Source organism: Vreelandella halophila, assembly GCF_019903425.1.
Classification (GTDB): domain Bacteria; phylum Pseudomonadota; class Gammaproteobacteria; order Pseudomonadales; family Oleiphilaceae; genus Halospina; species Halospina halophila.
Map to the genome: position 1 here is coordinate 440,730 of NZ_JACHUZ010000011.1, position 42,108 is coordinate 482,837.

The 42,108-nt window shown below is 60.1% G+C and carries 36 protein-coding genes (1 of these 36 cut by a window edge); 17 read left to right on the forward strand and 19 right to left on the reverse strand.

What is annotated here, in order from left to right; all coding sequences use genetic code 11:
* A protein-coding gene (locus tag H4I92_RS02355) for a class I SAM-dependent methyltransferase (protein ID WP_077529034.1) crosses the window boundary here: on the forward strand, positions 1-377 show its 3' portion. 319 nt of this gene lie to the left of the window's left edge; the window shows 377 of its 696 coding nt (coding positions 320-696); its start codon lies beyond the left edge, outside the window; its stop codon occupies positions 375-377.
* Complete coding sequence (locus H4I92_RS02360) at positions 374-1,195, forward strand: sulfotransferase family protein (protein ID WP_077529035.1); 822 nt, start codon at positions 374-376, stop codon at positions 1,193-1,195. Before H4I92_RS02355 ends, H4I92_RS02360 begins: the two co-directional genes overlap by 4 nt.
* A gap of 161 nt (positions 1,196-1,356) precedes the next feature.
* Here H4I92_RS02360 and H4I92_RS02365 read toward each other — a convergent pair whose 3' ends face one another.
* Both H4I92_RS02365 and H4I92_RS02370 read right to left on the reverse strand, forming a co-directional pair.
* Complete coding sequence (locus tag H4I92_RS02365) at positions 1,357-2,082, reverse strand: WbqC family protein (RefSeq protein ID WP_223073622.1); 726 nt, start codon at positions 2,080-2,082, stop codon at positions 1,357-1,359.
* 21 nt (positions 2,083-2,103) lie between these two features.
* A complete protein-coding gene (locus H4I92_RS02370; protein WP_077529037.1) occupies positions 2,104-4,047 on the reverse strand; it encodes a hypothetical protein in 1,944 nt (647 codons plus the stop codon).
* A 218-nt stretch (positions 4,048-4,265) separates the two neighbouring features.
* Here H4I92_RS02370 and H4I92_RS02375 point away from each other — a divergent pair, with 218 nt between their 5' ends.
* From H4I92_RS02375 to H4I92_RS02395, 5 genes are all read left to right on the forward strand, one after another.
* The gene (locus H4I92_RS02375; protein WP_077529038.1) at positions 4,266-5,744 is read left to right on the forward strand and encodes a flagellin N-terminal helical domain-containing protein; all 1,479 of its coding nucleotides are present in this window, start codon (positions 4,266-4,268) and stop codon (positions 5,742-5,744) included.
* 72 nt (positions 5,745-5,816) lie between these two features.
* The gene (locus tag H4I92_RS02380; protein ID WP_077529039.1) at positions 5,817-6,230 is read left to right on the forward strand and encodes a flagellar protein FlaG; all 414 of its coding nucleotides are present in this window, start codon (positions 5,817-5,819) and stop codon (positions 6,228-6,230) included.
* A 281-nt stretch (positions 6,231-6,511) separates the two neighbouring features.
* Positions 6,512-8,443, forward strand: coding sequence for a flagellar filament capping protein FliD (gene fliD / locus H4I92_RS02385; RefSeq protein ID WP_077529040.1), 1,932 nt, complete (start codon positions 6,512-6,514; stop codon positions 8,441-8,443).
* 45 nt (positions 8,444-8,488) lie between these two features.
* Positions 8,489-8,896, forward strand: a complete 408-nt coding sequence (gene fliS / locus H4I92_RS02390) for a flagellar export chaperone FliS (protein ID WP_077529041.1) — start codon at positions 8,489-8,491, stop codon at positions 8,894-8,896.
* A 62-nt stretch (positions 8,897-8,958) separates the two neighbouring features.
* Positions 8,959-9,720 carry a type 2 periplasmic-binding domain-containing protein gene (locus tag H4I92_RS02395; RefSeq protein ID WP_077529042.1) on the forward strand — a complete coding sequence of 254 codons (762 nt, stop codon included), beginning with the start codon at positions 8,959-8,961 and terminating at the stop codon, positions 9,718-9,720.
* Here H4I92_RS02395 and H4I92_RS02400 read toward each other — a convergent pair whose 3' ends face one another.
* Positions 9,721-10,647: a histone deacetylase family protein gene (locus H4I92_RS02400; protein ID WP_077529043.1), complete on the reverse strand. Its 927-nt coding sequence runs from the start codon at positions 10,645-10,647 to the stop codon at positions 9,721-9,723.
* A 107-nt stretch (positions 10,648-10,754) separates the two neighbouring features.
* On the opposite strand from H4I92_RS02400, the gene H4I92_RS02405 reads away from it, so the two are divergent.
* Positions 10,755-13,496 (forward strand): bifunctional acetate--CoA ligase family protein/GNAT family N-acetyltransferase, encoded by a 2,742-nt coding sequence (locus H4I92_RS02405; RefSeq protein ID WP_077529044.1) that lies wholly within the window; start codon positions 10,755-10,757, stop codon positions 13,494-13,496.
* Between the two features lie 25 nt (positions 13,497-13,521).
* Here the strand turns inward: H4I92_RS02405 and H4I92_RS02410 are convergent, their stop codons facing one another.
* From H4I92_RS02410 to H4I92_RS02420, 3 genes are all read right to left on the reverse strand, one after another.
* Complete coding sequence (locus tag H4I92_RS02410; protein ID WP_179105600.1) at positions 13,522-13,977, reverse strand: lysozyme inhibitor LprI family protein; 456 nt, start codon at positions 13,975-13,977, stop codon at positions 13,522-13,524.
* A complete protein-coding gene (locus tag H4I92_RS02415; RefSeq protein ID WP_077529046.1) occupies positions 13,974-14,465 on the reverse strand; it encodes a lysozyme in 492 nt (163 codons plus the stop codon). The genes H4I92_RS02410 and H4I92_RS02415 overlap by 4 nt, the downstream gene beginning before the upstream one ends.
* A 95-nt stretch (positions 14,466-14,560) precedes the next feature.
* Positions 14,561-16,104 (reverse strand): IS3 family transposase gene (locus tag H4I92_RS02420; protein WP_143512552.1). Its coding sequence is split into 2 segments (ribosomal slippage): positions 14,561-15,633 and positions 15,633-16,104, totalling 1,545 coding nucleotides; the frame shifts between segments, so codons are not numbered across the junction.
* A 322-nt stretch (positions 16,105-16,426) separates the two neighbouring features.
* Between H4I92_RS02420 and H4I92_RS02425 the strand changes: the two genes are divergently transcribed.
* Both H4I92_RS02425 and H4I92_RS02430 read left to right on the forward strand, forming a co-directional pair.
* Positions 16,427-16,663: an AbrB/MazE/SpoVT family DNA-binding domain-containing protein gene (locus tag H4I92_RS02425; protein WP_077529047.1), complete on the forward strand. Its 237-nt coding sequence runs from the start codon at positions 16,427-16,429 to the stop codon at positions 16,661-16,663.
* On the forward strand, positions 16,626-17,051 hold the full coding sequence (locus H4I92_RS02430; RefSeq protein WP_218668111.1) for a PIN domain-containing protein: 426 nt from the start codon (positions 16,626-16,628) through the stop codon (positions 17,049-17,051). Before H4I92_RS02425 ends, H4I92_RS02430 begins: the two co-directional genes overlap by 38 nt.
* Positions 17,052-17,056: 5 nt before the next feature.
* On the opposite strand, the gene yaaA is transcribed toward H4I92_RS02430, so the two are convergent.
* Positions 17,057-17,821: a peroxide stress protein YaaA gene (gene yaaA, locus H4I92_RS02435; RefSeq protein ID WP_077529049.1), complete on the reverse strand. Its 765-nt coding sequence runs from the start codon at positions 17,819-17,821 to the stop codon at positions 17,057-17,059.
* A gap of 188 nt (positions 17,822-18,009) precedes the next feature.
* Entirely contained in the window at positions 18,010-18,261 is a 252-nt protein-coding gene (locus H4I92_RS02440; RefSeq protein WP_077529092.1) for a glutaredoxin family protein, read from the reverse strand.
* Positions 18,262-18,320: 59 nt separating this feature from the next.
* On the opposite strand from H4I92_RS02440, the gene rdgC reads away from it, so the two are divergent.
* Positions 18,321-19,244, forward strand: coding sequence for a recombination-associated protein RdgC (rdgC, locus tag H4I92_RS02445; RefSeq protein WP_077529093.1), 924 nt, complete (start codon positions 18,321-18,323; stop codon positions 19,242-19,244).
* Here rdgC and H4I92_RS02450 read toward each other — a convergent pair.
* Genes H4I92_RS02450 through H4I92_RS02465 form a run of 4 tightly spaced genes read right to left on the reverse strand, consistent with a single transcriptional unit; the run spans position 19,234 to position 22,733 of the window.
* Positions 19,234-20,001 carry a YciK family oxidoreductase gene (locus H4I92_RS02450; protein ID WP_077529050.1) on the reverse strand — a complete coding sequence of 256 codons (768 nt, stop codon included), beginning with the start codon at positions 19,999-20,001 and terminating at the stop codon, positions 19,234-19,236. The genes rdgC and H4I92_RS02450 overlap by 11 nt on opposite strands.
* Positions 19,998-20,681, reverse strand: coding sequence for an HAD-IA family hydrolase (locus H4I92_RS02455; RefSeq protein ID WP_077529051.1), 684 nt, complete (start codon positions 20,679-20,681; stop codon positions 19,998-20,000). The genes H4I92_RS02450 and H4I92_RS02455 overlap by 4 nt, the downstream gene beginning before the upstream one ends.
* The gene (ubiG, locus tag H4I92_RS02460; RefSeq protein ID WP_077529052.1) at positions 20,678-21,391 is read right to left on the reverse strand and encodes a bifunctional 2-polyprenyl-6-hydroxyphenol methylase/3-demethylubiquinol 3-O-methyltransferase UbiG; all 714 of its coding nucleotides are present in this window, start codon (positions 21,389-21,391) and stop codon (positions 20,678-20,680) included. The genes H4I92_RS02455 and ubiG overlap by 4 nt, the downstream gene beginning before the upstream one ends.
* Positions 21,392-21,401: 10 nt before the next feature.
* The gene (locus tag H4I92_RS02465) at positions 21,402-22,733 is read right to left on the reverse strand and encodes a TRZ/ATZ family hydrolase (RefSeq protein WP_077529053.1); all 1,332 of its coding nucleotides are present in this window, start codon (positions 22,731-22,733) and stop codon (positions 21,402-21,404) included.
* Positions 22,734-23,055: 322 nt separating this feature from the next.
* On the opposite strand from H4I92_RS02465, the gene mtnA reads away from it, so the two are divergent.
* Positions 23,056-24,105, forward strand: coding sequence for an S-methyl-5-thioribose-1-phosphate isomerase (gene mtnA, locus H4I92_RS02470; protein WP_077529054.1), 1,050 nt, complete (start codon positions 23,056-23,058; stop codon positions 24,103-24,105).
* Here mtnA and H4I92_RS02475 read toward each other — a convergent pair.
* From H4I92_RS02475 to H4I92_RS02495, 5 genes are all read right to left on the reverse strand, one after another.
* Positions 24,094-25,062, reverse strand: a complete 969-nt coding sequence (locus tag H4I92_RS02475; RefSeq protein ID WP_143512578.1) for a helix-turn-helix domain-containing protein — start codon at positions 25,060-25,062, stop codon at positions 24,094-24,096. The genes mtnA and H4I92_RS02475 overlap by 12 nt on opposite strands.
* Before the next feature lie 15 nt (positions 25,063-25,077).
* A complete protein-coding gene (locus H4I92_RS02480; protein ID WP_077529055.1) occupies positions 25,078-27,210 on the reverse strand; it encodes a carboxy terminal-processing peptidase in 2,133 nt (710 codons plus the stop codon).
* Between the two features lie 109 nt (positions 27,211-27,319).
* Positions 27,320-29,470, reverse strand: coding sequence for a 3-hydroxyacyl-CoA dehydrogenase NAD-binding domain-containing protein (locus tag H4I92_RS02485; protein WP_077529056.1), 2,151 nt, complete (start codon positions 29,468-29,470; stop codon positions 27,320-27,322).
* A 17-nt stretch (positions 29,471-29,487) separates the two neighbouring features.
* On the reverse strand, positions 29,488-30,696 hold the full coding sequence (locus H4I92_RS02490; RefSeq protein ID WP_077529057.1) for an acetyl-CoA C-acetyltransferase: 1,209 nt from the start codon (positions 30,694-30,696) through the stop codon (positions 29,488-29,490).
* A gap of 214 nt (positions 30,697-30,910) precedes the next feature.
* Entirely contained in the window at positions 30,911-33,376 is a 2,466-nt protein-coding gene (locus H4I92_RS02495) for a DUF349 domain-containing protein (protein ID WP_077529058.1), read from the reverse strand.
* Between the two features lie 115 nt (positions 33,377-33,491).
* Between H4I92_RS02495 and H4I92_RS02500 the strand changes: the two genes are divergently transcribed.
* On the forward strand, positions 33,492-33,959 hold the full coding sequence (locus H4I92_RS02500) for a regulatory protein RecX (protein ID WP_077529059.1): 468 nt from the start codon (positions 33,492-33,494) through the stop codon (positions 33,957-33,959).
* Between the two features lie 5 nt (positions 33,960-33,964).
* Here the strand turns inward: H4I92_RS02500 and mltF are convergent, their stop codons facing one another.
* Positions 33,965-35,482 (reverse strand): membrane-bound lytic murein transglycosylase MltF, encoded by a 1,518-nt coding sequence (gene mltF, locus H4I92_RS02505; protein WP_218668113.1) that lies wholly within the window; start codon positions 35,480-35,482, stop codon positions 33,965-33,967.
* Positions 35,483-35,664: 182 nt separating this feature from the next.
* Between mltF and purL the strand changes: the two genes are divergently transcribed.
* Both purL and H4I92_RS02515 read left to right on the forward strand, forming a co-directional pair.
* Complete coding sequence (gene purL / locus H4I92_RS02510; RefSeq protein ID WP_077529061.1) at positions 35,665-39,567, forward strand: phosphoribosylformylglycinamidine synthase; 3,903 nt, start codon at positions 35,665-35,667, stop codon at positions 39,565-39,567.
* A 256-nt stretch (positions 39,568-39,823) separates the two neighbouring features.
* On the forward strand, positions 39,824-40,135 hold the full coding sequence (locus H4I92_RS02515) for a YqfO family protein (RefSeq protein WP_077529062.1): 312 nt from the start codon (positions 39,824-39,826) through the stop codon (positions 40,133-40,135).
* A gap of 4 nt (positions 40,136-40,139) precedes the next feature.
* On the opposite strand, the gene H4I92_RS02520 is transcribed toward H4I92_RS02515, so the two are convergent.
* Positions 40,140-40,694, reverse strand: coding sequence for an NUDIX hydrolase (locus H4I92_RS02520; protein WP_077529063.1), 555 nt, complete (start codon positions 40,692-40,694; stop codon positions 40,140-40,142).
* Between the two features lie 132 nt (positions 40,695-40,826).
* Here H4I92_RS02520 and H4I92_RS02525 point away from each other — a divergent pair, with 132 nt between their 5' ends.
* Positions 40,827-41,411: a CoA pyrophosphatase gene (locus H4I92_RS02525; RefSeq protein WP_077529064.1), complete on the forward strand. Its 585-nt coding sequence runs from the start codon at positions 40,827-40,829 to the stop codon at positions 41,409-41,411.
* A gap of 2 nt (positions 41,412-41,413) precedes the next feature.
* Positions 41,414-41,956, forward strand: a complete 543-nt coding sequence (locus H4I92_RS02530; protein ID WP_077529065.1) for a gamma carbonic anhydrase family protein — start codon at positions 41,414-41,416, stop codon at positions 41,954-41,956.
* The last annotated feature ends 152 nt before the right edge of the window (positions 41,957-42,108 follow it).

Sequence of the window (42,108 nt, forward strand, 5' to 3'; positions counted from 1 at the left end):
CAGATATGCGGGCGGTCGATTTCCCGGCGGATACATTTGATCGTATCCTTCTTTATGCCGCGTTGCAGTACCTCGAACCGTCAGAAGCCATAAAGTTGTTGGAGCGGGCAGCAGGGTGGTTGGAGCCAGGAGGCATTCTTTACCTTGGTGACGTCCCGGATCGGAATCAATTGTGGAATTTTTTCAATACTAAGGAACGAGAAGCACACTATTTTCGAAATTTGCGGGATGGCGAAGCTATCGTCGGAACCTGGTTTGATTCTGAATGGCTATGCCGGCTTGGTTACTTTGCCGGGTTTTCCGAGGTGCGGATCATCGAGCAACCTGAATTCATGATCTATCATACCTTTAGGTATGAGGCGGTACTAATTCGATGAAATCGATAGAAAAAATTCTTTATCTTGGTGGGGTTGCTCGGTCTGGATCGAGCTGGGTGGGGCAGATTCTCGCATCCCACCCAAAGATCTGCTTCCGATTTCAACCGCTCTTTGCCTACAAATTCAAGGGACGTGTGAACGAGGATTCCTCGAAGGAAGACTTCGAAAAGCTTTTCATAGATATGGCCATGTCAAGTGATGACTTTTTGTGTCAGGAGGATAAGAAACTGTCTGGGGAGTATCCAGGATTCACCGAAAACGGCAAAGAAACGGTATTGGCGTTTAAGGAAAATCGATATCAGAGTGTTATTGGGCCTATGCTTCGCAGGGTACCTGGAATGCAATTAATTGGCCTGATCCGACATCCTTGTGCTGTACTGAATTCGTGGCGGAAAAACCCAAAAGAGTTCCCTCTTGGGTCCGATTTTCGGAAAGAGTGGCGTCACGGGATGTGCAAAAACTCCGGACCCGAAGACTATTTTGGTTACCTTAAATGGAAGGAGGTGAGTCATCTTTATCTCGATTTAGCAGAACAGCACCCGGAACGAGTTCTGGTCCAGCGTTACGAGGATCTTGTCAATAACCCCTTGGCGAGTAGTGAGCATATGTTCCAGTTTTGCGGGCTGGACTATGCGCCTGAGGTGGCGGCGTTTGTTCAAGAAAGCACCTCCTCGCATCAAGAAAGTTACTATTCAGTTTATAAGAATCCCTATGTAGCGGTTAAATGGCGACAGGAGATGCCACAGGACATTGTGGATGAAATTTATGAAGATCTGCGTGGTACGCGGCTGGAACAGTTTCTCTATGAGCCATTTTAAATCCATAAACGGTTATCGCGGTTTATTCAAAGGGATTATAATTACTGGTTCTGAGACAGCCTTTGTTATGGTTTGCTCAGCTTGATCTTCTATCGACAGGCTTTCCGACTTGAAATAGTGGGTTATTTTCCGTGAATTTTGAAGAGCACCATTGATCGAAATTACTCGTTGCAGATCTCCGATTTAGTCAGAATAGGGCCGGGGGATTGAGCCATTTTTGCGACCTCATCTAGGCTGTTCCACATCAGGGCATCGATGATAGAAAGGCCTGGGACGAACCCGTTTTTTTTCTGATTATAAGGCTTCAGGTTGGGTTTTACGAACCAAAGGTGAATTCCCGAGTTGTCAAATTCTTCTTCGCTGAATATTTCTGGCGCGCCGCTTAAGTTGTAATAATTGGAAGCTCCTAGGTGTTCGCATATCCGCAATGCCCACTGACCCGGATGGCGTATGTCTAGATTGGCGTTTATTAACTCTGACTGTCTATAGAATGTCGGATTTAAATTAAAACGGTGGGAGATTTGTGTCAGAGAGAATTCCAGGATATCGATTAAGTTGAAGGTTTCGGTTTCGGGTAAGGATTTATGGATGATTTGGAGCGTTTTTGAATAATTAGGGGCTATTTGTCTGTAGGATGATAGTTTGTTGAAGAAATTTAGTTTCCAGTTAGGGTCTGGGATTGTAACGTTTTTTATGTGGGTGAAGCGATCTTTTCTGTTGATGGGGATGGTGATGTATTGCCAGGTTTTTCTATGGTCAGGGTGAAGTATGCGGTTTCGATTAACCCAGCCTTTTACTGTGAACTGGATGTCGTCGAAAATGATCCAGGTGTCGACCTGACTCATCAGTTGGAAATAGCCGATATAAGGAAATAAATAGGGTTGCATTATCGCTATGTTCATAATCGTCTATTGGTTCGGGCTTTCATGAATATTATTAATTACAGTGGATTGTTCTTCGAACCAAGCTATTGCATTAACAAATTGATCTTTAATATTGTGGATTTCGGGCTTGAAAAAAATTGACTGCGGGTCTCGCTGTAATATCTCGTAACTAATATGCTCTCTGTCTTGGGGGTTATGAATCAGATGAATGAGTTTACCGATCAATGCCTGTTCATTGGTGGTGTTGAGTAAATTGTCCATGCCCAAGGTTCTTATTTCCTGAAGGTCCGTGTAGCTTGCTACGTCACTGCCTTCTGTAAAGATGACCTTGGGGATTCCCAACAACAGTGTGTCGACATTGGTGTTACTCCCTCCAAAAGGGAAAGTTCCTAGGGCTAGGTCACATTTTGCCAAATCCTCCATGTAATTCTTGTAGGGCTTAACGTGGTGTACCTGGAACTGACTTTTTAATCGTTGTGAAAGCGATTTAGCGAATGCAGTATGTTTTGAACCGGTGGGAGATGCTGGGAAGAAATGAAATTCAAGCGGAACCGTGGACTCGTTTTCCAAGATCTGACATAGATTTATGACGCGAAGACTAATCTTCATTAGTGTGCTATTAATAGCAATTCGAACAACGCCGTCTTCCGAAGGCTGATTTTTCATTTCAGATGAGAAAGCAGGGTGGGGAGTGTGAGGTCTACTTTGAAGCCGATGAGGCGCCAATTTCTCTTCAAAAAAACGCTGATACTCAATTCCCTCTATTCCGCCGATTACGCCGAAATCAATAGTGCTCGTGGCAGCCGATGCAGGGTGCCCATACGACATAGCTTGATAGGGAGCTAGTCGAATATTGCAGGTGATAATGGACCAGGCAGCCATTCCCAGTGACGGGTAAAGAACTAAATCGGGTTCTTGATTAACTATAGCGTCTACCGCTTCGTTGATATCACTTAGGTTCTCCGAGACGTGAATGACTTCATGGAAATCTTCTGCAGAATTCTCATCATAATCCTTCTCGTTAGTAACCAAAATCGTGTGGTAATGGTTTTTGAGCGCTGCCAATCTGGTATGGTAACAGCGATACATTGCATGCGGCGTTCGATACTTCTCAGAGGCAATGACGACTCTTTTGATTTCAGTAGGCTTGCGTCGCGCATTGGTTGTTGCCAAGTCCTTAGTCTTCTTGGGCAACCTGTTATCGAGCCACCTCTTAATTAACTGGTTGGCACTGCGCTTGAAGTCATGACGATTGGATATATCCCAGTAAGTGCAATTCATCCAGCCTGGGATAATCCGGGACACATGTGCCAACGTAGGCGCGGTAGCTTCAGCCATGATGGGGTGTTGATCAAACAGACTTTTGAAGTTCTTACGGCTCTGCTCATCAAAGGGGTGTTTAAAGGTTGTCAAAAGGCCTATGTAGGCGCTTAAAGCGGTCTGCGGGACCGTCCCCATCAGTTGACGGTAGTTCACTTCTACTCGGCTATGAATGGTGTGACAGGCAAGGGCATAAGTGATATCGCGATTGCTGTTTGGGTCTAACTGCCCTGCTGTATCGAGCAATCCTCTGTGCCAGAGTATGTGGTCCATGTTGCCAAAGTGGCTAATGTAGAAAATATCTTGAAGAAACGGTTTCATGAAGATGAGAACGGCAAGTTCCCGATCCGAATGCTGATAGTGGGGGCTGGCCAAATACTGCGTAATGGCTGTTGCCAATCGGTGGTACCAGTAACACCGCTCTTCCAGGGTCATGGAGGTGTCAAGCGGTGGCAGCCCTGCCCGGATTCGGACATCCTGATTAAGGATGGTATCGAACTCATGTGTTTGCTCAAGGGCTCCATCTTTGTTGAGCAAATGTTCGAAGAGGTGATCGAGGCATTGGGACAAGGCTCCCCAATTAGCTGAAAAGGCGTAGTGCTCCATATGGGGAATCGAAACAGTGATTTCGCCTGCGCTTGCACTCATGTTGTTCCTGCCGGATTTAAACCAGTAGATCAGTGCTAAAGAATAGCTGACGCGAGGCGCCTGTGCACTGTTACGTTTTCTTACAATATTCCGAAGCCATGGGCTAAAGATTTTCTCGAGGGTGCCGCTAACAAGCTCAGAAGGCGACAGTACCGGTACTGCCGGTGCCTGAGCCTCTGACCAAACCACATGTCAGTGAACAGGCAGGAGAAAAGGTTATGGCACTCGGTATCAACACCAACGTGGCATCCATTAACGCTCAGAACCAGCTGAGCAAGTCTCAGTCACAGAACGACCAGGCATTAGAGCGGCTTTCGTCAGGTCTTCGCATCAACTCTGCTAAAGATGACGCGGCGGGTCTGGCAATCTCAACCCGCTTTGAGTCGCAAATTGGTGGTCTCAACGTAGCTAGCCGTAACGCGAACGATGGCATTTCGCTGGCCCAGACCGCTGAGGGTGCCTTGGACGAGGTGACTAACAACCTCCAGAGGATTCGGGATCTCTCAGTTCAGGCGGCGAACGCGACCAACAGCGAGTCCGATCGGCAGGCGCTGAACGACGAGGTTCAACAGCGAATCGAGGAGATCGATCGGATTTCATCAGAAACCAGTTTTAACGGTTTGAACGTACTGGACGGTTCCTTGAACCAGCAGGATTTTCAGGTGGGCGCAAATGTTGGCCAAACCATCGGTGTTGACCTGTCTCAAGGGACAAGAGCGGATCAGATCGGGCAAATCGCTAGTCAGGATCTTGCTGTCGATGGAAGCACTGCGATTGATTCTCCTGGTGGGACAAACGAGCTTTCCATTGCAACCGGAGATGGGGATTTTGTTCAGATTGGAGCCTCAGAGGAGGTGACCAACGATGATGGTGATTCCTTGGGTCGTGACGCGGGCAGTGCATTTGCTGTGGCGGCCTCTATTAACGAAGCAGAGGTCGAAGGTCTGAATGTTCAAACCTCAAATGAGCAAGTTTTTGAGGGTGTGACATCCAACGACGGTGCATCCGGTACCCTGACTATTAATGATACTGAAGTTTTTAATGCTGACGCTACTACTGCAACCGGTAGTGCTTTCACCCAGGAAATTGCGGATGGTATCAATGCTTCGTCTGCTCAGACTGGAGTGACCGCAGAATTTGATAGTGATACGGACACTCTGACCCTGAATGCGGAAGATGGGCGGAATATTAACTTTGGCTCCAACGCTGGAACGTTTGAGCTCAATACTGACGGCTCTACCCAGATAGGCAACGGTGATTCGCTTAGCGGCGAAGTGAGCTTATCTTCCTCTGAAGACATCAGTTTCGCTGGAGCAGGGACCGGAGCCGTTTTCGATGACTTCAGTGGATCCAGTGCAAGCATCACGGCTGCAGATGATGAGGGCGGCTTAAGTAGTGCCGATATCAGCTCGGTTGATGGGGCTAATGACGCAATCTTCCGAGTAGACGCCGCGCTGGATAGTGTCAACAGCCTCCGAAGCGAACTCGGCGCCACGCAGAACCGCTTCGAGTCTACCATCGCTAACATCGACAGCAACGTGGCGAACCTGGAGGCTTCCAACAGCCGCATCAAGGACGCCGACTTCGCGGCCGAGTCCGCCAAGCTTGCCCAGTCCCAGGTACTGCAGCAGGCGGGTATCTCGGTACTGTCCCAGGCCAACCAGCGGCCTCAGCAGGTCCTGTCCCTCCTGCAGTAAGCAGGGCGTTAAGGCGGCCGTCGCCCTCCGGGGTGGCGGCTTAGCCGCGTGACAGGGCATGCGAGGTGTGACATGAGTGACGTAAACCTGAACAGCCCGGACTCGAATCCGCGCCCCTCCGGGGAGCGGGGTTTGGCTCGGGCGTCTTCATCACAGCCCGCTGATAGCAAGGCCGGCAATGTGTCCTCCATTTCGCCCCTGAAGACCGAGCGCAGCGAGGTTTCCCAGGCGGAGAAATCGGAGAGGCTGAATGAAGCCATGCGGGAGGAACTGGATGATGCGGTTTCCCGACTCAATGACTTTGTTCAGTCGGTCCAGCGTGATCTGGAATTCGAGGTGAACGATGAAACCGGTCAGACGGTGGTCCGCGTGATCGACCAGCAGACCGAGGAAGTGGTTCGCCAGATTCCGGACGAGCTGGCAATGAGGTTGGCCGAGAACCTGCAGCAGGATGAGCCTTTGTCGCTTCTGAACATCAGGGTGTGAGGAAGGCCGCCGGCTGAGCAATGTTTTCAGGGGAGCCGTCATTCCGGGAGGAGTGACGGTTTTTTGTTATACGGATTTGTAAAGAATCGCGTGCGAGACAGGCCTCCACAGGGGCAGCGGACGGCATGGTATGTGCATCAATCAATTGGCAAATGGGTAAAAAGCGGCAAACCGAGTCTTGGCTTACAATCAGTAACAGGGTTATGGCAAAACAGGGGCAAAGTTTTGCCGGTTGGTGCCGTTAAATAGGATAGGCGCAATGAAACGATGCGAGGTGCATCATGGGTAGTCCAGGTGGCGTGTCATCGCTGGGAATTGGCTCCGGGATCCTGACCAATGATCTGCTGGACGATATTATATCCGCTCAGCGTGAACCGGCCGTTGAGAGGCTGGATGCAGAGCAGCAGGAGACGGAAGCTAAGCTCTCGGCCTTCGGGCAGTTCCGCAGTGCTGTCAGCAGCCTTGAAGGGCCTGCTGATGCCCTGACGGATCCCTCCACGTTGCGTAACTTCAAGGGTGAATCCTCCAGCGACGCCATCAGTGTCTCAGTGGATGATTCTGCAGCCCAGAAGGGCAGTTACTCCGTGGATGTAAACCAGGTGGCACAAGCCCAGGCGCTTGCCAGCGAGACCTATGCGGACCGGGATTCCACCGCTATTGGTTCGGGCGATCTCACGTTTAACGTGGGTGACCAGACCAAGACCATCACCCTTGATGACAGCAACAACACCCTCAACGGCCTCGCGAGCGAAATCAACGAATCTGACATGGGGGTTAACGCCTCGATCCTGAACACCGGTGATGGGTACCGGATGGTCCTGAACGCGGACGAGACCGGTACCGCGAACGCCATGCAGATTACCGCTAGTGATCCCTCCCTGGATGCCTTCACAACCGCGAACCTTGAGCAAACCCGTGCCGCAAAGGACGCTAAGGTCAATATCAGTGGCGTGGAGGTCACCCGCAGCAGCAACACCATTGAAGGGGTGATTGATGGGGTTACGCTGAACGTCAGTGGTGAGACGGATCTGCCGGCGGATGTGAACGTCACCCAGGACCTGGAAGAGCCGACCAGCAAGGTTCAGGAGTTGGTGGATGCCTTCAACCAGGTGCAGGGTACGGCGAACGAGTTGACCAGCTTTGACCAGGAGGCCGGTGAAGGCAGCGTCCTGACCGGTGATTCCACCATCCGCAGCACCATGAACCAATTGAAGCGTGAGTTCAGCCAGATTGTGCCCGGGCTGGAGAATGGGAGCGTGCGTTCGCTTGCGGATGTGGGTATTACGACGGATTTCAATACCGGTCAATTGGAGTTCGATTCCGCCAAGTTCAAGGAGGAGCTTCAGCAGAATCCGGACGAGGTTACAGCTCTGTTTGCCAATCAGGGGCGCGCTTCAGACACTCAAGTTGAGTTTGTGCGCAGCGGTAGCAGTACTCAGCCCGGGGAGTACGATCTCAACGTGGACTCGCTGGCTACTCGCGGCAGCTTGACTGGCGGTCAGTTGGCTGCTGGCGACATCACGATCGATAACACCAATAACACCTTCAGCCTCAAGCTCAATGATGGCAATGAGGCCCAGGTCACACTCACCGATGGCACATACAGCAATCAGCAGCTGCTGGAAGAAGTCCGTACCCAGGTAGCCGACAACACCACTATCCAGTCCGGTGAGGACTCATTACAGGTGGATCTGACCGGCAACGGTGAGCTTCAGTTCACCTCCAGTGAGTATGGTAGTAATTCATCCGTCGAGATTACCCAGGGGAATGCCGACCTTGGGCTGGCCACGGGTACCGGCACTTCCGGAACAGACGTTCAGGGCACCATCGACGGGCAGCAGGCTGAGGGCGACGGCCAGGTGCTTTTCCTGGGGCGTGACCAGGGCGATGCCTCCGGAATACAAGTGCGTATCCGGGGTGGCGAAACTGGCGCCCGGGGTTCTGTCTCCTACATCGAGGGCGTGGGTAACAGCATTGCCGAGCGCATCGGTCAGCTGGAGGGGCGCAATGGGGCCCTGAGCTCGCGTGAGGAGTCGTTCCAGAGCGATCTGGAGGACATCCGGGAGGATCGACAGGATCTGAGCGAGCGGTTTACGTCGCTGCGTGAACGGCTCTCGAGCCAGTTCGCCGCGGCGGATTCACGCATCAGCCAGTTCCAGCAGACGGGTAACTATCTTGAACAGCAGCTTGCCGGCTTGACCGGCGGGAACTGATCCGACACCAACGCCAACAAGACGTACAGGCAACAGGGGTACATCATGAACGGACTGCGGGCCTATCAGCAGGTGAACACCCAGACCAGCATCACCGATGCGGATCCGCACAAGCTGATCCAGTTGTTGCTGGATGGTGCGCTTGAGCGGATCAACATGGCCAAGGGCAAGATCGAGGCTGGCGATTATGCCGGCAAGGGCAACCTGATCAGTAAAAGCATGGAGATCATTGGGTCCCTGCGCAGCTCCCTGGATTTTGAGCAGGGTGGCGAGCTTGCGGGCAACCTTGAAGCTCTCTATGACTACATGGAACGCGGCCTTCTGGAGGCGAGTATCCGCAACGACGTGGAGAAGCTGGATGAAATTGCCAGCCTGCTGCGCACCGTGAAGGAAGGCTGGCAAAGCATTCGCGAAGAGGCTCTGGACTTCCTGCGCCAGCGCGACGCTGGCTGAGGGATGACGGCTTTCAGTCCCTGTGCTTTAATTCAGGGCGAGCCTGAGGACTGGAGTCATCCATGCTGCGTGCCCTGTTGTACGGTGCCTTTGTTTTGCTGGTCTCGCTGGGCTCTGTTGCCCTGCAGGGCAAGCCCGTTTCCGAAGATCCTGTCACTTTCAGTCTCGCGGCCATAGAGCCCTGGGCTGAACGCACCCAGGAAGGCGAGCGTCGTGGCCTGCTTGTGGATCTTGTGGGGGAAATCCGAAGCCGCACCGACATTCCCATCCGTTATCAGGTCCGCCCCCACAGTCGTGCCATCCTTGAAATGGAGGAGGGGTATGCGGATTTTGTGCCCACCTTCGTGGCGCCGGGAATTAACAAGATCGGAAAACCCGTGGCGGATCTTCTGGAAGTTCAGGTGCTGGTTCTGGGGCGTGCCGATGATGAGCCCGTTGATTCCCTGGACGAACTGGAGGGTGAGAATGTGGGGTATCTCAGCGGCACCTGGTACGGTCACACCTTCGCCACCAACGAGGCCATCCGCAAGGTTCCTGTCAACAATGTGGCTCATGGTCTGAGACTGCTTCAGCGTGACCGGCTGCGGGCGGTGGTGGCGTCGGAGGTGGCCATTCCCGCCGGCTTTGATCCGGATGGTTCCGGGGCGCCGGTACGTACTCTGATGCGGCTGGATACCCTCAAGGGAAAGATCTATATGTCCCGCTCCTCGCCCCGGGAAGAGGCGGCGGAGGCCATTGCCGCGGCCATTGAGGGCCTGCACGAGGACGGCACCATGGAGCGGCTCTTCCGCAACCGCTATGAGGCGGACATCGTCCGGGAGTGATCAGCTGGCGGCAATGAGCTCGCGGATGTGCGCCTCGACACCTTCAGTGAGCGACTGCAGGTGGTACCCCCCTTCCAGCATCGAGACGACTCGCCCCCGGCAAAGCTCCCAGGCGAGGCGGGTGATCTCTCCAGTGATCCAGGTGTAGTCCTCGGTTTCCAGGTTCACATCCGCGAGCGGGTCCAGCCGGTGGGCGTCAAAACCTGCTGACACCAGAATCAGCTGGGGCTTGAAGGCCGCCAGCTCCTCGAACCAGCCATCCTTGACCGCCTCGCGATAGGTAGCGCTGTCCGTGCCTGGATCCAGCGGGACGTTCAGGATGTGCCCGGGCATACCGTGGCTGTGCTTGAAGGGGTAGAAGGGGTGCTGGAAGCTGGAGCACAGCAGCACGCGCGGGTCATGGTGGAAGATGTCCACGGTGCCGTTACCCTGGTGGACGTCGAAGTCGAGGATGGCGACCCGTTCCAGATGGTGGAACGTGAGCGCGTGCAGGGCAGCAATGGCGATGTTGTTGAAGAAGCTGAACCCCATGGTGCGATTGCGTTCAGCATGGTGGCCCGGTGGCCGGATGGCGCAGAAGGCATTGCGCGCCTGGTTGGTGAGCACCTGGTTCACGGCCTGGATGCCGGAGCCCGCCGCGAGTTTGGCGGAACGGAACGTGTGCGGGTTCATGGCCGTGTCCGGGTCCGCCATGATGCGCCCCTGGCTGGGCGTCATCTGTTCCAGCTGGCTGATGTAGCTGTCCGGGTGGGCTCGGCGCAGTTCATCGTGGGAGGCTTCCTCCGCTTCGTTGACGGTCAGCTGCTCCCACAGGCCGGTCTGTTGCAGGTGTTCACGGATGGCGCTCAGGCGCCGAGGGCTTTCCGGGTGGTCATCCCCCATGTCGTGTTTTTCACAGTCCGGGTGATGGAAGTAGGCTGTTGCCATCGTCGCGCCTCGCCATGCAGGTTACACTTCAGACAGGGATTGTGAGCCGCAAGGATGGATGTGGCAAGGCAATCCAGCGTCTGGAAAGGGTCAGAAAGAGGGGCTGTATGTCCACCCGGCATCTCAACGCGCTGTTCAACCCACGCTCTATCGCCGTCATCGGTGCTTCGGAGCGTGCCACTAGCCTTGGCGGCATGGTGCTGCGCAATCTCATGGCCGGCGATTACCCTGGCCAGCTGCTGGTGATGAATCGCCAGGGGTACAACAAGGTGCATGGCATCCGCTGCGAGCGCCGCGTCAAGCAGATGCCCTGGGCGCCGGATCTGGCGATCATCTGTACCCCGCCCGAAACGGTGCCCAAGCTGGTGCGCCAGCTTGGCGAGCGTGGCGTGCGTACTGCCATGGTGATGACCGGCGGTATGTCCCGTTCCTACAGCCGCAATGGCGAACCGCTGATGTACGCGGTTCGGGATGCCGCGAAGAAGGCCGGTGTACGGATTCTTGGGCCGAACACCATCGGCATCATGTCCCCGGACACGCACCTGAACGCCACCTACGCCCACATGGGGGTGCTGCCCGGCAAGATCGGCTTCGTGGGGCAATCCGGTACCGTGGCCAGCGCCGTGATCGACTGGGCCTTTGCCCGCGGTGTGGGATTCTCGCGCTTGCTGACTCTGGGTGATGGCATGGACATCGCCCATGATGACCTTATTGATTACCTGGCAGAGGACTCCGGCACACGGGCGATTCTTCTGCACATGGAGCACATCCCCAATCCACGCCGGTTCATCTCGTCGGTGCGGGCGGCTTCGCGTTCCAAGCCGGTGATCGCGGTGAAAAGCGGGCGTTTCCCGGAATCCGAATACCTCTCCCACACGCTGCCTGATGGCATTACCCAGACGGATCCGATCTACGATGCGGCGCTGCAGCGCGCTGGTGTGCTGCGGGTGAACGGCCTGGACGAGATGTTCGATGCGCTGGAGAGCCTCTCGCGCATGCGCCGTGTGCGCCGTGAGGAACTGGTGGTTCTGTGCAATGGCGTGGGGCCCGGTGTGCTGGCGGTGGACCGGCTGCTTTACCAGGGAGGTGAGCTGGCGCAGTTTTCCGAGGAGACGGTGGCCAAGCTGGAACAGCGTCTGCCGGGGTACCTGAGCGTGCGCAACCCGCTGGACCTGGGGTACGACGCCTCGCCCCAGCTCTACGCGGATGTACTGCAGATCCTGGGGCACGACCCGGGGATTGCCAACGTGCTTGTGATGTACACACCCACGCTGCTGGAGGACACGCTGCACATTGCGGATTCGGTGATGCAGGTGGCCAGGCGCCAGCGGCTGAACGTGTTCACCTGCTGGCTGGGCCAGAGCACGGTGCTGGACGCCCGGGATGCCTTCTACGAAGCCGGCGTGCCGACTTTCTTCTCACCCGAGAAGGCGATCCGCGCCTTCATGCACTTTGTGAAGCACCAGCGAGGCCAGCGGTTGCTGGCGGAGACACCGGAATCCTGGGTGGAGCCGGAAGTGAACCGCCAGGAGGCCCGGGAGATGGTCCAGAAGGTGATCCGCAGCCGCCGCAACCACCTGACCAACCGAGAGGCGCGCCAGCTTGTGGCGGCCTATGGCCTTCAGACTCTGGAGACGGCCTATTGCGACGACGAGGAAGAGGCCGTGGAAGCCTTCCGCGAATGGGGCGGGCCTGTGAACATCACGCTGCTGCATGAGCGCGGCTGTCATCCCTACCTGGAGGAAACGTCCGGGCGCGGGCGGTACCGCTACACCATCCGCCGTCTCAATGATGAAGCTGCGGTGGCCAATGCCTGTGAGACGCTCATGGAGCAGTACCGCAAGCACTTCCCGAACAGTGGCTTCCTGGGCTTTGCCATGCACCAGACGAATGCCGGCCTCGAGGGGATCGGTTTCAGTCTCGGCATCACGCGGGATGCGGTCTTTGGGCCTCTGATTGTGTGCGGTTCCGCTGGTGCGCGTGTGAACATCATGAGCGATCGCCGTGTGGCGCTGCCGCCACTGAACATGAACCTGGCCCATGAGCTGCTGGCGCGCAGCAATGCCTACCGTCTGTTGCGCGAATACAGTCCCAGGCCCGAAGAAGACATCCGTTCCGTGTGCCAGACACTGGTAACGCTGTCCCAGATCAACAGCGACATTCCCGAGATCCGCGGGCTTGAGATCCTGCCCCTGCTGTTCGGCGAGGATGGCGCCGTGGCCTGCGATGTGGCCATTGATCTGGGTGAACCGGTCAGGCCCGTGATCAAGCCCTATCCCCGTGAGCTGGAGGAATGGGTCAGCCTCAAGTCCGGGCGCGAGGTGCTGGTGCGCCCCATCCGCGCGGAGGATGAACCGGGTCACCTGGAGTTCCACCAGAGCCAGTCCCCGGAGACGATCCGCTACCGCTTCTTCCAGTACCGCAACAGCTTCACCCATGACGACATCGCGCGCATGGTGCAGATCGACTACGACCGCGAGATGGTGTTCATTGCCACCGAGTGGCAGGAGGATGGCGGCGAGCGGACCCTGGGCACGGTGCGCGTGTGGACGGATGCGGACAACATCCAGTGCGAATTCGCCGTGATGGTGCGAGATGACCTGCGCGGCGAGGGGCTGGGCCGAATCCTGATGGAAAAGATGATCCGCTACTGCAAGGCCCGCGGCACCCTCGAGATGGTGGGCCATGTGCTGCCGGGCAACGAGGCCATGGCCGGCCTTGCCAGGGCGCTCGGGTTCTCGGTCACCTACGATCAGGAAGAAGACGTTGTGGCCCTGAAGCTGCCCCTGAACAAGCCCACGGAGGACTGGCATCTGGATCGGCTGGATGGCGAGATGCCGCCGATCTGACATCACCCAGTTCTGGGTCAGGCGATCAGTAATTCTGCAGGTATCGAAGCAGGGTTATGATGCGGGCCTCAAGGATACGGGCTCGAAAACCACCACGTGACAGGGTCGCGGAGCTTCCGAATTGCTCCAGCGTCCAGTTCTTTTCGATGAATTCGAACTCAGCGTCCCTGTACTTCATCCACTGCTTCTGAGACTGCTTAAGGGCATCACGTTTGGACGTTGGTAACGTGGTAATAAGTTCTTGGTACGCTGACTGAAGTTCTTTCTTCAGAAATTGATTGTATTTGGCATAAGCATTCGCGAAATCTTTGGTTGTCTGAGCTTTATCAATTTCTTTCTGGTAAGGCTCCGCTCTCGATTGAAACTCCTTCACCAGGTCCGGCTTGTCAGGGTTGACGAGTGCATATCCAGGCAAAGAAAAGAATGCCATCATCAAGACAAAAGTTACCCGTAACCTGAAAGAAGAGGAAAGTGTGTTCATTTTCTGTATGCTCCTGTAGAGAAGAGTTTCCATTCACGCTTCCGTCGGTTGATTAACCCCGGCGATACGCCTGTTTGTGTTCTCTTCCAGGCTTTCCAAGCGGACTCGAGATTCTGGTATGGGGTTTGTGCATTGGGGTTGTTGATCAGCTTTAGGGCAGAGGAGTTGCTGAAAGCCGTTCGGCCAATATTGAAAGCGAGCAACACAAGTGCATCGAATTGATGCTGTGGTAACGTTCTGACAGTTTTATTCCGAACTGCTTCAACAAACGGGCGAAGATCTTTCCTCAGAAGCTGTTCTCCTTCTTCCCTGGTAATTCCATCCCTGAATTCATCCCATTCGCCCTTTTTGATCAAATGACCATAGCCAATCGTGGCTCCCTGGACCCAACTATCCGTGTCTTTACCGGTTTGGTCGTCGTACGGAGCATTGCGGAACCCTTCCAGAGTTTTCAGGAGGGATAGTCCTTTAGTGCTCAACTGGTTCATGATAATTCCCTTTATCAGTCTTCAGATTGTTTGATGGAAGGCTTGTCGCCAACGGTGTCTGTCAACGTAGATGTCGCGTTTAAGTCATCAGCTCTTTAACAATTGACCGCCGTTTCCGGATTCAGAGTCACTGATTCCGGCAAGCTGAGTTTTCGAATATCACCGGACCAGCGGCGCGGGTTTTCAGCTTTCGCAGCCTCGATAACCCGTTGACGCTGGAACAGGATCTGGTCAGCTTCGCCGTTATGGCGCTGCTGTGGTGTCACGTAATTCAGGGCGCTGTGGCGATGCTCGGTGTTGTACCAACGCACGAACGCCAACACCCAGTCCCGGGCCTGTTCGATTGTTGTGAAGCCGTTTGTCGGAAACCCCGGGCGGAACTTCAGCGTTTTGAACAGCGACTCCGAGTAGGCATTGTCATTGCTCACTCTGGGGCGGCTTTTCGAGGGCGTAATGCCCAAGTCGTACAGTTTCTCCAGGAAGGTCGACGCCTTCATGGGGCTGCCATTGTCCGAGTGCAGCACCAGTGGTTTGTCCTTCGTTGCCAGATGCTCACGCCAGTACGCCTTTTCGATGAACTCACTGGCCAGCTCTCCGGTTTCGCTGTCGTAGACCTCATGGCCAACGATCTTGCGGCTGTACACATCCAGCATCAGGTACAGGTAGAACCAGGTGCCTCTGGCCGGGCCCGGTAACCATGAGATATCCCACGACCACAGTTGGTTTGGTTGTGTCGCCTTGTGTGTGGTCGCTTGGCGCCTGCTCTCAGGTGCTTTCTGTCGGCCTCTGGGGTGCACCTGATCGTACTCACGCAGAACCCGATAGAACGTTGACTCCGAGGCCAGGTAGCGTCCCTGATCCAGCTGATCGGCCACGATAAACGCCGGCGGGCAGCTTCGATATTCTTTCTGATTGCACAGCGATACCACGGCCTGGCGCTCCTGGTTCGTCAGTTTATTGCTCGGCGCCGCTCTGGGCACCAATGGCCTCTGGTCCGCTTTGACACCCTTGTCAGTCGTCCAGCGCTGATAAGTGCGTACAGTCAGGTTCAGCAAGGCACAAGCCTTCTCCAGCCGGGCTCCGCTACTCTGCGCTTGTTCAATCAGAGTAATGGCCTGCTGGCGATCCGGGAGGCTGGTCATTCGTCCTCGTCTTTGGGGCCCCAGATCGCCTCGGCTTTTTTTGACAGCGTCAGCAGAGCCGCCGTTTCCGCAAGCGCCTTGTCCTTGCGTCGCAATTCCGACTCAAGTTTTTTGGTTCGTTTCTTCTCGGCTTTGGTCGCTTGCCGGTTCCTTTTGGCCTGCTCATCAGACTGGGCATTAGCCCCCGCACAGGCGGCTTTCCAGGCCTCGATCTGCTCCGGGTACAGACCGTGTTTGCGGCAATATTCACCGAGCTCCGCCTCCGTCATTGGGGCGGTCTCCAGCACAATGCGGAACTTCTCTTCGCTACTCCACTTCTCGGGGGTGGCTGAGTTCGATGGCAAAACGGCACCTTGCTCTCTGGCGGCTTTACGCCAATTGTACAAGGTTACCGTACTGATGCCTTCCTGGCTGGCCAACTCGGCCACAGTCAAGCTGCGCGGTGGCGCCATCTTCTGGAGGATGGCTTCCTTACGTTCCGGTGAATAATGGGGCATGGTTGTCCTCTGAAATCATCAGGCGACAACTACCTTGACGCATAGGGCCAATCCCATGAATATTTCAAGGTTAGCATTCAGGTTCAGCGTTATAAAAGAGTCCGTTCCAAGGGAAAACTGCGTGCAGGTGGGATCGTCTTATCGCGTGCAGGGCACGCTCCTGGTATGGATTGAGGTGAGGTAGGTCCATCCATTATGTCTACGGAGGGAAGACGTAATTGTGTAGGAGCGACCTCTGGTCGCGATTTTCCGGGCATGACTTTACCGATCGTGCAATGGTAAATTCTGGTCATGTTGGGATCCACGTCTTGAGGAAAAAACCATGACAAGGCTCAGTTCCAAGCGCCAGGTCACGCTTCCCAAGTCCCTGTGTGACAGGGCTGGTCTGAACAGCGGTGATGAGTTCAAAGTCCTGGAGCACGACGGGCACATCACCCTGATCAAACAGACACCGGGAGCCAGTGACGGCTTTCTGAGGGATATCCAGCCGGATGAGCGTTTCAGTGAAGAGGAGTCCAGGGATGACGGAATCCAGCAGTCCAGGGATGGTGGCCATTGATACCAACGTATTACTACGCCACCTGCTGAATGATGATCCAGAGCAGACGCGGCGCGCCAGAGCTTGCCTTGGAGCCACTGCGCAGGTTCTGATTACTGATGTTGTTCTCTGCGAGACGCTCTGGACGCTCGCCGGCAAACGCTACCGGTTGTCACGGGATCAACTGGCCCGGGTTGTTCTTGCTCTGCTGGAGGAGCCCGCCTTCTGCTTTGAGGATGAGCAGGTGGTATGGGCCGCCTACTGCGATTTTGTGGACCAGACCGGTTTTGGGTTGCCGGATGCATTGATCGCTCGCAAGGCCGAGTCTTTGGGGGCGGAGCCGCTGTACAGTTTTGATCGTGCAGCGTTGCGGATTGCGGGAGTGGAAGCACCCCCGCCGTCGCAATAGCCAGTCTATCCGCGCGTAAACACCCAGTTGTCGCCGCTGGAAAGCTCTTCGTTGAACACGTACCCGTCCGTATCGAATCCTTTGACGTCCTCGGGGTCCGTCAGTCGGTTGCGGATGATGTAGGCGGCCATCATGCCCCTGGCTTTCTTAGCGTAGAAGCTGATCATCTTGTACTGGCCGTTCTTCCAGTCCTTGAACTGGGGCGTGATGATGCGGGCGCCCAGTTTCCTGTGATCCACGGCCTTGAAGTACTCGTTGGAGGCGAGGTTGATCAGTACACCGTCATCCTTTTCGAGTTCGTCTTTCAGGTAGCTGGTGATGGTGTCCTTCCAGAAGGCGTAGAGGTCTTTGCCCCGGGCGTTCTGGAACTTGGTGCCCATTTCCAGCCGGTAGGGCTGCATCAGGTCGAGGGGCCGCAGGACGCCGTAGAGGCCGGAGAGAATGCGCAGGTGGTGCCGGGCGAAGTCGAAGTCGTTCTGGGTGAACTTTTCCGGCGCCATGCCTTCGTAGACGTCGCCCTTGAATGCGAGGACGCTGGGGCGTGCGTTATCGGGCGTGAAGGGGGTGTGCCATTCCTGGTAGCGCTGGGCGTTGAGTTCACCGAGCTGCTGGCTGATGCCCATTAGGTTGCTGACCTGGTGGGGTTCCAGCTGTTTGAGGTCGTCGATCAGTTCCCGGCTGTGCTCGAGGAACTGGGGTTGGGAGTGGGCGCTGGTGGGGAGTTTGCTTTCGTAGTCGAGTTTTTTGGCGGGTGAGACGACCATTAACATTTTCTATCCTCCCGTGGGTTGGCTTAGTCTTATTCTAACATGGTTGCTGGGCATTGAGCGGGGGAGCCCTTCACGGGAATCGCCACGAGTACGTCCATGTAGGCTGCTCTTCCGCCATCCATGGCTCCAGAGCTTCCCGTGAAGGGCTCCCCCGCTCAATGCCTTCAGGCCTTCACGGTACTTCCGCGCTAGTGGTTTCCCAGAAACGCGATCACATCATCCGACGTAAACGGCCACTCCAGCTCTTTCCCCTGGGGTTCCATGCGCAGGACCGGGATGCGTTCGCCGTATTGCTGCACCAGTTCCTCGGATTCGCTGATGTCGACGACGTCCACCGGCAGTGGGGTGTCGAGTGGGGTGCGGACGAGGACCTGTTCGGCCTGTTCGCAGAGTTCGCAGTTCTCGGTGATGTAGAAATAGAGGCTGGTGCCTGTGGACATGGTGCTGGCTTCCCCCGGATAATCCCGGCCCTGTTTGGTCAATGCCGGGGATCTGGTTCATGTGGTTTCGTAATGCGCGTCTCTATCGTATCACCAAAGCCTTCGAGTGGTCCGCCGAGGCCCTGGAGGAGGCGCTGGCGAAGCGGGCTTTCCAGCCGTGTGGGCCCCAGGACACGGAGCGTCTGGGCTGGGTGTCGCCCCTGGGCCGTGATGGTGATCAGCTGGTGTTTACGTCCGGTGAGTGTCATCTGGTTTGCCTGCGCCGGGAGGAGAAGGTGCTGCCGCCGGCGGTGATCCGCGAGGAGGTGGATGAGCGCGTGGCCGCCGCCGAGGAGGAGCAGGGGCGGCCGTTGCGGCGCAAGGAGAAGACGGAGATCAAGGAGCAGGTGACGCTGGAGCTGCTGCCACGGGCGTTCACCAAGTCCCGGTTCATTCACGCCTACATTGCGCCGTCCCAGGAGCTGGTGGTGGTGGATTCAGCCGCCAGCAATGCGGCTGAGACGCTGCTTTCCGAGCTTCGCGAGACCTTGGGGTCTATGCCGGTGCGCCCTCCGGCGGTGCAGCAGTCACCGGCGTTCACCATGACCCAGTGGCTGCGGGGCGAGGCACACCCGCCGGCGGGGCTGGTGCCTGCGGATGAGTGCGAGCTGCGGGATGATGAGGAGCAGGGTGGCGTTGTGCGCATCAAGGGTGTGGGTCTTGATGGCGATGAGGTGCGGGCGCACCTGGACAATGCCATGAGCGTGACGCGGCTAGCTCTGGATTGGGAGGATCAGCTGTCGTTCATGCTGGATGATGAGCTGACGATCCGCCGGCTGCGCTTCGGGGATGACCTGAAGGAGAAGCTGGACGACGATGCCGGGGATGACCGCGTCGCCCGCTTTGATGCCGCCTTCAGCCTGATGACCCTGGAGCTTTCCCGGCTGGTTCCGGCGCTCCTGGAGGCCTTCGGCGGCGAGGACCGTTCCGCGCTTAACGCTTGATCTGGGCGTCGAACTTCTGGCCGGTCACGCCTTTTGAGTCCGGCCCCATCAGATACAGGTAGGCGTCCATGATGGCGTCCGGCTCGGGGTTGCTGGCCGGGTCCTCAGCCGGGTAGGCCAGGTGGCGCATGTAGGTGCGGGTTGCCCCGGGGTTGAGGCTGTTCACTCGTACGGCTGTGCGGGCATCATCCAGTTCGTCCGCCAGGGTTTCCATCAGGCCTTCGGTGGCGAATTTGGAGATGGCGTAGGCGCCCCAGTTGGCGCGTCCCTTACGGCCCACACTGGATGAGGTGAAGACCACCGAGGCATCCGGGGCGGCGCGCAGCAGTGGGGTCATGGCCTGGCTGAGCAGGAAGGCGCCGGTCACATTGGTGCGCATGACCCGTTCCCATTCCTCCGGGTTGTAGTACTCCAGCGGCGTGCGGTCGCCGAGGCGGCTGGCGTTGTGAAGCAGGCCGTCCAGCCGACCGAAGTCCTCCTCGATGCGTTCCACCACCTGCCCATAGTCCTCCGCTTTCGCGCCTTCAATATCCAGCGGCAGGATCAGCGGTTCAGGGTGGCCGGCGGCGTCGATCTCGTCATAGACCTTTTCCAGCTTCTTGATGGTGCGGCCCAGGAGAATAACGGTGGCGCCGTGTGCCGCGTAGGCTTTGGCAGCGGCGCGGCCGATGCCGTCACCGGCACCGGTAACCATGATGATGCGGTCCTTAAGCAGGTCCGCTGCGGGCTGGTAGTTCTCGACGGTCTGTGCGCTCATGCGGAATCCGTTTCGGGTCGGTGGGTGTCGATCAGGTGAAAGAGTTCGCGGCCGTGGTCGATGATGTGGTGGGCGTTCCAGTCCGCCACGTTCTCGTCCGCGCCCAGGTAGCCGTAGCGGGCAGCCACAGTGGTCATGCCGGCAGCCAGGCCGGATTCGATATCGCGCCTGTGGTCGCCAGCGTAGAGACATCTCTCCGGCGCCACGCCGATCTGCTCGGCCGCCAGACGCACAGGTTCCGGATCGGGCTTAGTGTTGGTGACGTGGTCCGGGCAGACCACGCTGGCGCAGCGTTTCAGGAGGTCCATTTCCTCCAGGAGCTTAAGGGTGTACTGGCTGGCCTTGTTGGTGACAATGCCCCAGGGCACTTCCCGTGCCTCCAGGTGGCCCAGCACTTCGGCCAGGCCGGGGAAGAGCCGGGTATGGACGGCGATGTGGTCGGTGTAGAGTTCCAGCAGTTCGGTATGGCGCTCGTCATAGCCGCGATCGCCGGGGCGCAGCCCGAAGCCGAGCTGGACCAGTCCGCGGGCGCCATTGGAGACAACCCGCCGAATGCTGTGTTCATCCAGCTGGGGCAGGTTGTGGCGGGCGCGCTGGGTGTTGAGGCACCAGATGAAATCCGGTGCGGTATCCAGCAGCGTGCCGTCCAGGTCGAAAAGAATGGCGCTGAAACGGCTCACGCGTCGGCCTCCGGCTTGATGCCGTGCATGAAGTAGTTGACGTCGATGTCCCGCCCGAGCCGGTAGAGGCCGGTGACCGGGTTGTAGGTCAGCCCCGTGGTGTCGCGGGTCTCAATACCGGCATGGCGGAAATGGCGGTCCATTTCGGAAGGCCGGATAAAGCGCTTCCACTCATGGGTGCCGCGAGGCAGCAGATTGAGCACGTATTCCGCGCCGACCTTGGCAAAGAGCCAGGACTTGGCGTTGCGGTTGATGGTCGAGACCACCAGGCTGCCACCAGGGCGCAGCAGGCGCGCACAGGCCGAGACGGTGGCGGCCGGGTCCGGCACGTGCTCGAGTACTTCCAGGCAGGTGACGGTGTCGTACTGGCCGGCTTCCTGCTCCACGAGGGTTTCCACGTCTTCCACGCGGTAATCCACGCTGACTTCGGCTTCCAGCGCGTGCAGGTCTGCAACGCCCACGGCCTCACGGCTCAGGTCGATGCCGGTAACGTTGGCCCCGCGCCGGGCCATGGCTTCGCTCAGCAGGCCGCCACCGCAGCCCACGTCCAGCACGGTCTGGCCGTTGAGGCTGCCGGTGTGCTGCTCGATGTAGCCGAGCCGCAGCGGATTGATCTCGTGCAGCGGCTTGCACTCGCCTTCCGGATCCCACCAGCGCTGGGCCATGGCGTCGAATTTGGCGATTTCGTTCTGGTCCACGTTCAGGCTCATGGGGCTGTCCTCACTGGTGGTCGGCTGCGGCGATGTGGCGCTGCCACTGGTTGACCCGCTCGCGCAGGCCATGGAGGTCCATGCGCTGGAGTTCGCCTTCGATCAGCCGTGCTTCGCCCGCCACCCAGGTGTGGGTGACCTGGCGGCCGTTGGTGTTGTAAACGAGGTGCGGGATCGGGTCGTAGACGGGCTGGGCGAGGATGTCGCCCAGGTTTACGGCGATCATGTCCGCCTGCTTGCCGGGTTCGAGTGTGCCCACGCGGTCGTCGATGCCCAGGGCTTTCGCACCGTTGATGGTGGCCATGCGCAGGACGCTGTAGGCGTCGTTGGCGCCGGCCTCCAGGGTGCTGAGTTTGCCGAGCAGGGCGGCGGTCTGCATCTCGCCGAACATGTCCAGGTTGTTGTTGCTGGCGGCGCCGTCCGTGCCCAAGGCGACGTTCACGCCGGCATCAATCAGGCGCTGTACGGGGCAGGCGCCACTGGCCAGCTTCATGTTGGCTTCCGGGCAGTGCAGAACGTGAGCGCCGCTTTCCTGAAGGAGCTTAAGGTCATGGTCGTCGACCTGGGTCATGTGCACGCACTGGGTGCGCGGCGAGATCAGGCCGAGCTCAGCTAGACGGCGCGTGGGGCGCAGGCCGTGGCTCTGGATGCTGTCGTCCACTTCCCCGGCGGTTTCGTGCAGGTGGATCTGCACCGGGAGATCGACTTCCTCGGCCAGCGTGGCAATGCGCCTGAGAGGCTCGTCCGAGACGGTGTAGGGGGCGTGCGGGCCGAAGGCGATGGTGGCCAGGTTGCTGTTGCGCACGCGGTCGTGGAGCGCCAGCCCCTTCTGAATGTATTCTTCCGGACCGCTGCCCCACTGGGTGGGGAAGTCCAGGATCGGGAAGGTGGACTGGATGCGCATGCCGTGCTGCTGGGCGGTTTCCACGATGGTCTCGGGGAAGAAGTACATGTCCGAGAAGCAGGTGGTGCCGGTACTGAGCATTTCGGCGATGGCGAGCTGGGTGCCGTCGGCGACGAAGGCTTCGTCCACGAAGCGGCCTTCGGCGGGCCAGATGTGGCCCTGGAGCCATTCCATCAGCGGCAGGTCGTTGCCGAGGCCACGCAGTAGGGTCATGGGGGCGTGACCGTGGGCGTTGATGAGGCCGGGCATCAGCAGCTGGTCGCCGAGCTCGCGGTGTTCTTTGGGCTGGTAGCGTTCCAGGGCCGTGTTCGTGGGGCAGATGTCGAGGATCTGGTTGCCCTGGATGGCGACGCTGTGGTGTTCGAGGACCTGCCGGTCGGTCATGGGCAGGAGCCAGCGGGCGCTGATGAGTTGGTCGATGGGTTGTGTCTGACTCATGGAGTGCTCGGCTGCTGGTGTCGGGTCTCGGCTTTCAGGGACTTGTGGGTGGTGCCCTGTGGCTTCAGACTCGGAAGTATAACGGATGGTGGCTTTGGGGCCCATGGCTTTGCCTTGTCTCAAGACTGTTGGCCTGTTGCGGGCGGCCATGGGGTACGGCTCTCCGGGAATCGCTGTGAATACATCCCTGTACGCTGCTCTTCCGCCATCCATGGCTCCAGAGCTTCCCGGAGAGCCGCACCCCATACCCGCCTTCTGACCGCCTCGAGTACGTTGGCGTCCGCGGATTGGTTTTTATTGAGTTGATTGAGGATTGCTCTGAATGACACAGAATCAGGTAACCCCCCTGAGATGGCATGGTGAGGTGCTGGAGGTGCTGGATCAGCGGCTGTTGCCGGCTGAGGAGGTGTGGCAGGCGTATTCGGATGCCGAGGGGGTGTACCGGGCGATCCATGAGATGCAGGTGCGCGGGGCGCCGGCGATTGGGATTGCGGCGGCCTATGGGGTGGTTCTGGCGGCCCGGGGTTGTGCGCAGGCGCCGGATTGGTATTCGCGGCTGTGGGCGACCATGGACTGGTTGGCGCAGGCGCGGCCGACGGCGGTGAATCTGGTTTGGGCCCTGGAGCGGATGCGGGGCTGTCTCGGGCAGGTAGCGGATTCGGCGGAGCTGGTGCAGGCGCTGGAGACTGAGGCGCTGGCGATTCATCGCGAGGATGCTGCGGCGAACCGTGCGATGGGGGCTTTGGGTGCGGACCGGATTCTGGCTGATCGTGACGGGCCTGTGCAGGTGCTGACGCACTGCAATACCGGGGCTCTGGCGACAGGGGGGCAGGGGACGGCTCTTGGTGTTGTGCGGGAGCTGTTCCGGCGGGGAGCGCTGGACTGTGTGCATATGGATGAAACCCGGCCATGGCTTCAGGGGGCGCGGCTGACGGCCTGGGAGTGTGAGCGTGATGGGATACCGTGCTCACTGAATGTGGACGGTGCGGCGGCGACCCTGATGGCTCAGGGGAAAGTGGACTGGGTCGTGGTCGGGGCGGATCGGATTACGGCGAACGGGGATGTGGCGAATAAGATCGGCACGCTGCCGCTGGCGATCCTGGCGCGGCATTACGGGGTTGGTGTGATGGTGGTGGTGCCGTCCTCAACACTGGATGCGGCGACGCCCAGTGGTGACCGGATTGAGATTGAGGAGCGTGATGGCACGGAGCTGCGGCGTTCCGGACGGCGTTGGCTGGCACCGAATTCGGTGGCGGTTTTCAATCCAGTCTTTGATGTGACGCCAGCGTCGCTGGTGGATGTGATCGTGACGGAGAAGGGGGTCTGTGAGGCCCCGGGGAATCAGCCGGCGCCTTTGGAGTCACTGGCCTGACTGGCGACCGTTGCCGCTGGTCTTTTTCGAACTCTGACTGTTCTTTGAGGAGCCGCTGCTCTGTTTCGGGCGGCTCTTTCCGGACTGGCTTCTGCTGCTTTTCTTTGAGCCGTCTGTTTCTTCGCTCTTTTTTTGAGACTGGCCCTGGTGGCGGCGCTCCCGCTTGGGAGTCGCTGGTTCTCGCCCTTCCTGCCTGGCGGCGTTACGCTCGGCTTCGAGGTCATCCAGGGCTTCGTTGAGGCGCTCTTCTTCCTCGGCCACGAAGTGCAGGGACATTTCGAAGGATTTGCGGGTGAATTCCAGAACCCGTTTGAAGCCTTCGTCCGAGAGTTCCCGGGCTTCGTCGTGGCCGCGGTAGATGTTGATGAACTCGCGCTCGCGCTCAAAGTGCAGCGGCAGACGGCCCACGCCCCAGTCGTTGAGTACCCGCCAGGTATCCGGGCTGTAGGCGCGGGTGTACTTGAGGATGAACGGAACCGGGTCGTTGCGTGCCAGTACGGCGGCGAGGCGCAGGATGAGTTCAAAGGGGAGGGCGGCGGTACCGTCCTCGGCCGCTTCCAGCAGGCTCTTATCCTTCAGGTTGAGGGATTCCGCCAGGTCGTTGACGGTGAGGCCGGCCACCTCGCGCAGGTCGCGCAGGGATTCGCCGGCGGCCAGCATCATGCGCAGTTGGTCCTGGCTGCCCATGAGCTTCCGGCCCACCTTGAGGGAGGTGCCGGTGGTACGCCGGGCGATTTTGTAGGCGGAGCCGGTGTAGCCGGCGAGACGGTCGAGAAGGTTGGGCTCGTCGTCGTCATCAGCGTCTGCGCGCTGATCCGTTGCGCTGCCTTCCTGTGAGTGGGATCCGCCGGGATCCTCGTCCTCGAGCTCCTGGACCTTCTCCAGTGACTCCAGGGCGTGCAGGGAGTCCTTGAGGAAGGTTTCCAGCGCTTCGGATTTCTCGTCGTCGCTCGCCATGGCGCCTGCTCCGCTCTATTCGCCGGCCACCGCTCCCTCTTCGGGAGTTTCGTGATAGATGCTGGCGTAGTGTTCGCTCTGGGCCAGAAGATCGGTGAGGATGGCGCCCGCCTCACGCACCACGAAGTCGGGGCCCTCATCCGCCAGCTGGCTGCGCCGGGCCATCGCCGGGCGGGATTCCGCATCCTCCTCGTACGCCTGCCAGGAGTCGAAGGGCTCCTTGTCCTGGAGTTCCCGGCGCCTGTTCACGATGCTGAGCTGTTTGTCGCGGAAATCTTCCTGGTCCGCTCTGCGCTCTTCGGCGTTAAGGCTGACCCAGGTGCGGTCCCGACGCTCGTTGAGCAGCTCCAGCTCGCGCTGGCGCAGCTGGTATTCGGGCACCTCCGAGAAGCGGTTCTCATGCTTTTCAGTGATCGTCTGCAGTATGTCGCCGAATTCGAAGTAGCGATGGTAATCGAGGGTGTCGATCTCATCCCACGTCAGGGCACCGTCCAGGGCGGACTCGGCCACGTTCTCGCGCTGTATACGATCCTCGATTTCAATATCCGGCACCACGCCCCGATTCTGGGTGCTGGCACCTGAGACGCGGTAGAACTTGGACTGGGTGATCTTGAGCTGGCCGTGGTTCAGTGGTCGTATGGCTTGAACGGTGCCCTTGCCGAAGGTCTGGGCGCCTACCACCAGGCCGCGGCCGTAGTCCTGCATGGCGCCGGCAAAGATCTCGGAGGCGGAGGCGCTGAGGTTGTTGACCAGTACCACAACGGGGCCGTCCCAGGTCACGTTGTTGCTCTCGTCCTCGAACACCTGCACTGAGCCATCCGGGCCGCGCACCTGGACGGTGGGGCCATTCTCGATGAACAGACCCACCAGCTGGTTGGCTTCCGAGAGGGCTCCGCCACCGTTGCCGCGCAGGTCGATCACAAGGCCATCCATGCCGTCGGACTTCAGGTCCTCCAGAAGCGCCCGGACGTCCCGCGTGGTGCTGCGGTAGTCCTCGTCGCCCTGGCGGGCGGCTTTGAGGTCCGCGTAGAAGGTTGGGATGTCGACGACGCCCAGCTGCCAGGGCTCGCCGCCGTTCTCCATCTCAATCATGTCGCTCTGGGCGGACTGTTCCTCGAGTTTCACCTCGTCCCGGACAATGGTGATCTCGTGGGTGTTCATATCATTCTGGGTTCCAGCCGGGATGACCTCGAGCCGGACTTTCGAGCCTTTGGGGCCCCGGATCAGGTCGACGACTTCACTCAGGCGCCAGCCAATGACGTTCTTCATCTTTTCGTCTGCCTGGGCGACACCCACGATCCGGTCCGCGGCACCCAATGAGCCCTCCTCGGCCGCAGGGCCGCCGGGCACGATCCGGGACACCTTGGTATAGCCGTCCTCGGACTGCAGCACGGCGCCAATGCCTTCCAGGGACAGGCTCATATTGATGTCGAAGTTCTCGGAGTTGCGTGGTGACAGGTACTGGGTGTGCGGATCCCAGAGCCCGGCAAACGCGTTCATCCACTGCTGGAAGGCGTCCTCGCTGCGGGCGTCATAGGCCCGGTCCAGCTGGCTTTCGTAGCGGCGCGTCAGGGTTTCCTTGATGGCTTCATCCGGTTGGCCGTCCAGCCGCATGCTGAGAACGGCGTTGCGGATGCGGTCCTGCCAGAGCTGGTCGAGCTCGTCCGTGTCCTGCGCCCAGTCGGCCTCGCTGCGGTCGAGCTTGTAGCGGTCGTCGCTTTTGAAGCTGAACGTGTCGATGCCGTCGTCCAGGAGAGACAGGGCGTATTCCAGGCGCTGGATGCTGCGCTGCTGGAAGTGATTGTAGATGCGGAATGCGGGCTCCAGGTTGCCCGAGGTCAGCGCCCTCTGTATGGAGTCCCGATAATCATCGAAACGGTCGATGTCCCCCTGGGTGAAGTAGAGGCGCTGGCCATCCAGCTGGTCGAGGTAGGCGTCAAGGGTCTCGGAGGCCAGCTCACCGTCGATGTCCTGTTCCTTGAAATGGCCGAACTGCAGCTGCCGTGCTATCAGAATGTTGGCCCGTGCCTGGTCGGAGGTGGGTTCAACGGACTGGTAGTCGCGTTCGGTTTCAAGGTTGGCCTGTGCCGCGCCGGTAACCAGAAGCGCCAGCGCCAGAAACAGGGAGGAGAAGATTTGGGTACGCAAGGTTGCCGATGCTCCTGATCAAATGGTCTTAATCACCATACTATGCCTCAGTCTTGAAGTGTAGGGGACCGAAGGGAACCCGGCCAGCAGGGACTGGCCGGGGTGTGGCTCATTCGAAATACTGGTGCTTTGCGGCGTGTTCGCGCAGCAGTTCCGGCGGCCGGAAGCGCTCGCCAAAGCGGCCGGCGAGCTCGTCCGCGCGGTCCGTGAACGGCTGCAGCCCGTACTGGTTGATGTACTGCAGTGCGCCCCCGCTCCAGGCGGCGAAACCGATGCCGAAGATGGAGCCGATATTGGCATCACGGACTTCCATCAGCACGTTCTCCTCGAGGCAGCGCACCGTCTCGATGGCCTGGATGAACAGCAGTCGCTCCTTGAGCAGGGTCAGATCCGCATTGCGGGCCTTGTCCTGGTGTACGTAGAGGTTTTCCAGTTCCGGCCAGAGGTATTTCTTCCCGTTTTCCGGGTACTCGTAGAAGCCGGCACCGGCGGCCTTGCCTTTGCGACCGTGCTCATCAACCATGGCATCGATCACCGCCTCGGCCGGATGCGGGTTCCAGGTGCCACCTGCGGCTTCGGTATCCTTCTTCGACTGGTCCCGGATGTGCTGGGTCAGCGTCAAGCTCACCTCGTCACAGATGGCCAGCGGTCCCACGGGCATGCCGGCGAGCAGGCCGGCGTTCTCCACAGAGGCAGGGTGGAAGCCCTCCGAGAGCAAAGTGATCCCCTCATTCACAAAGGTTCCGAACACCCGCGAGGTGAAGAAACCGCGGCTGTCGTTCACCACGATGGGCGTCTTGCTGATCTGCATGACGTAGTCGAAGGCTTTCGCCAGGGTTTCGTCGTCGGTCTGCTCGCCCTTGATGATCTCGACCAGCGGCATCTTGTCCACGGGGGAGAAGAAGTGCAGCCCGATGAACTTTTCCGGGTTGGCGGAGGCCTTCGCCAGCTGGGTGATGGGAATGGTCGAGGTGTTGGAGGCGAAGATGCCGTTGTCGGCCAGATGCGGCTCGGCTTCCTGGGTCACTTTCGCCTTCAGGTCGCTGTCCTCGAACACCGCCTCGATGATCAGGTCACAGCCGGCGAGATCGTCCGCGCTGCCGGTTGCCTTGATGCGGTCCAGCACCGTCTGCTTGCCCGCTTCGTCCAGCTTGCCGCGGGAGACTTTCTTGGCCAGCAGCTTGTCGGAATAGGATTTGCCCTTTTCGGCGTTCTCGCTGGAGACGTCCTTGAGCACCACCTCGATGCCCCGGTTGGCACTGACGTAGGCAATGCCCGCGCCCATCATGCCGGCTCCCAGGATGCCCACCTTCTTCACCTTCGACTTTTCAGGCGCGCTGGGCCGGCTGCCGCCCGCCTTGATGGCGTTCAGGCCGAACCAGAAGGTGTGGATCATGTTCTTGGCGATTGGGCTGCAGGTGATCTCGGTGAAGTAGCGGGCCTCGATGCGGTCCGCGGTGTCCACGTCCACGTTCGCGCCTTCAACGGCAGCGGACATGATGCGTTCGGGCGCGGGGTAGCAGCCCTTGGTCTTCTCCTTGAGCATGGCCGGGGCAATGGCCAGGCGCTGGGCCATGGCGGGATGGTTGGGGCCGCCGCCGGGAATCTTGAAGCCCTTCTGATCCCAGGGTTGCTTGCTTTCCGGGTTGGCCTTGATCCAGTCCTGTGCCTTCTGCAGCAGTTCCTCCTGCGACGACGCCAGCTCATCGACCATGCCTTCCTTCAGGGCGGTCTGCGGGTCGATCTGCTTGCCTTCCATCAGGTAGGGGAAGGCCTTCTCCAGCCCTATCAACCGGGGCAGGCGCACGCAGGCGCCACCGCCGGGCAGCAGGCCCAGGGTCACCTCCGGCAGGCCAATCTTGATCCCCGGATCGTCGAGCACAATGCGGCGATGGCTGGCCAGGCAGAGCTCGTAACCACCACCCAGAGCGGTGCCGTTCATGGCCGCAACCACCGGCTTGCCCAGGGTCTCGAGCTTGCGCATCTGGCCCTTGAGCTCAAGGATGGTGTTGAAGAACTGGTCCGCGTTGTCGTTGGTGACCTGGATCAGCTCGTTCAGATCGCCGCCGGCAAAGAAGGTGTCCTTGGCGGAGGTGATGATGATGCCGCTGATCTTCTCCGCGTCACCCTCGACCCTCTGCACAGTCTCGCTCAGCGCCTCGCGAAAAGCGGCGTTCATGGTGTTGGCGGACTGCCCCGGCATGTCGATGGTCAGGGTCAGGATGCCGTCGTTGTCGATCTCGTAATTGATTGCCGTCATGGTGTTCGTCCTGCCCTTCAAACCCGTTCAATGATGGTGGCGATGCCCATGCCGCCGCCGACGCAGAGCGTGGCGAGGCCGAAGCGCTGATCCCGGCGCTCGAGCTCGTCGAGCAGGGTGCCCAGGATCATGGCGCCGGTGGCACCGAGCGGGTGGCCCATGGCGATGGCGCCGCCGTTCACGTTCACTTTTTCGTCCGGCACGTTGAGCTCGCGCTGGAAGCGCATGACCACGGCGGCAAAGGCCTCGTTCACCTCGAACAGGTCAATCTGGTCCGGCGTCATGCCGGCCTTCTCCAGCGCCTTGCGGGAGGCCGGGGCGGGGCCCGTGAGCATGATGGTGGGGTCGGTGCTGGTCACCGCCGTGGCAATGATCTTCGCCCGCGGCTTCAGGCCGAGCTGCTTCCCCCGGGCTTCGCTGCCGATGAGCATGGCGGTGGCGCCGTCCACGATGCCGGAGGAGTTGCCCGGCGTGTGCACGTGGTTGATCTTCTCCACGTAGTGGTACTTTTCGCGCGCCACGCCATCAAAGCCCATCTCACCCATCTGCTGGAAGGAGGGCTTGAGCTGGCCCAGGGCCTCGGCGGTGGTACCGGGGCGCACGTGTTGGTCGCGGTCCAGGATGACCAGGCCGTTCCTGTCCTTCACCGGCACCACGGATTTTCTGAAGTAACCCTTTTCCCAGGCCTCCGCTGCCTTGCGCTGGGATTCCGCCGCGAAGTTATCCACGTCCTGGCGGGAGAAGCCCTCAATGGTGGCAATCAGGTCCGCACCGATGCCCTGGGGCATGAAACCGGTGTGCAGGTTCGTCTCCGGATCCGTCGCCCAGGCGCCGCCGTCCGAACCCATGGGCACGCGCGACATGGATTCCACGCCGCCGGCAACCACGAGATCTTCGAATCCTGAGCGTACCTTCATCGCGGCCAGGTTTACGGCTTCCAGTCCGGAAGCACAGAAGCGGTTGAGCTGGACGCCGGGAACGCATTCGTCCCAGTCCACGGCCAGGGCGGCGGTCTTGGCGATATCCGCCCCCTGTTCGCCGATGGGCGTCACACACCCCATGACAATGTCGTCGACCAGGCTGGTGTCCAGGTCCGTCCGTTGCTGGAGTGCCGTCAGGGTCTGGCCGAGCAGGGTTACCGGCTTCACCTCGTGCAGGGCACCATCGGCTTTACCCCGGCCGCGCGGTGTTCTGACCGCGTCGTAGATGTACGCTTCTTCAGTCATCTCAGAGTCTCTGTGCTGTTGGGGGTTGATTCAGCTGCGCGTTCAAAAAGGTGAGAGGTGGGGAGTGCTTGGCTAGTGGCGATTCCCGGAAAGCACTCCCCACCTCTCCACCCAGCAATCTGCTCTCATGCTTGTGTCAAAGTCCAAAGGCACGATAGCGACACACCCTCCCGGGGTTAATGGCGCCACCCATCAAAACCATTGGCGGATGCGCTCACTCCTGGGCAGACGCCGCGTCATCCCCGCTGCGCAGGAACCAGTGCTTCAGCGCCTCCCTCAGCCGCTGGTAATGGTCCGGAGTCAGGCCATCCGCGGCATCCAGCTCGCACCAGGTCGCCAGTAGACCGTCCAGCTCATCCTCCTGGGATTCCAGACTCTGCTCACTCTTCATCCCCTCATTGAGCCGGCCCACCTGCAGCGCCATGCGCTGGGCCTGGTCCTCCGGCGGCGTGGCGGCGCCGGAAACAATCTCAACCCGGATGCACAGGGCGCGGGCCTGGCTGGCTGTATCCGTCTCCTGGGTCGCCTGCTCCACCGGCATCGGCGGGTGGCGGAAGCTTTCAGGGCCAGGCGTCTCGCCGGACTGATGCTGGTCCAGGGCAGCAAGCCACTGTTGGTAACGATTGGCACGCAGGGCGCTCATCTGCTGCTCCTGGACGCCGTCCATGGCCCTGTTGAAACGGTCGGCCAGGGCGCCGGCCCGGTCCCGGGGCAGTTCCAGGGCCTGGAAGGCTTTGCGGAACTGTTCCAGTTCCCCGGGCGCGGTTTCCGCCGGGTCCACATCCTGGAGCTGGCGGATGAGCTTTTCGGCCTCTTCGGCGGCTGCGTTGAACGCTTCGTCGCGGGCCTCGCGTTCTTCACTCAGGCGCGCAAAGATCCGGTCGCAGGCGCTGCGGAAGGCTTTCCAGAGACGACGGTCCTCCTGTTGATGGGTGATGCCGATGGCCTCCCATTCCTTCTGCAGGGCCTTGGCGCCCTCCGTAGCCTCACGCAGCGGTTCGTGCTCGACCAGGGCCTCGGCCCGTTCGACCACGTCGCGCTTCAGGGCATCGTTGCGTTCGCGCTCCGTCTCAAGACCCGCATTCAGCATCTTGATCAGTCGGTCAAACTGCTTCTGGAGCGGGCGGTTGGCGCGGTAGTCCACGGGCTTGGCGTCGCTCCATTCGCGCCGGGCGGTACGCTGGATGCGGTCCACGGCCTTGTAGTCGCAGCTGGTCCAGTCAAGGTTGTCCACGAATTCCTGAAGCTGCCCGACGATGTACTCGCGCTTCTCAAGGTTGGCGTTCTTGAGGCGTTTCTTCTCGGAGAAGTATTCGTGGCAGGGTTCGTAGGCCCTGTCGGTGGCGTCCTTGAAACGCTGCCAGAGCTGCTGGTCGGGGGTGCCGCCCAGGTCGTACCACTGCTGCTGCAGATCATGGATGTGCTCGGCCTTGGCCTCGGGCTCCATGGGCTGGTCGGCCAGGTATTCCATCTGCTCGCACAGGGATTCCAGCTTGGGCCGGGCTGCGAAACCGAGCCAGTCACGCAGTTCCTGGAGCTGACGGCCGAGTCGGGTGATCCGGGCCTGGTGCTGGCGGGCCTCCTTTTCCGGCAACTGGTCCTGGAGCTTCTGGGCTTTGCGGAAATGCTCCCGTGAGGGCTTGAGCTGCTGCTGTTCAAGGCTCTTTTCCAGGGCATCCAGGGTGCGGCTGAGCTCGCCGGTGTCCACACTGGGTGCCTCTTTCTGCGGTTCGGGGCTGGACTTCGCCTGCCCGTCCCTGTGTTTGCGTGCGCGGGCCAGTGTCGGCGGCGTGGGGAAGCCTTCGGGCCAGTTGATGGCCGCCAGGGTCTCCTCGACGGTTGCGGCGTCCTTTTCCTGGAGGGCCTGCTCCAGCTGCGCTTCATGCTGCTGCCAGGCGCTGAGCGCCTGATGATAGGCTTCCAGCTGTGCCATCAACTGTTCGAAACGTGCCTTCAGGTCCGGGTCCGGGGTGCGATTGGCGGTGGCCTGCTCCCAGCGGTTGCGCTGGGTCTTGATCATGGCGTCCAGCGAGGAGAGGCTGGCGCCTTCCTCGGGCCACGCGGAGGCGAGCTGCTCAGCGGTGGCACCCAGGGTTTCGACCGCACTCTGCTGCTCCTGGGCCTGTTCCTGTTCGGCGCGGGCCCGGGCTTCCTCATCGGCGATGGCCTGTGCCCGCTCGCGGCAGCGGGCAAGGGCGGATTCGTAGCGTTGCGTCTGGGTGCTGTCGATACTGCCGCTGACATTGTTCCAGCGGCTGACGATGGCGTCGAGCCGTGCCTGGTAGAGCTTGGTATCCTGGGTGCTGGCCAGTTCCTCGATGTCCTGGACGATACGGTCTATTTCAGCCTGGCGCGCCTGTTCCGCCTCGGCCTGTTCGCGTTGTTCACGCAGTTTGCGGCGTGCGGCCTGGAAAGCGCCCTTGTCCCGCCCCTTTAGGGCGCGGCTGATGCGCTCCAGCGTTTCGGTGTCTTCAATGCGGTCAATGGCTTCACGGCGGATGGCGGCGGTTTCACCCTGGGTCGCCAGTGTTTCGAGTTCCCCGGTGGTGGTTGCTTTGGCTACGATATCGGGGTCCGGGGCCGGGCGTTCCGGAGCGGCCGTGCTGGCTTGTGGCTCCGGTTGTTCGGCGGCGTTTGTGGGTTGCCTGGGTTTGAAGAACTGTTTCAGAAAGCCGGCCATAATGGTTGTCCTTTTGTGCCGAAAGCCCACCCGGAAGGCCGGGCGGGTGATTGGAATCAGGACGCCAAAATTAGCACACAGAAAAGGCGTCAGCCTATCGGCGGCGGGTGGTTATATGAGTGATGACAGGCAGTATCTGCGGGAGCGGGCCATGAAGTTCCTGGCGCGGCGCGAGCACAGCCGGCTGGAGCTATGGCGCAAGCTGGAAAGGACGGCGGAAAGCGGTGAGCTGCTGGCGGAGGTTCTGGACGAGCTGGCCAGTGAGGGCTGGCAGAGCGATGAACGGTTTGCGGAGTCGTTCAGCCGGCAGCGGATCGAGACGGGTTACGGGCCGCTTCGGATCCGCTCCGAGTTGGAGCAGCGCGGGGTCAGCGGGGACAGTGAGGCGCTGACGGCCCTGGCAGAGGATGACTGGGTGAGTATGGCGCGGGAGCAGCGTCAGAAGCGTTTCGGGCCCGATGCGCCCGCGGACTGGAAGGAGAAGGGGCGCCAGGGGCGTTTTCTCGCACAGAGGGGGTACAGCCGTTCGCACATCGAGAAGGCGCTGGCCATGAGCCCGGGTGACGAAGTACCCACGGCCTGAGGCCGCTAGAGCAGTGGTGAGGCGCGGCGCAGTTCCCGGCGCTGGTCGCCGGATGCGGTCTGCTCCCCGGTATCCCGGGGCCGGGAGGGTTGATCGTCGGGCTCCTCCAGGGGGGATTCCACGCCGTTTTCGGTGACCGCCACGGTGGTGTCCTCATCCGGGAACATCCATTTCAGGACGTCGTAGTAGCGGCGGATGTTCTGGGTATAGAGGACGGGTTCGTAGCCACGGGCGTAGCCGTAGCGTGTCTGGGTGTAGTACTTGCGCTGGGCGAGCAGTGGCAGGTATTCCTTGACGTCCAGCCAGCGGTCGGGGTTGCTGCCGTCCTCGCGGGCCAGGCGGCGGGCATCCTGGAGATGACCATAACCGACGTTGTAGGCCGCCAGTGCGAACCAGGTTCTGTCCGGCTCGGTGATGTTCTCCGGAATGCGGTCGTGCAGGCGCCGGAAGAAACGGGCGCCGCCCCATATGGAGGACTCCGGGTCCAGCCGGTTTTTGACACCGATCAGGGATGCGGTGTCCAGAGTCAGCATCATGAGTCCGCGCACGCCGGTGGGAGAGACGGCTCGCGGTTCCCAGTGGGATTCCTGGTACCCGATGGCGGCCAGAAGGCGCCAGTCCAGGTCATGCGCGCTGGCGGCTTCCCTGAAGGTCTCCCGGTAATCCGGTAGTCGGTTTTCCAGGTGGGTGGTGAAGGTTTTCGCACCAACGTAATCAAGGCGGTCCAGATGGCCGAAGAAGCGTTCCTCCAGCTGTGCCAGTGTTCCGTCGGCGCGTATCTCCCGGAAATAGTCCCGCGCTGCCTGCATGAGTGAGCCATCACCTGCCGGTGGAAGCAGCCATCCCACGGGGCGGGGGCTGCTCAGTGCCAGGCCGTCCCGTACGCTGGAAAAGAAAACCTGGTTATTCTCCAGTTCGCGGCTGTTGATCACGATGGCATCCAGTTCGCCTTGGTTAACCCGGTGAAGCAGCTCGGTGGGATCCTGGCTGCTTTCCGACTGCCAGTCCAGCTCCGGCAGGGTCCCGCGGATCCGTTCGAGCTGCTGTTCGGCGGCGCTGCCGGCACGTACCGCGATGGCCATGCCGATGAGGTCCGCGGGCCTGTGGGGGCGGTCTACGTCAGCGTTGTAGACAACAATCGGTCGACTCCGGTCGTAGACCGGGCCGTGGCGGTAACGGTGGCGGAGTTCCGGCGTGAGTGCCAGGCCGGCGGCAGCCAGGTGAGTGTGGTGTTCGTCCAGGCGCTGATAGAGTTCGGGAAAGTCGTCCACCACCTCGACGCGCAGCTCCACTCCGAGCGAATCGGCAAAACGCCGAACCAGTTCGTATTCGAACCCTGATGGCTTGCCTTTCTCTTCGTAATAGACCGTGGAGGCGGGGTGCATGACGACATGGAGCACGCCCTCCTGGTTGATGCGGTCCAGGGTGGTGGGCTGGGAGCAGGCCGCGAGCACCAGAGCCAGCATGGCCGGTACTGCCAAGCCTGATGCGATACCCGGTCGCTTGGGGGTACTACTGCTCATTATCCCGTCCAGCAAAGATGGAAACATACTCCATTCTACGTTAAAAAACGGACATGGTTTGATGGCTGAGCCACAGCCGCCTATCCGTTATTTGCCCCTGTATCCTGTACGTCGATTTGAGTATGATACGCGCTCCTCAGAACCTACCCGAATCCCGGCCCATCAACGAGGCTCATAGACCCATGCTGGAACTTCGCGGCGCCCCGGCCCTTTCCGCTTTTCGCAGAGAACGGCTGATGCAGCGGGTACAGGCGACCTGTCCTGCCATCGAGTCACTCTACGCTGAATTCATGCATTTCGTGGACCTGGATGCCGAGCTCGACAGCAGTGGCCTGGATATACTCAACCGTCTGCTGACCTACGGCGCCAGGGGCCAGGCAGAGGCCGTGGACGGAGTGCTGTTCCTGGTGGTGCCCCGGCCCGGCACGATTTCGCCATGGTCCAGCAAGGCAACCGACATCGTGCACAACTGCGGTCTCACGAAGGTCCGCCGGGTTGAGCGCGGCATTGCCTTTTATCTGCGCGCCGGCCGCAAGCTGGAGCTGGCTGAACGCGAGGCGTTGGCGGCGCTGCTTCACGACCGTATGACCGAGCGGGTCTTCCATGAAATGGCGGGCGCGGAACTGCTGTTCGACGAGGAAGCGCCCAGGCCGCTGGAGACGGTTCCGGTGCAGGCGGACGGCCGTGCCGCGCTGGCGGAGGCCAATGAGCGCCTCGGGCTGGCGCTGGCCGAGGATGAGATCGACTATCTGGCCGAATCCTTTGCAGGTCTGGAGCGGGATCCCACGGATGTGGAGCTGATGATGTTCGCCCAGGCGAACTCGGAGCACTGCCGCCACAAGATCTTCAATGCCTCCTGGTCCATTGACGGGGTCGAACAGGATCATTCGCTGTTCGACATGATCCGCAATACCCATGAGGTCGGTGGTAACGGGGTGCTTTCCGCTTACCGTGACAACGCGGCGGTGATTGAAGGCGCCCAGGGGCAGCGCTTCTATCCGGATCCCTCCTCCCAGCGGTACCGCTATCACAGTGAGCCCATCCACATCCTGGCCAAGGTCGAGACCCACAACCATCCCACGGCCATCTCCCCGCACCCGGGGGCGGCCACCGGATCCGGTGGTGAGATCCGGGATGAGGGGGCCACCGGCCTGGGTGGCAAGCCCAAGGCGGGGCTGACCGGTTTCACCACGTCCAACCTGCAGATTCCCGGTTTCGAGCAGCCCTGGGAAGACAGCCCTGGCCGGCCCGGGCGCATGGCGTCGCCGCTGTCGATCATGCTGGACGGCCCCGTTGGCGGCGCAGCCTTCAACAATGAGTTCGGGCGCCCGAACCTGACCGGTTATTTCCGCACCTTTGAGCAGAAAGTGCCGGGTGTGAACGGGGTGGAGTACCGCGGTTATCACAAGCCCATCATGATTGCCGGAGGACTCGGCAACATCCGCGAGGATCATGTCCATAAGGATTCAATCCCGACCGGATCACGGCTGATCGTGATGGGTGGTCCATCCATGCTGATCGGCCTGGGTGGCGGTGCGGCGTCCTCCATGGACTCCGGTGCCAGCGCGGAAGACCTGGACTTTGCTTCCGTCCAGCGCGAGAACCCGGAGATGCAGCGCCGCTGCCAGGAAGTGATTGACCGCTGTTGGCAGATGGGGGAGGGCAACCCCATCGCCTTCATCCATGACGTGGGCGCGGGTGGGCTCTCCAACGCCCTGCCGGAGCTGGTCAAGGACGGCGGCTGCGGCGGCCGGTTCGAACTGCGTGAAGTGCCGAATGCGGAACCCGGCATGTCGCCGTTGGAGATCTGGTGCAACGAGGCCCAGGAGCGGTATGTGCTGGCGGTGGGGGCGAACGAGCTGGACCGCTTCGATGCCATCTGCCGCCGCGAGCGCTGCCCCTACGCAGTGGTCGGCGATGCGGTGGAGGAACCGCATCTGGCTGTGCATGATGCCTATTTCGACAACAATGCCGTGGACCTGCCCATGCAGGTGCTGTTCGGCAAGCCGCCGCGCATGCACCGAGACGTGAAGCGGGCCAGCTTTACCAAGCCGGTGTTCAACAGCGAGGCCCTGAATCCGGACGAGGCGATTGACCGAGTGCTGCGGATTCCGGCCGTGGCGTCCAAAAGTTTCCTGATTACCATCGGGGATCGTTCCATTACCGGCCAGGTGGCCCGTGACCAGATGGTCGGGCCCTGGCAGGTGCCGGTGGCGGATGTGGCGGTGACCGCCAGCAGTTTCGAGGGCTACACTGGCGAGGCCATGGCCATGGGCGAACGGCCGCCGGTCGCCTGCATCAATGCTCCGGCCTCCGGCCGCCTTGCGGTAGGTGAGACACTGACCAACCTGGCGGCGGCGTCCATCGGAGATATTACCCGTATCAGCCTGTCCGCCAACTGGATGGCGCCAGCGGGGCACCCCGGCGAGGATGAGAACCTCTACGAGACGGCGCGTGCCGTGGGCATGGATCTGTGTCCGAAGCTTGGGATCACGATCCCCGTCGGCAAGGATTCGCTCTCCATGAAGACGGTCTGGTCGCAGGAGGGCGAATCGCGCAGCGTTACCTCGCCCCTGTCGCTGGTGACCACGGGCTTTGCGCCGGTGGACGACGTCCGTAAAACGCTGACTCCGGAACTGCGGACGGATCAGGGGCCCACTGAACTCATCATGATCGACCTGGGTGAGGGCCGGAACCGGCTGGGTGGTTCCGCACTGGCACAGGCCTACGGCGCCACGGGCGCCGTGGCGCCGGACGTGGAGAAGCCAGAGCAGCTGCGGCGTTTCTTTGACACCATCCAGTCCCTGAACCGGCGCGGGCTGCTGCTCGCCTATCATGATCGATCCGATGGCGGGCTGTTTACCACGCTCTGTGAGATGGCGTTTGCCGGGCGTACCGGTCTCCGGATTACCCTGGATTCGTTGCTGGAAGACAGCAGTCACCTAGTGAGGGAGTTGTTCAGCGAGGAGCTCGGCGCGGTGATCCAGGTGGCGCGTGACAGCGTCAGCCCGGTACTGGCCGCTATGGAGGAAGCCGGGCTTTCCAGCCACATTGCCATGATCGGAGCGCCGGCCCCGGACCAACGCCTGTGTTTCAGTTTCCAGGGCGAGACACTCATCGAGCGTGGCCGCGCGGAACTGGAGCAGAAATGGGCCGAGACGAGCTACCGCATGCAGGCCATCCGGGATAACAGCGACTGTGCCGACGAGGAATTCGAGGCACTGGCGGACGATGCGGATTCCGGCCTCCATGCCGATCTCAGTTTTGACCCCGGTGAGGACATTGCCGCGCCGCTGGTGAACACCGGAGCAAGGCCCTCGGTGGCGGTGCTGCGGGAGCAGGGCGTCAATGGCCAGGTGGAGATGGCGGCGGCCTTCGACCGGGCCGGTTTCAACGCCGTGGACATGCACATGAGCGACATCCTTTCTGGTCGCATGACGCTGGACGAGTTTCATGTAATGGTTGCCTGTGGCGGGTTCTCCTTCGGGGACGTGCTGGGCGCCGGTGGCGGTTGGGCCAAGTCCATCCTGTTCAACCAGCTTGCCCGGACACAGTTCCAGGCGTTTTTCGAGCGCGGCGACACACTCTCCCTGGGTGTGTGCAACGGCTGCCAGATGCTGGCGGAACTGCGTGAGCTGATCCCCGGGACCGCGCACTGGCCACGCTTTGTGCGCAACCGCTCAGAGCAGTTTGAGGCGCGCACGGTCATGGTGGAAGTGCCGGAATCCCGTTCCGCCTTTTTCCAGGGTATGGCAGGTTCCCGGTTGCCCATTGCCGTAGCCCATGGTGAGGGGCTGGCGGAGTTCCGTAACGGCTCGGATCTGGAGGGTCTTCGGAAGGGAAGTCAGGTGGCCTTGCGGTATGTTGACCATTACGGGCGGCCGGCGGAGCGTTACCCGCATAATCCCAACGGCTCTCCTGAAGGGGTGACCGGGCTCTGTTCGGAAGACGGTCGGGCCACCATCATGATGCCCCATCCGGAACGGGTGTTCCGCTCGGTTCAGTGCAGCTGGTATCCGGATGACTGGGGTGAGGATGGTGCCTGGCTCAGATTGTTCCGTAATGCCCGCAAATGGGTCGGTTAAGGCCTTGACACAGCATCGTTATTCACATTGGAGTATCGATTAAGGCGGGTTTGGATAGTAAGCTGAATCGAACTGCCGAATAAGTGTTCAAAATTCATAACTATCTGAAAATAAAGAATTATCTGGTTTCGGTGAAAATCTCATCAATGAGAGGCTGAGCCCGTCACTGAGCGGTTTCAGAGGCTGTTCCCATAAATTGTTCACAGAGTTTTCCACAGATTCTGTGGTTAACTTTCAGGGGTCTCGGGAGGCACGTATGTACAAAATCTGTTTCTTTGTCCCGGAGGAATATCTGGAGCAGACCAAGACCGCGGTCTTCGCCGCTGGCGGCGGTCGGATCGGGAACTACGACAGCTGCTGCTGGCAGACAAAGGGGAAGGGGCAGTTCCGTCCGATGGATGGCAGCCAGCCGTTCCTTGGCCATCAGGGTCAGATCGAGACCGTGCCTGAGTACCGGGTTGAGCTGGTCTGCGAGGACGACCTGATCCGTGCTGTCATTCGGGCCATGAAAGCCGGGCACCCCTATGAGGAGCCGGCCTACGAGGTCTATCGCATGGAGGATTTCTGAACGCTCAGCCGCTGTGGCCGAGGCGTCTCCGAATGTCATCCACCACCACGGCGTACTGGGAATCCGTGGCGCTGCGGTCCCGGAAGTAGCGGTTCAGGGTCTCGGTGACGGTGGGGAAGGCGAGCTCTTGCCAGGGGACCTCGCTTTCCCGGAATAGGGCGGTTTCCAGTGATTCCGCCCCGGCCCCGAACTGGCCATCGATCAGGCGGGCCCGGAAGTACATGTGCACCTGGTCGATGTGGGGTACGTTGAGGACGCTGTAGAGCCCGTCCAGCTCCACGCGCGCTTCTGCTTCTTCAAGGGTTTCCCGGATCGCGGCTTCCGTGGTGGTTTCGCCGTTCTCCATGAACCCTGCCGGCAGCGTCCAGAACCCGTAGCGCGGTTCGATGGCGCGCCGACAAAGCAGGATCCGGTCTTCCCAGACCGGAATGGTCCCCGCCACGATCCGCGGGTTGATGTAGTGAATGGTGCCGCAGTTGTGGCACACGTGGCGTTCCCGGTCGTCACCTTCCGGAATCCGGAACTCCACATTTGCCCCGCAGCTGCTGCAGTACTGCATGCCCGTCTCCTGGCCATCCTCTGTGTCCGGTCCTCTATGGCGGGCCGGCGCCACTGGTTGATTCGGCGGCCATTGCGGCCACCTGTATTATCTCATAATGTCGAATAAGAACGGGAACTCGGGGTCACACCTTTGAAGCAGGATCTTCTGCAACGGTTCAACAAGTATCGACCCAGGGCGCTGCCGCTGGCCTATCCGCGTGCCAGTGTGCTGGTTCCCATTACGAACGCGTGCGATCCGGAGATCGTTCTGACCCGCCGGGCCGCACGCAATGGCCCCCATAGCGGTCAGGTTGCATTTCCCGGCGGCATGGCCAATGAGGAGGATGAAGGGCCCGAAGCCACCGCCCTGCGGGAAACCCATGAGGAGATTGGGTTGCCTCCGGGGCGTGTGGAACTGTTGGGCGAACTGAGTCAGGTGGTCTCCCGCCACGGCATTCTGGTAACACCCTATGTGGGGCTTGTACCGGAAACCTATCCCTATCGCGCCGAGCCGGGAGAGGTGGAGACCGTTTTCCAGGTGCCCGTGCGGTGGTTTCTGGACGACCAGCGCAGCCGTACGGATGAGATCAGCTTCCATGACTGGCGCCTGTATGTCCCTTGCTATCGCTGGCAGGAGCATGACATCTGGGGGCTGTCCGCGATCATACTGGTGGAATGCCTGAACATGGCCTTTGATGCCGCCATTGATATAACAAAACCACCACGCGAGGGGTGACAATGATCTACGAACTCAAGGACCGCCGACCTGAAATCGTCGGCGAAGGGCACTTCATCGCCGACAACGCCACCATCATCGGTTCAGTGCGCCTGGAGGCCCGCAGCAGTATCTGGTTCAATGCCGTGATCCGCGGCGACAATGACCTGATGACCATTGGTGAGGATACAAATATACAGGACGGCGCGGTGCTTCATACCGACCCCTCATTGCCGCTGACGCTGGGGCGCGGTGTAACGGTGGGTCATATGGCCATGCTCCACGGCTGTGAGGTGGGTGATTACACGCTGATCGGCATCAATGCGGTGGTGCTGAACCGGGCGCGTATCGGCAAGCACTGTCTGATCGGCGCGAACACGCTGATCCCTGAGGGTATGGAGATCCCGGATGGTTCCATGGTTGTAGGCTCCCCGGGCACCATCAAGCGCACCCTGAGTGACGAACACAGGTCCATGCTGGAATACAGCGCCGCGCATTACGTGGAGAACGCGGAGCGTTACCGGACCGCGCTGAAGGCGGCATTCGGGGCCGGAGAGCAGGACTGAATGACACCCCTGTTACATCCGGATACGTGGAAACCGAAACTCTCTCGGAAGTGAGCTCTGAAACGTGTTGACGCCAACCTGTGCGGGTGTAGAATACGCATCTCTTTCGGGGCAACGGCCCACAGCGGCGGCGCTTTCGAGCGTTAGATGAG

Coding starts and splice junctions, on each gene's coding strand:
- fliS (WP_077529041.1), top strand. CDS start 8,489: ATGAACGGACTGCGGGCCTATCAGCAGGTGAACACCCAGACCAGCATC.
- H4I92_RS02465 (WP_077529053.1), bottom strand. CDS start 22,733: ATGAGTCAGACACAACCCATCGACCAACTCATCAGCGCCCGCTGGCTC.
- H4I92_RS02500 (WP_077529059.1), top strand. CDS start 33,492: ATGAGTGATGACAGGCAGTATCTGCGGGAGCGGGCCATGAAGTTCCTG.
- fliD (WP_077529040.1), top strand. CDS start 6,512: ATGGGTAGTCCAGGTGGCGTGTCATCGCTGGGAATTGGCTCCGGGATC.
- mtnA (WP_077529054.1), top strand. CDS start 23,056: ATGACACAGAATCAGGTAACCCCCCTGAGATGGCATGGTGAGGTGCTG.
- mltF (WP_218668113.1), bottom strand. CDS start 35,482: ATGAGCAGTAGTACCCCCAAGCGACCGGGTATCGCATCAGGCTTGGCA.
- H4I92_RS02520 (WP_077529063.1), bottom strand. CDS start 40,694: ATGCAGTACTGCAGCAGCTGCGGGGCAAATGTGGAGTTCCGGATTCCG.
- H4I92_RS02410 (WP_179105600.1), bottom strand. CDS start 13,977: ATGAACACACTTTCCTCTTCTTTCAGGTTACGGGTAACTTTTGTCTTG.
- H4I92_RS02475 (WP_143512578.1), bottom strand. CDS start 25,062: ATGGCGAGCGACGACGAGAAATCCGAAGCGCTGGAAACCTTCCTCAAG.
- H4I92_RS02365 (WP_223073622.1), bottom strand. CDS start 2,082: ATGCAACCCTATTTATTTCCTTATATCGGCTATTTCCAACTGATGAGT.
- H4I92_RS02425 (WP_077529047.1), top strand. CDS start 16,427: ATGACAAGGCTCAGTTCCAAGCGCCAGGTCACGCTTCCCAAGTCCCTG.
- H4I92_RS02400 (WP_077529043.1), bottom strand. CDS start 10,647: ATGGCAACAGCCTACTTCCATCACCCGGACTGTGAAAAACACGACATG.
- H4I92_RS02515 (WP_077529062.1), top strand. CDS start 39,824: ATGTACAAAATCTGTTTCTTTGTCCCGGAGGAATATCTGGAGCAGACC.
- H4I92_RS02495 (WP_077529058.1), bottom strand. CDS start 33,376: ATGGCCGGCTTTCTGAAACAGTTCTTCAAACCCAGGCAACCCACAAAC.
- yaaA (WP_077529049.1), bottom strand. CDS start 17,821: ATGTTAATGGTCGTCTCACCCGCCAAAAAACTCGACTACGAAAGCAAA.
- H4I92_RS02370 (WP_077529037.1), bottom strand. CDS start 4,047: ATGAGTGCAAGCGCAGGCGAAATCACTGTTTCGATTCCCCATATGGAG.
- H4I92_RS02375 (WP_077529038.1), top strand. CDS start 4,266: ATGGCACTCGGTATCAACACCAACGTGGCATCCATTAACGCTCAGAAC.
- ubiG (WP_077529052.1), bottom strand. CDS start 21,391: ATGAGCCTGAACGTGGACCAGAACGAAATCGCCAAATTCGACGCCATG.
- H4I92_RS02415 (WP_077529046.1), bottom strand. CDS start 14,465: ATGAACCAGTTGAGCACTAAAGGACTATCCCTCCTGAAAACTCTGGAA.
- H4I92_RS02490 (WP_077529057.1), bottom strand. CDS start 30,696: ATGACTGAAGAAGCGTACATCTACGACGCGGTCAGAACACCGCGCGGC.
- H4I92_RS02485 (WP_077529056.1), bottom strand. CDS start 29,470: ATGACGGCAATCAATTACGAGATCGACAACGACGGCATCCTGACCCTG.
- H4I92_RS02530 (WP_077529065.1), top strand. CDS start 41,414: ATGATCTACGAACTCAAGGACCGCCGACCTGAAATCGTCGGCGAAGGG.
- H4I92_RS02440 (WP_077529092.1), bottom strand. CDS start 18,261: ATGTCCACAGGCACCAGCCTCTATTTCTACATCACCGAGAACTGCGAA.
- H4I92_RS02360 (WP_077529035.1), top strand. CDS start 374: ATGAAATCGATAGAAAAAATTCTTTATCTTGGTGGGGTTGCTCGGTCT.
- H4I92_RS02380 (WP_077529039.1), top strand. CDS start 5,817: ATGAGTGACGTAAACCTGAACAGCCCGGACTCGAATCCGCGCCCCTCC.
- rdgC (WP_077529093.1), top strand. CDS start 18,321: ATGTGGTTTCGTAATGCGCGTCTCTATCGTATCACCAAAGCCTTCGAG.
- H4I92_RS02395 (WP_077529042.1), top strand. CDS start 8,959: ATGCTGCGTGCCCTGTTGTACGGTGCCTTTGTTTTGCTGGTCTCGCTG.
- H4I92_RS02405 (WP_077529044.1), top strand. CDS start 10,755: ATGTCCACCCGGCATCTCAACGCGCTGTTCAACCCACGCTCTATCGCC.
- H4I92_RS02430 (WP_218668111.1), top strand. CDS start 16,626: ATGACGGAATCCAGCAGTCCAGGGATGGTGGCCATTGATACCAACGTA.
- purL (WP_077529061.1), top strand. CDS start 35,665: ATGCTGGAACTTCGCGGCGCCCCGGCCCTTTCCGCTTTTCGCAGAGAA.
- H4I92_RS02450 (WP_077529050.1), bottom strand. CDS start 20,001: ATGAGCGCACAGACCGTCGAGAACTACCAGCCCGCAGCGGACCTGCTT.